Genomic DNA, 57531 nt, shown 5'->3' with positions numbered 1-57531 from the left:
GACTCAGGCAGGCGCAGCCCGGTATAGCCACCGGACACCGACAGGCTGGGCAGCTCATCGGCACGTGCGGTGCCGACCTGGGCTTGGGCCTGGCGCAGGCGCGCGTCTGCGGCGTCCAGGCTCGGGTGGCCGGCCAGGCCCTCGGCGACCAGCGCGTCCAGCTGCGCATCGCCCAGCGCCTTCCACCAGTCCTGCGCCGGGAAGCCGGTGGCGCTCAGGTCGGTGTCGGCCAGGTTGCGTTCGCTGTGCAGGCTGTCCACGTCAAGCACGTGGCCCTGCGGGTTGAGACCACGACTGCTGGCGCAGGCGGCCAGGGCCAGGGCCAGCGCTGACACCAGCAGCGCGCGCCCGGACCGGCGGAGAGTGGAATGCGGGATCGGGTTCATGGGGTCGTCAGGGAATCGCGGATTCGGGTAAGGAGGGACAGCAGCAGCGTGCGCTCGTCGGCGGAAAGATCACGCAGGGCGTAATCCATCACCGCGTCGCCACGCAGCTTCAACCGCGCCCACAATGCGCGGCCTTCATCGGTCAGCACGATCTGCAGCGCACGCCGGTCCTGCGCATGCGGTTCGCGGCGGACGCAGCCCAGTGCCTCGAGCTTGTCCAGCAGGCGGGTGACTGCGCTGGGTACCTGGTCGATGGCCTGGGCCAGTTCGTTGGCCGTGCACGGGGCCATGTGCGAGAGCACCTTCAACCCGATGTAGTGGGTGAAGCCGATCCCCAGGTCTTCTTCAGCCATGGACGCGTCGAGTTGCCGGACCAGGCCGTCGCGCACCTGGCGCAGCAGCAGCCCGAAGCTGGGGGGAGTGGTTGCAGGACAGATCATGGGGGAGCATTCTCTTCCAAAAAAAATATTTCTCAATGGAAATATTCGATCTGGCATCGAATGCTGTGTTGCAGCAGTGGGCTGGATCAATGAAGGCGCCTACCTTAATGATCTGGTCAGGTGGCCCGGTAGTACAATTCAGCCAATGGATGACACATTTCAGCCAGCGGACATGATGAACAAGGCAGAAATTCCCGCTCCCAAGCGCCTGCTCAGGGACGACGCACTGGATTGGTTCGAGCGCAACGATGGCCCACCGGTGGTCGCTTTCCGCTTCGACAGCCCGCAGGGGCTGGTCCGGGAAGTGGACTGGCACCACCACCAGCGCGCCCAGCTGATCTGTGTCGAGCGTGGCCTGCTGACCACCCGCACCTCGCACGGGACGTGGTCGCTGGCGCCGGGCTCGGCCGGCTGGATGCCGCCGCTGGAGCCGCATACGGTGACCCTGGATGGTCCGCTGCGCGGTTGGGGCATGGCACTGGCCGCGCCGGCCTGCGCCACCCTGCCCGCCGATCCCTGCGTACTGGGCCTGTCCAAGCTGGCGCAGGCGCTGGCCGACCGCATCTGCGAATGGCCGCTGGGCTATGACACCACGCCCGAGCGCCAGCACATCATCGAGGTGCTGCTGGACGAGATCCGCACCGCGCCGCGCCAGCGCATGCACCTGCCGATGCCGCACGACCGGCGCCTGCTGAAGATCGCCTCGCAGCTGCTGGCCGACCCGTCCGACGAGCGCAGCCTGGCCGAATGGGCGCATTGGGCCGGCCTGTCGCCGCGCAGCCTGACCCGTCACTTCCGCGACGAGACCACGCTCAGCTTCGCCCAGTGGCGGCAACAGGCCCGCCTGTCCGAAGCCCTGCGCCAGCTGACCGATGGCCGCAGCGTGGCCGACATCGCCCATGCACTGGGCTTCAGCAGCGCCAGCGCCTTCGTCACCGTGTTCCGCCGCCACTTCGGGCTGCCACCGGGGCGCTACCTGGCGCGGGCCGGGCATGGCCTCGAAACCGGGCTGGACCCTGCACGTGGCTTGGCATCCCCCGCCGCATCCGGATAATCACAGGATTGCGAGCGGCGACCGCCGTCGCCGCCTCCCGACATAGGTAACAACGCCGCATGACCGAACTTGCCCGCCCCGTGTTCCACGGATTCGAACAACTGCCGCTGCGCGAGTACGCCGAACGCGCCTACCTCGACTACTCGATGTACGTGGTCCTGGACCGCGCCCTGCCGTTCATCGGCGACGGCCTGAAGCCGGTGCAGCGCCGCATCATCTATTCGATGAGCGAGCTGGGCCTGAATGCCGCGTCCAAGCCGAAGAAGTCCGCGCGCACCGTCGGTGACGTCATCGGTAAGTACCACCCGCACGGCGACAGCGCGTGCTACGAGGCGCTGGTGCTGATGGCGCAGCCGTTCTCGTACCGCTACCCGCTGATCGAGGGCCAGGGCAACTTCGGCTCCAGCGATGACCCGAAGTCGTTCGCGGCGATGCGTTACACCGAATCCAAGCTGACCCCGATCGCCGAAGTACTGCTGGGCGAACTGGGCCAGGGCACCACCGACTGGGCACCGAACTTCGACGGCACCCTGCAGGAACCGACCTGGATGCCAGCGCGGCTGCCGCACCTGCTGCTGAACGGCACCACCGGCATCGCCGTGGGCATGGCCACCGACGTGCCGCCGCACAATCTCAACGAGATCGTCAGCGCACTGCTGCACCTGCTGGACAACCCCGATGCGACCGTGCGCGACCTGTGCGAGCACGTGCAGGGCCCGGACTACCCGTCCAGCGCCGAGATCATCACCGCCGCCAACGATCTGCGGAACATCTACGAGACCGGCAACGGCAGCGTGCGTGCGCGTGCGACCTTCAACAAGGAAGCCAACAACATCGTGGTGACGGCGCTGCCGTTCCAGGTGTCGCCGTCGAAGGTGATCGAGCAGATCGCCGCGCAGATGCGCGCCAAGAAGCTGCCGTGGCTGGAAGACATCCGCGACGAATCCGACCACGCCAACCCGGTGCGCGTGGTGCTGGTGCCACGTTCCAACCGCGTCGACGCCGACCAGCTGATGGGCCACCTGTTCGCGACAACGGACCTGGAGCGCAGCTACCGCGTCAACCTCAACGTGATCGGGCTGGACGGCCGTCCGCAGGTGAAGAACCTGAAGATGCTGCTCAGCGAATGGCTGACCTTCCGCAGCAACACCGTCACCCGCCGCCTGCAGCACCGCCTGCAGAAGGTCGAGCGCCGCCTGCACCTGCTGGAAGGCCTGCTGGTCGCCTTCCTCAACCTGGACGAGGTGATCCACATCATCCGTACCGAGGACGAACCGAAGGCAGCGCTGATCGCGCGCTTCGGCCTGTCCGAGGAACAGGCCGAGTACATCCTGGAAACCAAGCTGAAGCAGCTGGCCCGCCTGGAAGAGATGAAGATCCGCGGCGAGCAGGACGAGCTGGTCAAGGAACGCGAGAAGATCCTCGGCATCCTCGACAGCAAGGCCAAGCTGAAGAAGCTGATCCGCGACGAACTGACGGCCGACGCCAAGAAGTTCGGCGACGCGCGCCGTTCGCCGCTGGTGCAGCGCCAGGCCGCGCAGGCCATCGACGAGACCGAGCTGGTGCCGAGCGAGCCGATGACCGTGGTGCTGTCGGAAAAGGGCTGGATCCGTGCCGCCAAGGGCCATGACGTCGATGCGTCCGCCCTCTCCTACCGCGACGGTGATGCCCTGCAGGGCGCGGTGCGTGCGCGCAGCACCCAGCAGGTCGCGTTCCTCGACAGCGAGGGCCGCGCCTACTCGACGCCGGTGCACACCCTGCCCTCCGCGCGTGGCAACGGCGAGCCGCTGACCGGCCGCTTCTCGCCGGCAGCGGGTACCAGCTTCGTGACCCTGGCCAGTGCCGAGCCGGATGCCCGCTTCGTGCTGGCCTCCAGCCATGGCTACGGCTTCGTCACCCGCTTCGAGAACCTGATCGGTCGCAACAAGGCCGGCAAGGCGATGCTGAACCTGTCGTCCGGCTCGTCGGTGCTCACCCCGTCGATGGTCGCCAACGTGGCCACCGACCGCATCGTGGCGGTGACCAGTTCCGGCAACCTGCTGGCGATCGCCGCCAACGACCTGCCGGAACTGGACAAGGGCAAGGGCAACAAGATCATCGAGATCCCGAAGGCCAAGCTCGCCACTGAACGCGTGGTCGCCATCGTGGCGATCAGCCCGGGGCAGACCCTGCAGGTGCGCAGCGGTCAGCGCACGATGGGCCTGAAGTTCAACGAGCTCGACGCCTACCTCGGCGCCCGCGCCACCCGCGGCCACCTGCTGCCGCGCGGCTGGCAGAAGGTGGAAGGGTTGTCGGTGGAATAAGGGCTTGGGCCCTGCCCCTGGTGGGTGTCAACCTTGGTTGAGGTGGGTGTCAACCTTGGTTGACACGCATTACCCCGGCAAACGCCAACCTCGGTTGGCGTTTTCGATCCCAATGGGGTCAGAGCCGTTTTCGTTGAAAACGGATCCGACCCCGGACACGAAAAAGCCGGGGCATTCCCCGGCTTTTTCGTTGTCGGCTGGCGGGCGATGGAGCAGCTGGCTGGCGAAGGCTGGCTGGCGGTGCTCCGGTGCTGGCGGGCGACATTGCTTTGTGCGCCTGGTAGAGCCGACCGCTGGTCGGCTGCTCTGCAAAAAGCAGCCGACCAGCGGTCGGCTCTACCGAAGCGCGGTGCCGGCTCAGTGCGCCGGGGCGCCGTTGCCGTCGATCTTGCTCAGCTGGTACAGCTCCAGGCCGATGCGCTTGATCAGGCCCAGCTGCTGCTCCAGCCACCAGGCGTGGTCTTCCTCGGTGTCCTTCAGCTGCGCCAGCAGGATGTCGCGGCTCACGTAGTCACCCTTCTCCTCGCACAGCTTCATGCCGGCGGCGAGATTGTTCCGAACCGCGTATTCAGTGTCGAGATCCTTCTGCAGCATCTCTTCCACGGTCTTGCCCGGCTCGGTGGCATGCGGGCGCATGTCCGGGTCGCCGCCCAGGAACAGGATCCGGCGCAGCAGCGCATCGGCGTGCTGGGTTTCCTCTTCCATCTCGTGGTTCAGGCGTTCGTACAGCGCGAACAGGCCCTGGTCCTCGTAGCGGCGGGAATGGATGAAGTACTGGTCGCGGGCAGCAAGCTCGCCGCGCAGCAGTTCCTTCAGGCAGGCGATGACGTCCGGGTTGCCTTTCATGGGGGGCTCCTGTGAATCGATGCGGCATAGGGTGCCGCATTTCAAAATACGGTGATCTAATCGGAATCAGTCGCAGTTGCGCCTGCGGCTACAATCGGCCCACGAGTTCGGAAAGGACGTGCGATGCGACGTACATGGCGTTGGGTGCTGGGCGTGTTGGTCGCCATCGTGCTGGTCACCGCACTGGTCCTGTGGCTGCTGCTGCGCGGCAGCCTGGCCGACCTGGACGGCGAGCATGCGCTGCCCGGCCTGGCCAGGCCGGTCACCATCGAGCGCGATGCGCTGGGCGTGGTCACCATCACCGCCACCAGCCAGGCCGACGCGATGCGCGCATTGGGCCGCGTGCATGCGCAGGAACGCTATTTCGAGATGGACCTGATGCGCCGCAGCGCGGCCGGCGAACTGTCCGCACTGTTTGGCCCGAAGGCGATCGATGCCGACAAGCGCATGCGCGTGCATCGGCTGCGCGCGCGCACCGAGGCGAACATGCAGGCTGCGCTGGGCGACAACGTCGACGCCGTGAGCGCCTATGTCGGTGGGGTCAATGAGGGCCTGGCCGGCCTCTCCGTGCGGCCATGGGCCTACCTGCTGCTGCAGCAGTCGCCGCAACCGTGGCAGGCCAGCGACAGCGTGCTGACCGGGCTGGCCATGTACGCCGACCTGCAGGACCCCGGCAACCAGACCGAGCTTGCACTGAGCCGCATCCGCGCAGTGGTGCCGCCGGCGCTGTACGCATTGATCGCCCACGACGGCACCGAATGGGATGCGCCGCTGTTCGGCGAACCCACCGGCAACGCTGCCCTGCCCGATGCCAGCCAGCTGGATCTGCGCACATTGCACGCGAAACCGGGCACCGAGCAGGAAGAGGCCGATGTCATCGGCAGCAACAACTTCGCCGTGGCCGGCGCGCTCACCGCCGACGGTCGCGCGATCGTCGCCGACGACATGCATCTCGGCCTGCGCGCGCCGGGTCTGTGGTTCCGCGTGCGCCTGCGCTACCCCGACCCGCAGGCCGCGAGCGGACAGGTTGACGTCACCGGCTTCTCACTGCCCGGCCTGCCAGCGGTGATCGTCGGCAGCAACGGCCACGTCGCCTGGGGCTTCACCAACAGTTACATAGACACCGCCGATTACCGCACTGAACCAGCCAACGCCGCAGTGACCGTGCATGAAGAGCGGATTGCGGTGGCCGGCCAGGCCGACGTGCTGTTCCCGGTGCACGAAACCGACTGGGGGCCGATCCTGCACACGCATGCCGATGGCAGCGGCGACGCGCTGCGCTGGGTCGCCCACCTGCCCGGCGCGGTGCGCCTGGACTTCGGTGACCTGGCCCGCGCCGGTGACCTGGACAGTGCCCTGCAGTTCGCCGACCACGCCGGCATCCCCGCACAGAACCTGGTGGTCGGCGACCGCAGCGGACGCATCGCCTGGCGCCTGATCGGCGCCCGCCCCGACCGCGGTCCGGGCTGTGCACCGGCCGGCTTCACCGCCGCCAACAACCAGGACTGCGCCCCTTGGCCGATCCGCAGCGACGCATCGCCGGCATTGATCGACCCACCGAACCATCGCCTGTGGACCGCCAACGGCCGCGTCCTCGACGGCGAGGCACTGGCCAATGTCGGCAACGGTGGTTATGACCTTGGCGCCCGCGCGCGGCAGATCCGCGATCTGCTCGCCATCCAGGACCGTTTCGACGAGCACGATCTGCTGGCGATCCAGCTCGACGATCGCGCGGTGTTCCTGCAGCGCTGGTGGGCACTGCTGCACGACGTCATCGAGCGCAGTGACGACCCTGCACTGAAGCGTTTGAAGGAAGTCAGCCATCAATGGGGCGGTCGTGCCGCGGCCAGTTCGGTCAGCTACCGGGTAGTACGTGAATTCCGCACCCAGGTGATGGAGACGTTGTCCGATGCACTGCTGGCACCGGCCAATGCGCAGCTGGGTGATGACTACCTCGACCCACGACTGGCGCAGCTGGAAGGCGTGGCCTGGCCGATGCTGCAACAGCGTCCGGCCCATCTGCTGCCACCGGCCTTCGACAGCTGGGATACGCTGCTGATCGACGCGGCACGCCGCACCGAGAGCGAGCTGGCCAAGCAGGGACCGCTGTCCAAGCGCACCTGGGGCGAACGCAACACTGCGGCGATCTGCCACCCCATCGCACGGGCGCTGCCGGGCATCGCCAAGCGCTGGCTGTGCATGCCCGCCGACCAGCTGCCCGGCGACCGTGACATGCCACGCGTGCAGACGCCGAACTTCGGTGCTTCCGAGCGCATGGTGGTCTCGCCCGGCCACGAGGCCGACGGCATCGTGCACATGCCGGGCGGCCAGAGCGGCCATCCACTGTCACCCTACTGGGGCGCCGGCCACGAGGACTGGGTGCATGGACGGCCGACGCCCTTCCTGCCCGGCAAGGCACAGCACGTGATGACACTGGTGCCGGCGCGGTAGTGCCGGCCGCTGGCCGGCAACCTCTTGTTGCTGGGCACACCTGCGTGGATGCCGGCCAGCGGCCGGCACCACCGTTCAACGCTCAAGCCCTGCGACGCTCGATCAGGTTCAGCAGCGGCCCGGTCATCGCCGTGGTCACCAGCGCCATGACCACCAGCACGGCGAACAGGCGGTCGCCGAGCAGGCCCAGCTCGTAACCCAGGTTGAGCACGATCAGCTCCATCAGGCCACGGGTGTTCATCAGCGCGCCCAACCGCCACGCCTCGCGCGTGGGCATGCCGGCACTGCGTGCAGCACTGAAGGTGCCCAGCAGCTTGCCCACCGTGGCCACCGCGATCACCACCCCGCACAACACGATGTCGCTGGCCTGCAGTGCATCGGCGCGCATGCGAAGGCCGGTCACGGCGAAGAACAACGGCAGCAGCAGGGTCACCGCAAACGGTTCGACGCGGGCCATCAACAGGTCGCGCAGCTGCGCGTTGGACGATACCGCGACGCCCGCCGCGAAGGCACCGAACAGCGCGTGGATGCCCAGCATTTCGGTGATCAGGGCACTGCCCAACGACAGCAGCAGGATGCCGAGCAGCCAGCGCCCCTCACGGCCCGGCGCAATCTGCTGGCGGGCGAACCACGGCTTCACCAGCCCCAGCATCAGCGCCACGAAGGCGACCACGCACAGCAGGTTGAGGCTGGCCGGCAGCCATCCACTGGCCTGTGCAGCCGCCACGATCAGTGCCAGCAGGCACCATGCGGTGGCATCGCCCAATGCCGCGCACGCGATGGCGGTCTGCCCCAGCGACGTCTGCGCGATGCCGCGGTCGGCAAGGATGCGCAGCAGCACCGGGAACGCGGTGATGCTCATCGAGATGCCGACGAAAAGTGCGAAGGCAGTGAAGCCCACGCCCTGCGGGCCGTGCTGCGGATACAGCCAGATCGCCAACGCGACGCCGAGCACGAACGGCACCGCGATGCCGGCATGGCTGACCGTGAAGGCGAAACGCCGGCGGCCGCGCAGTGCCGCCAGGTCCAGCTCGGCACCGGCCACCAGCAGGAACATCAGCACGCCCAGCTGGCTGAGCATGCCCAGCGGGCCCAGCGAACTGACCGGGAACAGCGCACCATGCAACTGCGGCAGCAGGCTGCCGAGCACCAGCGGGCCCATCATCAGGCCGGCCGCCATCTCGCCAATCACCGCCGGCTGGCCCAGCCGCTTCAGCAATGCACCGGCGCCCTTGGCTACCAGCAACAGCACCAGCAGCTGCAGCAGGAAGAGGCCCAGCGGTGACGCCAGATGCTGCGCCCAGCTGCCTTCGGCAGCAACCGTGGCACGGGCGACCATCTCGGGGGCCGCCGGCCCGGCATACCGCGCCAGCAGCACGCCGGCCAGCAACGGCACCCCGGCCCACGCCAGATAACGCCATCCCCATTTCGTGGGCGGCGCGTTGCCGCCTGCCTGTACGTCCATGAACATTCCCCAATGCGCAGGGGGCGATCATACAAAAAGGGGACGGAGGGGATTAAGTCGTTTGTGCCACTAACGACTTAATCCCCTCCGTCCCCTTTTTGGGGCTTAGGCCAGTGCCTGCTCGTGCACGCCGGCGATCGCGCGTCCCGAAGGGTCGGCAGCTGCGGCGAAGCTGGCGTCCCAGGCAATGGCCGCCGGCGACGAGCAGGCGATCGACTTGCCGCCGGGCACGGTCTCCGCGGCCGCACGGCTGGGGAAGAACTGCTCGAACAGGTGGCGGTAGTAATACGCCTCCTTGGTCTGCGGCGGGTTGTGCGGGAAGCGCTTGTCGGCCGCCGCCAGCACGCGGTCACTCACCTGCGCCTCGGCATGCGCCTTCAGGCCGTCGATCCATCCATAGCCGACGCCATCGCTGAACTGCTCCTTCTGACGCCACAGGATGCTGTCCGGCAGGTAGCCGTCGAACGCCTCGCGCAGCACCGCCTTTTCGATGCGGCGACCGCCAAAGCCGGCACCGACCATCTTGTGCGCGGCATCGAAGCGCATCGCCACGTCGAGGAATTCACGATCCAGGAACGGCACGCGCGGCTCCACGCCCCAGGCCATCATCGACTTGTTGGCACGCAGGCAGTCGTAGTTGTGCAGCGCGTCGAGCTTGCGCACCAGCTCCTCGTGGAATTCACGCGCATCCGGCGCCTTGTGGAAATACAGGTAGCCACCAAAGATCTCGTCGCTGCCCTCGCCGGAGAGCACCATCTTCACCCCCATCGCCTTGATCCGCCGCGCCAGCAGGAACATCGGCGTCGAGGCGCGAATGGTGGTGACGTCGTAGGTTTCGATGTGGCGAATCACTTCCGGCAGCGCATCGAGACCTTCCTCGAAGGTGTACTCGAAGCCGTGATGCACGGTACCCAGCGCTTCGGCAGCAATGGCAGCGGCAGCCAGATCGGGCGAGCCCTTCAAGCCGATCGCGAACGAATGCAGGCGCGGCCACCAGGCTTCGGTCTGCCCGCCATCCTCGATGCGGCGACGTGCATAGCGCGCGGCTACCGCCGCCACCAGCGACGAGTCCAGGCCACCGGACAGCAGCACGCCGTACGGCACGTCGCTCATCAACTGGCGTTCCACTGCATGCTCGAAGGCCTGGCGCAGTTCGGCCAGATCGGCCTGGCGACCCTGCACGTCGGCATAGTCACGCCACGGTTGCTGGTAGTAGCGCACCAGTTCACCGCTGGCACTGTCGAAATAGTGGCCCGGCGGGAACTGCGCGACATCGGCACAGGTATCGACCAGCGCCTTCATTTCCGAGGCCACGCGCAAGCGCCCCTGGGCGTCGTGGCCCCAGTACAGCGGCACCACACCGACCGGGTCGCGCGCCACCAGCACGCGTCCACTGTCACGGTCCCACAGCGCGAAGGCGAAGATGCCGTTGAGCTGTTCCAGCCACTGCGCCGGCGCGCCGCCCTGGCGGTACAGCGCGTTGATCACCTCGCAGTCCGAGCCGGTCTGGAAGTCGTAGGTGGTGGTCAGCGCTGCCTTCAACGCCTGGTGGTTGTAGATCTCGCCGTTCACCGCCAGCGCCAGCTGGCCATCGGCCGACAGCAGCGGCTGCGAACCACCGGCCGGATCGACGATGGCCAGCCGTTCATGGACCAGCAGCGCACCTTCGTCGAGGTACACGCCGCTCCAGTCCGGGCCACGGTGGCGCTGGCGTTGCGACAGTTCCAGCGCGTGGCGGCGCAGGGTGGGAAGATCGTCACCGGCCTGCAGGCCGAAGATTCCGAAGATCGAACACATGGGGGAGCTCCTGTTGGGGAATTTCACGGGTGGGAAGGTGTTCGACCGGCCATCCAGGCCCGGGCAGGCTGCGCCCGGGCACAAAAAAACCCGCATCGGCTGATGCGGGTTTTCTGGTGTCCGGGCGTGTGTTGCTGTCTATCTTCCCAGGGCGCAGTCCCGCATCGGCCGCGCACGATTATTCGCGCGCAGATTATTGCGGTTGTTGTTGTTGACGGCGGTGGCCAGGCGGATCGACATGGCATTGACCCTACCCCGGTTTCCAGCGCGGCGCAACAGTTGCGTCGGCAACGAGGCACCGGGGCACTGGTTGCCCTGCCCTGCCTGGGCCTGGCGCCTGCCAGACCCTCACCCGCCTTCGGCCCTGCCAGCGGCGGCCGGCTTGTTCGCCCGGCCCCAGGCGCAGCGTTTCTACATGGCCGCGCCAAGCTACTGGGAAAAGGCGATCATGCCGCCGTTATTCATCTTTTCGGACCAGGGCCCGGCTACAGTCCTGCGCGGAAGGTGTGCCGACCAACGGTCGGCATCCACCATCGTCACACCAGCAGCCGTTCCACCAGCCGCTGGTACAGCCCCGGCAGCGCTTCCAGATCGTCCACGCGCACGTTCTCGTCCACCTGGTGGATGCTGGCATTGACCGGGCCTACTTCGATGCACTGGGCGCCCAATGGCGCGATGAAGCGTGCATCGGAGGTGCCGCCGCCGGTGCTTTCTTCCGGCGCGCGGCCGATGTGCTCGGCCAGCACCGCACGCGCGGCGGCGCGCAGCGTGCCTTCCGGGGTGTAGAACGGCTCGCCGCTGCGATGCCACTTCAGCGTGTACTGCAGGCCATGCCGTTCCAGCAGTGCGGTGATCTCCGCCTCCAGCTTCGGCGCATCCCAGTGCGGGTTGTAGCGGATGTTGAAATCCACTTCGAGCTCACCGGGAATCACGTTGTTGGCACCGGTGCCGGCGTGGATGTTGGAGATCTGCAGGCTGGTCGGCGGGAAACTCTCGTAGCCGTCGTCCCAGCGCCGCGCGCATAGTTCGGCCAGGGCCGGCGCCGCCTGGTGAATCGGGTTGCGTGCCTTTTCCGGATACGCCACGTGGCCCTGCACGCCTTGGATGCGCAGTTTGGCCGACAGGCTGCCGCGACGTCCCACGCGCAGCAGATCGCCCAGCGTCGCGGTCGACGACGGCTCACCGGTGATGCACCAGTCGATGCGCTGCCCGCGTGCGGCGAACAGGCGTGCGACGTGGCGCACGCCATCGATGGCATCGCCCTCCTCGTCGCTGGTCAGCAGTACCGCCAGCGTGCCGGGATGGTCGGGATGGTCGGCGACGAACTGCTCGGCGGCCACCACGAACGCCGCCACGCTGCCTTTCATGTCGGCGGCACCGCGCCCATACAGCACGCCATCGCGGATCTGTGGGGTGAACGGGTCGCTGGTCCAGGTCTCGCGCGGGCCGGTGGGCACCACGTCAGTGTGGCCCAGCAGAACCAGCACCGGCGCGCCCTGGCCATGGGTCGCCCACAGATTGTCAACGTCGCCCAGACGCAGATGATCGCACTGGAATCCGGCCTGCTTCAGCCGCGCCGCCAACAGCGCCTGGCAACCAGCATCGTCCGGCGTTACCGAAGGTCGCGCAATCAGCTCGCAGGTCAGGTCGAGGACCGCGCTCACGCGGCACCCACGCCGAAGCGGGCCTTGAAGCCGTTGTCACTGAAACCCTGGCTGACCGTGCCGTCGGCGGTGACCACCAGCGGGCGCTTGATCAGCTGCGGATACTCGCGCAGCAGCAGCTTCCACTCGGCCTCGGAGTCCGCGGCCTTGCGGTTGTCCGGCAGCTGCCGCCAGGTAGTGGAAGACTTGTTCACCATCGCGGCCAGGCCACCCAGCTGCGCTGCCCACGCCAGCAGCATTTCCGGGCTGGGTTTGTTCTCGCGGTAGTCGACGAAGGTGTACGGCACGCCGAAGCGGTCCAGCCACTTGGTCGCCTTCTTGCAGGTATCGCAGTTCTTCAAACCGTAGACAGTGGTGCTCATGGCCATCTGTGATGCTGGAAAACAGAGGGCCAGAATCTCACAACAGGCGCTCGGACACGACCCGGAACGGCACTCTCGGCAAGCGGAAGGCCAGGCCCGATGCAAGCGCCACGCCCATCGCCTGCAGGCGCGGGCACTGCAGCTCGCGTTCCAGGCGCAGCGGCTGCAGGCTGTCGAGGCCTACCGGCAGCGCGATGCGGGTGCTGGCCCAGCGACAGTCGCAGGTGCGGGCGATGGCCTCGTCCTGGCAGGTGAGGAAACGCAGGAGGGCCTGATGGCCACCGAAGGCGGCGCCGGCATCGGCCAGCGCCGCGACAGTGCGCGGCGCAGCCGGGTCCAGCGCATGGCGTGCAGCAGGCGCGGCAGCATCCGCCCCAACAGGGTGTCGGACGGATGCCGGTAGATCGCGGACTGCGCCAGATCCTCCGGCGCAGCCACCTTCAGTCGGCCAGGCCGCGCAGCAGGTCGTTGACGCTGGTCTTGCTGCGGGTCCTGGCATCAACCTGCTTGACGATCACCGCGCAGTACAGCGAATGCGTACCGTCCTTGCTCGGCAGCGAGCCGGACACCACCACGCTGTACGGCGGGATGTAGCCGTAGGTGATCTCGCCGGTGGCACGGTTGTAGATGCGGGTGCTCTGGCTGAGGAACACGCCCATGCCGATCACGCTGTGGTGACCGACCACCACGCCTTCCACCACTTCTGAACGCGCACCGATGAAGCAGTGGTCTTCAATGATGGTCGGGCTGGCCTGCAGGGGTTCCAGCACGCCGCCAATGCCGGCACCGCCGGACAGGTGGCAGTGCTGGCCGATCTGCGCGCACGAACCCACGGTGGCCCAGGTATCGACCATGGTGCCTTCACCGACATAGGCACCGATGTTGGTGAAGCTCGGCATCAGCACCACGTCCTTGCCGAAGTACGTACCGCGGCGGGCAATGGCGCCCGGCACCACGCGCACGCCACCACGGCGGAACTTCGCTTCGTCATAACCGGCAAAACGCGATTCGACCTTGTCCCAGAACGGCGCCGGACGTGCGTCGACCACGGCCATGTCGTTGACGCGGAAGTACAACAGCACGGCCTTCTTCAGCCACTCGTTGACCTTCCAGCCACCGTGGCCGTCCGGTTCGGCAACGCGGAATTCGCCGCTTTCCAGGCCGTCGATCACACGGTTGACCAGCGGCCTGGTCGAGCCTTCCAGTTCGTGAAGGGTCAGCGTGGCGCGGCGTTCGAAGGCACTTTCGATGCCGAACTTCAGTTCTTCCACGCCCGGCGCGGCCGGCTTGCGCAGCGACTTGCGGGCGATGGTTTCGGCGCGTGCGGCTTCTGCGCTCTTGGCCGGGGCCTTCTTCGGTGCTGCCACCTTCTTCGCCGGCGCCTTCACCACCGCGGCTTTCTTCGGCGCGGCAGCCTTCTTCGCGGCCGGCACGGCGGCAGTTTTCTTGGCCGCTGCGCTCTTGGCGGTGGCAGCAGTCTTCTTAACAGGCTTGGTGGCCATCAGGCGGGGTCTCCGGCGTTTCGATCAGGGTCCAGGCAGGCCAGCATCGCGTCATGCAGCTGCTGCCGGGCAGGTTCAGTCAGGGGGAGGTCGTGTTCGTCACTGATCACGAAGGTGTCTTCGGCGCGTTCGCCGAACGTGGCAATGCGTGCATCATGCACGCGCAGGCCCTGGTTGCGCAGCACGAACGCCACGTCGGCCAGCAGGCCGGGGCGGTCGGGGGCGACCAGGGCAAAACGGGTTGCGCCCGGTTCATCGCGGAACTCGATGCGCGGCGCGAAGCGGAAATGGCGCAGCTGGCGTGGCACCACCCGACGCGACGGGCGCAGGCGCGAAAGGTCACCACTGAGTGCCTCGCGCAGCGCGGCCTCCAGGTTGGCGCTGCTGCCATCGGCGAAGCTGTCGGCCGGGTTCACTTCGAAGGTATCGAAAATGGTGTCGGCCGGGCCATCCAGCACGCGCGCGCGATGGATCCCGTAGCCCTTGCGGTCCAGGGTCATCACGATGGCGGCGAACAGGCCGTCGCGGTCCGGCGAATGCACGAACACTTCCAGTGCCGGGTCGTCGACACTGATGCGGCGCACCTTCACCAGCGTCTGGCCCTGTTTCACCGGTACCAGCGCCGCGGCCTGCCAGGCCAGCTGCTCGGGGCGCAGGCGAATGAAGCCCTCATCCGGCATCACGGCGAACTGGCGGTCGATGGTGGCGTCGTCGTAACCCTGCTCGCGCACAAGTGCGCGCACGCTGTCACGCGCCTCGGCCACGCGCTCGGCGGCCGGTACCGGATGCTCCAACCCCTCGCGCAGCGCACGCCGGGTGGCAAAGTACAGGTCGGCCAGCAGGCGATCCTTCCAGGCATTCCACAGTTTCGGACTGGTGCCGGCGATATCAGCGCAGGTCAGCAGGTACAGATAGTCGAGGCGGTCGCGGCTGCCCACCAGGGTGGCGAAGCGATGGATCACCACCGGGTCGGCGATGTCCTGCTTCTGCGCGGTCACCGACATGCGCAGATGCTGTTCGACCAGCCACGCTACCAGTTCGGTATCGGACGTGCTCAGCGCATGCGCCTGGCAGAACGCGCGCGCATCGACCGCGCCCAGTTCGGAATGGTCGCCGCCGCGGCCCTTGGCAATGTCATGGAACAGGCCGGCCAGCAGCAGCAGCTCCGGCTTGCGCAGGCGCGGCCAGACTTCATGGGCGATCGAGAAGCGTTCGTCGGCACGGCTGCTGGCGAACAGGCCGATGTTGCGCAGGACCATCAGCGTGTGCTGGTCGACGGTATAGACATGGAACAGGTCGAACTGCATGCGCCCGCTGACCTGGGCGAACGCGGGAATCCACTGGCCGAGCACGCCCAGCCGCGCCATGCGCGAAAGCGTATCGACCGGGCGTTGGCCACGCAGCAGGGTCATGAACTGCTCGCGCGCGTCGGTGTCGGCCTGGTCGTAGGCCGGCAGCAGCGGCAGCGCTTCGGCCAGCGCGCGCGCCGTCAGCGAATGCAGGCCGCGTACCTGCGGATTGTTGGCCCAGCTGGAGAACAGCGCAAACACCTGGCCGATATCGCCACGCGGCCAGTCGGCCTCGTTGGCGGCCAGGTAGCCGCGGCGCAGGGAGAAGCCCACGGTCAGCGGCTCCGGCTGCGCTTCGCCATCGAACTGTTCCTCGAAGCGCTGCAGCAGGCGGTCGCTGATCCGGCGCACCACCAGCGCGGCGCGGTAGAAGCCCTGCATCATCTTCTCGACACCGAGGTTCTCGGCGTCGTCTTCGAAGCCCAGGCGCGCGGCCAGGGTCTTCTGGTAATCGAAACGCAGGCGCTCTTCCGGGCGACGTGCTACCAGGTGCAGGCCGAAGCGCAACCGCGCCAGCACCGCACGTTCGCGCTTGAGCGCCGCGGCTTCGTCGGCACCCAGATGGCCGAGCCCGACCAGGGCTTCCAGGTCGCGCACGCCAAAGGCACGCAGAGCCATCCAGCCCAGCGTGTTGAGATCGCGCAGGCCACCGGGACCATCCTTCAGGTCCGGCTCCAGGTTGTCGGCGGTATCGCCGAAACGCTGGTGCCGGTTGCGCAGTTCTTCCAGCTTGGCCAGGAAGAACGCGCGTGCCGGCCACAGTTCGCGGTCGTCGATGGCCTCGCGCAGCGCGCGGCGCGCCGCATCATCAGCCAGGATCGGGCGCGCCTCGATCAGCGCGGTCAGCACGGTCTGGTCCGTCGCCGCCTCGCGGCACTGGGATGCAGAACGCACCGCATGGCTGACCGCCAGACCGCAATCCCACAGCAGCGCAAACAGGCGCGCCAGTGCCGCTTCGTGCGCCAGCTGTGCCGGCGGGCCGCCGAACACCAGCAGGTCGATGTCCGAGCGCGGGAACAGCTCACCGCGCCCATAGCCGCCCACCGCGAACAGCGACAGGCCACTATCGACTGGCAGGCAGCGCTGCCACGCCAGGCGGATCAGATGGTCGGCGGCACGCGCGCGCAGCGCCAGCAGGCGCTCGATGTTGTCGCCCTGGTCGAAGCGGCGGTACAGGCGCGCGTCGGCCTGCTGCAGCGCCTGGCGCGCGGCAGCAGCCCAGTCCGGGTCGTTGAGCGACGCGGCCGGCGTGTCCAGCAGCGAACTCGCCGGCAGCATCCTCAGGAGACCTGCGACTCGCCCGGCGACAGCGTCAGCACGTCGACGCCAGTCTCGGTGACCGCGATCATGTGCTCCCACTGCGCCGACAGCTTGCGGTCCTTGGTCACCACGGTCCAGCCATCCGGCAGCACCTTGTTGTAACGGGTGCCCTCGTTGATCATCGGTTCGATGGTGAAGGTCATGCCCGGCTGCAGCACCAGGCCCTGGCCCGGGCGGCCGTAATGCACCACCTGCGGCTCGTCGTGGTAGACCTTGCCGATGCCGTGGCCGCAGTACTCGCGCACCACGCTGAAACGCTCGCCTTCGGCATAGCTCTGGATGGCATGGCCGATGTCGCCCAGGGTTGCGCCCGGACGCACCGCACGGATGCCGCGCCACATCGCTTCGTAGGTGGTTTCCACCAGGCGGCGGGCCATCACCGACGGCGTGCCGACGAAGTACATGCGGCTGGTGTCGCCGTGCCAGCCGTCCTTGATGACGGTGACGTCGATATTGATGATGTCGCCATCCTTCAGCACCTTCCCTTCGCTGGGAATACCGTGGCAGATGACGTTGTTGACCGAGGTGCACACGGTCTTCGGGAAGCCGCGGTAGCCGACGTTGGCCGGAATCGCGCCCTGCACGTTCACGATGTGGTCGTGGCAGATGCGGTCCAGCTCCTCGGTGGTGACACCGGGCTTGACGTGGGGGGTGACGATGTCGAGCACTTCGCTGGCCAGGCGGCCGGCGATGCGCATCATCTCGATTTCCTGCGGGGTTTTCAGATTCACGCTCATGGCGCCCATTATCGCCGATCCCGCTGCAATCTGAACGAACGCCACCCAACTGGCGATCCGGGGCATGCACGGTTCCGGCAAGGAAAGTGAAAGCGTGACGATCTCCACCCTTTCGCACGCCTGTTTATCACGGATTACAGACACTTACCCGCAGAAGCTGGCCACGACCGTTGTCAAAGCGGCCCCGAACCTGCCGCCTTCGCCTTGTTCAACAGACCTTCGGGTCAGGGAGGTTGTCCATGCGATCCACGTTCCGCTCACCGCTCGCCTGGGTCCTGACCGGACTGTTGCTGGCCGGCCCCGCACTGGCCGCCGACACCACGACCTTCAACGTGACCCTGGTGGTCACCAAGGCCTGCACCATCACGGCGGCGGCGGCCACCAACGTTGACTTCGGCACGGCGGCCTCGACCACGGCGACCCCCACCCTGGGCCAGGGCACGGTGACCGCCCAATGCTCGGCCCTGACCCCGTACACGATTTCGCTGAACGCGGGCGCCAATGCCAGCACCGCCAACGACGTCACCACCCGCCGGATGAAGAACACCAACGCCGCGGTGACCGCCAACAACTTCGTTGGCTACCAGCTCTACCAGGACGCCGCACATACCCTGGTCTGGGGTGCGACCTCGGGCACCAACACCCAGGCCGGCATCGGCACTGGCCTGGCCGTGCCCTACATCGTCTACGGCCAGATCCTGAACCTGAGCACCAACAACCCGGCCACCGGCAACTACCTGGATACGGTCACCGCCACGATCACCTATTGATGGAGCACGCCCGCATGGCCGGACCCCGCCCGTGGCGCGCCACCGGCGTGGCGCTGCTCGCCCTCTCCCTGCTGGCCGCAGCCCCTGCCGGTGCCACCAGCCTCCAGGTCGCCCCCACCAGCCTGCAGCTTGAGGCCCGCCAGCGCGCCGGCGAACTGTGGCTGACCAACAGTGGCACCTCGCCGGTCAGGCTGCAGGTGCGGGTCTTCCGCTGGGTACAGCAGGATGGCCAGGAACAACTGCTGCCCACCGAGGAACTGCTGGCCACCCCTCCGATGCAGGAACTGGGCGCGGGCCAGCAGCAGCTGGTACGGGTCATGCGCCCGAACCACGAACCGCCTGCGGCACAGCAGTACTACCGGCTGATCGTCGACGAGGTGCCTGATCTGGCGACCCGTGCCAACGGCATGCAGTTCGTGCTGCGCTATTCGATTCCAGTGTTCGTGCAACCCTCGGGCGGCAAGCTGGCGCCGCGCCTGCAGGCCAGCCTGGTCCGGCTGGACGACGGACGCAACGGCGTGGAGGTGGCCAACACCGGCAACAGCTATGCACAGATCGCCGACCTGGCGCTGGGCAGCGTCCAGCGCCCGCGCATCGTGCACCCCGGCCTGCTGGGCTATGTACTGCCCGGGCAGGTGATGCGCTGGCCGATCGAGCGCACGGCCATCGACCGCGACAACGACCAGATCACGGCCAAGCTCAATGGCGAGTCGGAACAGACGCCGCTGTCGCCACCACCGGCTCGCTGAGGCGTTGATGGGCGCGCTGTTTGCTGCCCTGGCTCCTGCGGCGACCGAAGCCGCCGATGTGTCCGGCGTGGCTGCCGCCGGGGCTGCGGACGTCTCCGGGGTGTCGGCCGACGCGATCCTGCCCGCCCCCACGCCCCTGACCGCCAGCCAGACCCTGTACCTGGACGTCTCGCTCAACAGCACGCCCCGCGGCCTGCTGCCATTCACTGAAACCCGTGGCCGGCTGCAGGCCAGTCCGGAAGTGCTGCGCCAGCTCGGCTTCAGCGCCCGCGGCGATGCGCCGGTCTATCTGGACCAGATCAGCGGGGCGGTTGTGCGCTACGACGCGCATATGCAGACCCTGGCCCTGGACGTGCCGCTGGACCAGCTGACCCTGCCGACCACCGTGCTCAGCCAGCCGCAGACCCGGGCACCGGCCAGCACCGCCTCGCCCGGCCTGCTGCTGAACTACGACGTGTATGGCAGCCGGGTCGACATGCTCGGCAACCTCAGCCTCAGCTCGGAGCTGCGCCTGTTCGGGATCGGCAACGGCACCGTCGAGAACACAGCGATCAGCCGGCGCTACCAGCAGCCCGGCGACCGTCGCTGGCGCGGTGAGAGCGTGCGCCTGGATACGCGCTGGAGCCTGGATTTCCCCGACAAGGCGATGACGCTGGAGGTCGGCGATTTCTACAGCGGCTTCGTCGACTGGACCCGTCCGGTGCGCTTGGGCGGCCTGCAGATCGGCCGCAACTACGGCCTGCAGCCGTATCGCGTACTCACCCCCACGCCCAGCTTCCTCGGCCAGGCGGTGGTGCCGTCCACGGTCGAGCTGTACGTCGATGGCCTGCGCCAGTACAGCGGGCAGGTGCCGGTCGGTCCGTTCCAGCTGGCCGCGCAACCCGGCATCAGCGGCACCGGCAGCGCACAGATGGTGGTGACCGATGCATTCGGGCGCATGCAGACGCTGGATTTCAGTTTCTATGGCACCCAGCAGCTGCTGGCCAAGGGCCTGTCGGACTGGTCGGCCGGCGTTGGCCGCCTGCGTGAGGATTTCGGCCAGCGTTCCTTCGCCTACGACGATCGCACCGTGGCCAGTGCCAGCTGGCGAGGCGGTATCAGCGACACCTTTACCGGCGAAGCACATGCCGAAGGCGGCGGCGGCCTGGCCCAGGCCGGCATCGGCGGCTGGTGGCTGCTCGGCGGCGCGGGCGTGTTCAACGCCGCCTATGCGCACAGTGACTATTACGGCCTGCGGGGCGGGCAATGGGCACTGGGCTACAGCTGGAACAACCGCCGACTCAACTTCAATCTGCGCAGCGTGCGCAGCCATGGCGATTACCGCGACCTGGGCGCACTGCAGGGCAACCTGCCGCCGAGCATCAGTGAACAGGCCACGGTCGGCGCCGATCTGCTGCGGCTGGGCACGCTCAGCGCCAGCTACCTGCGCCTGCGCTATCCCGACGGAGACGACAACCGCTACGCCAGTCTGTTCTGGTCACGCACCTGGAGCCAGCGGTGGTCGGCCTACCTGTCGGTGAACCAGAACCTGGACAAGAGCGATGACCGCAGCATCTACCTGTCGGTCACCGCCAGCCTGGGCAACAACCGCCAGGCCAGCCTCTCCAGCCAGCGCAACGGCGACAGCCAGAGCTGGGTAGCGGACGTGACCCAGCCGGTGCCCGGCGACGGCAGCGCCGGCGGCGTCGGTTGGCGCGCGCAGGTGCGCCATGGCGAGGACGGCAATGGCGGCCTGGCCGAAGTCGGCATCCTCAATGACGTCGGTCGCTACTCATTCGGCGCCTCGCGCCAGGGCGGCCTGAACTATGCCTACGCCAGCGCCAGTGGCAGCCTGGTGTGGATGGGCGGGCATGCCTTCGCCACCCGCGAAGTCTCCGACGCGTTCGCAGTCATCAGCACCAACGGCGTGGGCGGCGTGCCGGTGCGGCTGGAAAACCGGCTGATCGGCGTGACCGATGATCGCGGCCTGCTGCTGGTCAGCCCACTGCTGTCCTGGCAGCGCAACCGCGTCTCCATCGACACCCTGGACCTGCCCGAGGACATGCGCGCCGATCGCATCGAAGACTGGGTGACACCCCGCCAACGCGCCGGTACCCGCGTGACCTTCGCGCTGCGTTCGCGGCCGTCGTTGAACCTGACCCTGCACGGCATGGACGGGCAACCGCTGGAGGTCGGCAGCGAGGTGCAGCTGCCGGACGGGCGACAGGCGCTGGTGGGCTATGACGGGCTGCTGTACCTGGAAGACGTGTCCGCCGGCAGCGTGCTGTACATCACCACCAGCCGCGGGCAATGCAGGGTGAAGGTACCGGACGTGCCCAATGTGGTGGCTTCCGGCGCGCGGCCGAAGCCGGCACCGCTGGCGTGCATCCCGGAGGTAGCGCCATGAGGACGTTGCTGCTCGGCCTGCTGCTGGTCGCCGGCCTGCTGGCGGCGGCACCCGCCCGGGCCGTCGCGGTGTGCGCCGCCGTCGCCGACCCGACGCTGCCTTTTGGCAACGTCAACAGCAATGCGCCCGGTGCAACCACCGGTACGCTCAACATCACCGTGACCTGCACCACTGCCGCGCTGAGCGTGCTGGCCACTACCGGCGTGCGGGTCTGCGTGGGCATCGGCGCCGGCAGCGGCGGCGGCAGCAGCTCCAGCTGGCGGACGATGAAGACCAGCACCAGCGACAGCATGAACTTCCAGCTCTACAACACCTCCAACTTCAGCCAGGTGACCGGGTTGACCCCGCGCGGCTCGCCGCCGGCGCAGGAGCTGACCTTGACCTACAACGTGCCCCTGACCGGCGGCAGCGGCACGCAGACCACGCAGCTGTCCGCACAGATCCCCGCCAATCAGATCCTGGCGTCAGGCGCCTACAGCAGCACCTTCAACGGCGCCAACGTGGTGCTGACCTGGGCCTGGAACGAGGTCCTGCTCGGCAATGCCACGGTGCCCGCCAACTGCAACGGCGGCGCCACCGGCACCAACAGCATCAGCAACGCCTTCAGCTTCACCGCCACCGCCAACGTGTTGCCGCAGTGCGGCAGCTACGTCACCACCAACATGGACTTCGGCAACGTCACCGGCGGCATTCCCGCCAACATCGACCGGACCGCCACCCTGACCCTGACCTGCCTGAAGAACACGGCCTACCAGGTCAGCCTCAACAACGGCCAGAACAATCCCACCGCCACCAGCACGCGGCGCATGGCCACTACCATCGGCGGCAGCACCTACTACCTCACCTACGAGCTGTACCGCGATGCCGCGCGCAGCCTGCGCTGGGGCAATACCCTCAACGTCGATACCGTTGGCGGCACCGGAAGTGGCAGCGCGCAGCAACTCACGATCCATGGCCGGGTGCCGCCGGTCACCGGCCAGCCCCCGGCCGGCATCTACAACGATGTGGTGCAGGTGACCATCACCTATTGACCTGCATGCCGACCAACGGTCGACACCCACCGGGGTTTCGGCAGATCCACGTCATGCGTGGATGCGCGCATCATTCCTGTGCCAGGAGCAGTCGACTGACAGTCGACGCTACAGATTCGGCCGATCCAGCCGATACCGCGCAGCGAGATCTTTCAGCACGGTGGTTGCCAGGTGGCTCGCGCATTTCTGATCGGGGCGATACTGTTCGCCAGCACATTGGCGTGGGCCGAACCCGGCCCCAGCAACCTGCAGATCCGCCTGACCGTGGTCGAAGCCTGCCGCGATGACCCCGGCAGTACCCACTGCCCCGCACCCCACCAGCGCAGCGACACACCGCAACTTCCGCCCCAGGTCCGCGAGCTCGCGCCTCCCGCCGACGACGAAGACACGACGTCCGCCGTGACCGTCATCTACTGATGCGGGCACTTCTGACCCTGCTGGCGATGCTGCTGGCGTTGCCTGCCGCGGCATTGGACCTGTTGCCGACCACACTGCAGCTGCCCGCCGAAGGTGGCCAGGGCGAACTTTGGCTCTTCAACCCCGGTCCCGGCCGCTGGCAGGGCCGGGTACAGATCCTTGCGTGGGACCAGCAGACCGACGCGGACATGCTGCGTCCCACCGACCAGGTGCTCGCCAGCCCCACCCTGCTCGACATCCCGCCCGGCGTCCGACAGCGCATCTGGCTGCTGCCACGCCAGCCGGCATCCGCTGTCGGCGAACAGGCCTATCGGGTCGTCCTGGCCCCCACTACGCCAGGGCTGCAGCGCTATTCGCTGCCGTTGTTCCGCGGGCACGCCACGCCAATGGCCCAATCGCGGCTGCATGCAGGGATCGAACCCGGCCAGTCACATACCTTCCTGCGACTGAGCAACACCGGTACCCTGCACGCACGCCTGAACGATCTCGCCTACATCACCAGCGGCGGTCAGCGCACCCTGCTGCTGCCCGGTCTGGCCGGGTATCTGCTGGCCGGCCATGAGCGCCGCTGGGCCCTGCCCGCCCGCGCTGATGGCTACGCCGGCGGTCATTTCCAGGCCCGGCTGCAGGATGGCCGGGTGGTCGATCTGGTCGCTCCAGGCCCGGCAATTGCAGCCGGCGCACCAAGCGGGCTATAATCGACCGGATTCCTGCCGCCTGCGTGCGCGGGAACCCGTCCACACCGGACGTCACCGGTGAATCCACACCTGCTGCCCCCATCCGTGCCGGGGTGCTCCGCAAGGAGTTCGGCCACGGAGGCAACAGGGAAGCCCAACCCCGGAACCGATCGCGCTTCCACGCGTCCCGCATACCTATCCCCGCGGGCGGAATCGCTGGTTCCATATCAGGAGTATTGCAATGCCCCAGGTCACCATGCGTCAGATGCTGGAAGCCGGCGTCCACTTCGGCCACCAGACCCGCTACTGGAACCCCAAGATGGCTCCGTACATCTTCGGCGCCCGCGGCAAGATCCACATCATCAACCTGGAAAAGACCGTCCCGCTGTTCAACGACGCGATGAACTTCATCTCGTCGGTTGCCCAGAAGCGCGGCACCGTCCTGTTCCTGGGCACCAAGCGCAGCGCCCGCGAAACCATCAAGGAAGAAGCCGAGCGTTGCGGCATGCCGTTCATGAACCAGCGCTGGCTGGGCGGCACCCTGACCAACTTCCGTACCGTCAAGCAGTCGGTTGCCCGCCTGAAGGAACTGGAAGCCGGTGAAACCGACGGCACCTTCGAGAAGCTGGTCAAGCACGAAGTGCTGGGCCTGCGTCGCGAGCGCGACAAGCTGGAAGCCTCGCTGGGCGGCATCAAGGACATGAACCGCCTGCCGGACGCCATCTTCGTGATCGACATCGGCCACGAAGACATCGCGATCAAGGAAGCCAAGAAGCTGGGCATCCCGGTCATCGCCGTGGTCGACACCAACTACAACCCGGAACTGGTGGACTACGCCATCCCGGGCAACGACGACGCCATCCGCGCTGTGCAGCTGTACGCCCGCGCCGCTGCCGACGCCGTGCTGGAAGGCAAGGCTGCTGCTCCGCACGCTGCTTCGGTGCGTGAGGAAGAGTTCGCTGAAGCCGCTGCTGAAGGCGAAGAGAAGCCGGCCCGCCGCGCTCCGGCCAAGAAGGCTGCCAAGAAGGGCGACGACGCCCAGGCCTGATCCAGGCCCGGGGTGGACGCCCGGCGTCCACCCTCCCTGCGCGCAGCCTTTGGCGCGTGACAGGACCGTGTCACACGGGCCGGCCACCATGCCGGCCCAACCCCTTTCTTTCGTGAGGTAATCCCGTGGAAATCACTGCTTCCCTGGTCAAGGAACTGCGCGAGCGCACCGGCGCCGGCATGATGGAATGCAAGAAGGCGCTCACCGAAGCCAACGGCGACATCGACGCTGCTGCTGAAGCCATGCGCAAGTCCGGCGCTGCCAAGGCCGACAAGAAGGCTGACCGCGTGGCCGCCGAAGGCCGTCTGGGCCTGGCCCAGGATGGCGGCAAGGCCGTGCTGGTCGAAGTCAACTCGGAAACCGACTTCGTCGCCAACGATGACAACTTCAAGTCCTTCGTCAATGCCGTTGCCGCTGCCGCCCTGGCATCGGGCGCCACCGACGTTGAAGCCGTGAAGGCTGCCAAGCTGGCCGATGGCCGCACCGTTGAAGAAGCCCGCGCCACCGCCGTGCAGACCCTGGGTGAGAACATCCAGATCCGTCGCATGGTGAATGTCGACACCACCGGCAACATCGGTGCGTATGTCCACACCAACGGCAAGGTCGGCGTGTTGGTCGATCTGATCGGCGGCGACGTCGAGCTGGCCCGTGGCCTGGCCATGCACGTGGCTGCGCTGAAGCCGCCGCACAACAAGGCTGCGGACGTTCCGGCCGACTTCGTCGAGAAGGAAAAGGAAATCGAGCTGGCCAAGATGTCCGAAAAGGACAAGGCCAAGCCGGCCGACATCCTGGAAAAGATCATCAGCGGCAAGATCAACAAGATCGTCAGCGACGTGACCCTGTACGGCCAGACCTACGTGCTGGGCGACACCACCGTCGAGCAGGTGGTCAAGGCCGCTGGCGCCGATGTTGCTGGCTTCAAGCTGCTGATCGTCGGCGAAGGCATCGAGAAGGTGGTGGAAGACTACGCCGCCGAAGTTGCCAAGGCGATGCAGGTCTGATTCCAGCCTTCAGGCCGTGAAGCAACCAGAAGGAGCCGCGGGAAACCGCGGCTCCTTTTTTTATGCCGGCGGCCCTGTGGGGTGCGCACAGCGGCACCTTTGCGTTGCGCGCGAATCAAGCCGATACTCGGCACAGGGAATCAACAGTCATTTAGCAGGAACGAAAATCGCGGACTGTGATGCATTCCTAGGTATTCTTGTCCCAATGGAATTGAACGACCCGACATGCCTCCCGAGCTGACAGCTGCCCTGGCGCTCTGCCGCAACCTGCCCTCGCCACCCGGTATTGCCCTGCGCATCATCGAACTGGCACAGGACCCGGAAGCGGATATCGCCACCGCCGCCGACATCATCGCCATCGACATGGCGCTGAGCGCTCGCATGCTGCGCATCGCCAATTCGCCGCTGTACGCCAGCCGCCGTCGGATCGAGAACCTCGGCCAGGCACTGACCATGCTCGGCCTGAATGCCACGATCAGCCTGGCCCTCGGCTTCACCGTCACCCAGGGGCTGACCGGCGGCACCGGCGCCGACCACGACCTGCGCCAACGCGCCTGGAAGCGCAGCATCCTCAGCGCGCTGGCTGCCAGCCAGCTGGGCCAGGCCCGCGGCCTGCGCCGGCTGGAAGAACTGATGTTGGCCGGCCTGCTGCAGGACCTGGGCGTACTGTGCCTGGCCCAGGCCGAATCGGAGCGCTACCTGCCGCTGCTGCGCGAAGCACGCGACAACATCGACCTGGTCGCGCGCGAGCGCGACGAACTGGGCTGCAGCCACGCCGAGGTCGGCGCCTGGGTGGCCGAGCAGTGGGGCCTGCCGCGCTACCTGGTGGAGAGCATCAGCCACAGCGAAGACCTGGACGCCGCGGAATCGCCGTTCCAGGCCTGCGTGCAGCTGTCCGGTGCCGTGGCCGACATCTGGCTGGACGATGACGCCGATGCCGCCCGCGAGCGCGCCCTGCAGCAGGTGCATGACCGCCTTGAACTGGACAGCGCCCGTTTCGACCAGGTCCTGACCCGCATCAGCGAGGCCCTGCCGGACATCGCCAGCCTGTTCGAGGCCGGCCTGAATTCCCCCTCGCGGGTGCGCGAGCTGATCGACCACGCGCAGGAGCTGGCCACCCTGCGCAACCTGCGCGAACTGCAGGATGCCGACCAGGCCCGTCGCCGCGCCGACGAATTCGAAGCCCGGGCCAAGCGCCTGGCCGACCAGGCCCATCGAGATGCCCTCACCGGCGTACTCAACCGGCGCCAGCTGGAAGCCGTGCTGGAGCAGGAATTCCTGCGCGCCGGTCGCCAGGGCTGGCCGCTGTCGGTGGCCTTCATCGACCTGGACGACTTCAAGAAGATCAACGACGCCCATGGCCACCTGACCGGCGACGAGGTGCTGCGCGCCTTTGCCGGCAAACTGCAGGGCCAGCTGCGCCACAGCGACACCGTGGCCCGCTTCGGCGGCGAGGAGTTCGTCGCGCTGCTGCCCAACACCAGCGAAACGGTAGCACTGGACGTGATCCGCCGGGTGCTCGCCAACATCGTTGCCACGCCGATGGCCGAACTGGAAGGCGGCCCGCTGTTCGTCACCTTCTCCGCCGGCGTGGCCACCCAGGGCGGCTACGAACGCTTCGCCGACGTGCAGGACCTGCTGCGCGCCGCCGACGACGTGCTGTACCGCTCCAAGAACCTCGGCCGCAACCGGGTGATCGCGCGCTCCCCCGGCGCCCTCGGCCACGACGAGCTGTCAGCGACCGCGGGCGCCGAGCTGGGCTGAACCGGAAGCCCCGGATGACCGGGGCGAACGCCAGGATTTTACGCCGCAGTGCACAAAACACTATGGCCCGACGCCGCATGCGCGTAGAATCGCCCGCGATTTCCACGCACCCGAGGTCCCCATGTCCAAGCTCGCCTATCGCCGCATCCTTCTGAAACTGTCCGGGGAGGCGCTGATGGGAGATGAGGACTACGGCATCGACCCGAAGATCATCAACCGCCTGGCCCGTGAGGTCATCGAAGCCCAGCAGGCCGGTGCCGAAGTAGCCCTGGTGATCGGCGGCGGCAACATCTTCCGCGGCGCTGGCCTGGCCGCAGGCGGCATGGACCGGGTCACCGGCGACCAGATGGGCATGCTGGCCACGGTCATCAACGCCCTGGCCATGCAGGACGCCCTGGAGAAGCTGGGCGCCAAGGCGCGCGTGATGAGCGCGATCAAGATCAACGACGTGTGCGAGGACTACATCCGCCGCCGCGCCATCCGCCACCTGGAAAAGGGCCGCCTGGTGATCTTCGCCGCCGGCGTCGGCAGCCCGTTCTTCACCACCGACTCCGGCGCCGCCCTGCGCGCGATCGAGATCGGTGCCGACCTGCTGCTGAAGGCCACCAAGGTCGATGGCGTGTACGACAAGGACCCGAACAAGCACAGCGATGCGGTCCGCTTCGACAGCCTGAGCTATGACGAAGTGATCCGCCGCGGCCTGGAAGTGATGGATACCGCCGCCTTCGCACTGGCCCGCGACAGCGACCTGCCGATGCGCGTGTTCGACATGGGCCAGCCGGGCGAGCTGCTGAAGATCCTCAACGGCGAGAACATCGGCACCCTGGTCCAGGGCCGCGATCCGGCCTGAGCCTGAGCGCGCGGCGACAACCGGGCCGATTCAGGCCCGGCAGCGTCCCGTATTCGCCTATAATCGCCCGATTCCAGATACATCCAGGACCGGGCGATGCTCAACGACATCAAGAACAACGCGCAGACGCGCATGGCCAAGAGCATCGACGCTCTGAAGCACACCCTCACCTCCATCCGGACCGGGCGTGCCACGCCGGCCCTGCTGGACCGCGTGACGGTCAATGCCTACGGCAACGCCAGCACCCCGCTGAACCAGGTTGCCTCGATCTCCAACGCCGATGCGCACTCGCTGCTGGTCACCCCGTTCGACAAGGGCATGATCAAGGAGATCGAGAAGGGTCTCTACAACGCCGAGTTCACCCCGAACACGCTGGGCACCGCGATCCGCATCAACATGCCGCCGCCGACCGAAGAGCGCCGCAAGGAGCTGGTCAAGCAGGTGCAGAAGGAAGGCGAAGGCGCCAAGATCGCGATCCGCAACATCCGTCAGGACGCGAACAAGGAAATCGCCAAGCTGGTCAAGGACAAGGCGATCAGCGAGGACGAGAAGAAGCGCGGTGAGGACGACATCCAGAAGTTGACCGACACCAACATCAAGGACGTCGACAAGGTCGTTGCCGACAAGGAAAAAGAACTGCTGTCGGTCTGAAGTCGATGCCTTCAGTCCCGCCTCCGTTGCCGGCCACCCTGCCCCGCCACATCGCCATCATCATGGATGGCAACGGGCGCTGGGCACAGCAGCGCCGCCGCCCGCGCGTGATCGGCCATCGTGCCGGCGCGCGCGCGGTCAACCGCACCATCGAGCGCTGCCTTGAACTGGGCATTCCGGCGCTGACCCTGTTCGCGTTTTCCAGCGAGAACTGGGGCCGGCCGCAGGAAGAAGTCGACGCCCTGATGAAGCTGTTCCTCGGCGCGCTCGACCGCGAAGTGGACGAACTGCACCGACGCGGCGTGCGCGTACGCTTCATCGGCGAACGCGAGCGCTTTGGTGCCGGACTGGTCAGCCGCATGCAGCTGGCCGAGCAGCGCACCGCCGACAACACCACCCTGACCCTGTCGATCGCCGCCAGTTACGGCGGTCGCCAGGACATCGCCCGTGCCGCGCGCGCACTGGCCGCTGAAGTCGCCGCAGGACGCCTGCTGCCCGAACAGATCGACGAATCGCTGCTGGGCAGCCAGGTCGCCCTGGCCGACCTGCCGCCGCCGGATCTGTTCATCCGCACCGGTGGCGACACCCGCATCAGCAACTTCCTGCTGTGGCAACTGGCCTACACCGAGCTGTGGTTCACCGAGGCGCTGTGGCCGGACTTTGATGCCGCCCTGCTGCAGCAGGCGCTGGATGCCTATGGCAGCCGCGAGCGTCGTTTCGGCCTGACCAGCGCCCAGATCGCCGCACTGGCCACCGAGACCTCCAGCCCATGACCAAGACCCGAGTCCTCGCCGCGCTGATCATGGCGCCGCTCGCCATTGCCGCGATCCTGCTGCTGCCGACGCAATGGCTGGCCGCCGCCGCCGCCGCCGTGCTGCTGATCGGCCTGTGGGAATGGCTGAAGCTGGCCGGCATCGAAGACACCCTCGCGCGCACCGTGCTGCTGGTGCTGAACCTGCTGCTGATGGTGCTGCTGGTGTGGGCCGATGGCAGCACGCTGGTGCTGTTCCAGATCACCACACTGGCGGGTGTTGCCTGGTGGCTGGCGGCGCTGGCCTGGCTGCGCTTCTTCAACTTTGGCGCCCAGCCGACGGCCCCCTCCCGGATCGTGAAGATGCTGGCCGGCACCCTGGCCATCGTTCCTGCCTGGGCAGCGCTGGTGCTGATCCACGCTGGCGGTGACCCGCCAGGCAAGCAGGGCCACCTGTGGCTGCTGGCGGCACTGGCACTGGTCTGGGCAGCCGATTCGGGCGCCTATTTCGCCGGCCGTCACTTCGGCAAGCACAAGCTGGCGCCGCGGATCAGCCCCAACAAGACCTGGGAAGGCCTGTTCGGCGGCCTGCTGGCCGGTGTCGCCGTGGCCCTCGGACTGGGCTGGCTGGCCGGCATCGACATCGCGCACCTGCCGGGCCTGCTGATCACCTCGGTGGTGGCCGTATTCGCGTCGGTGCTGGGTGACCTGTTCGAAAGCCTGATCAAGCGCCACGCCGGTGCCAAGGACTCGGGCAACCTGATTCCGGGCCATGGTGGCGTGCTCGACCGCGTCGACGGCGTCCTCGCCGCCGTGCCGGTGTTCGCGCTGGGCAAGGAAATCTTCGGGTTCTGACCATGAATGCTGTCGCAGACCTGCGCCGGGTCGCCGTATACGGCGCCACCGGCTCGATCGGTGCCTCCACGCTGGACGTGATCGCCCGCCACCCGCAGCGCTACCAGGCCACGGTGCTGGCCGCCGGCCGCCAGGTGCAGGCACTGCTGGCCCTGTGCCGCCAGCACAAGCCAGCGCACGCGGTCATCGCCGACCAAGCGCTGTTCACCGAACTGCGCGACGGCCTGCGCGATGCCGGGCTGTCGACCGAGGCCCACGCCGGTCATGCCGCACTGGATCAGCTGGCAGCAAGCGATGCCTGCGACACGGTCGTCGCGGCCATTGTCGGTGCTGCAGGGCTGTCCTCGACCCTCGCCGCCGCTGCGGCCGGCAAGCGCATCCTGCTGGCCAACAAGGAATCGCTGGTACTGGCCGGCGAGCTGCTGACCCGCACCGCCGAGCGCGCCGGCGCCGAGATCATTCCGATCGACAGCGAGCACAGCGCGATCTTCCAGTGCCTGCGTTCGCGCGACGCCAGCATCGACGGCGCCGGCGTGCGCCGGATCCTGCTGACCGCGTCGGGCGGCCCGTTCCGCGGCCGCAGCCGCGCCGAGCTGGCCGAGGTCACCCCGGCCCAGGCCGTGGCTCACCCGAAGTGGTCGATGGGCCCGAAGATCTCGGTCGATTCGGCGACGTTGATGAACAAGGGCCTGGAAGTCATCGAGGCGCACCATCTGTTCTCGGTGCCGGGCGAGCGCATCGAGGTGCTGGTGCACCCGCAGAGCCTGGTCCATTCGCTGGTCGAATTCGTCGACGGCTCGACCCTGGCCCAGATGGGCCTGCCGGACATGCGCACCACCCTGGCGGTCGGCCTGGGCTGGCCGCAGCGCATCGAATCGGGCGTGGCCGGGCTGGACCTGCTGGCGCAGGGCCGGCTGGATTTCGAGGCGCCTGACACCGACGCCTTCCCCTGCCTGGCGCTGGCCTGGCAGGCCATGCAGGCCGGCGGTACTGCCCCGGCGGTGCTGAACGCCGCCAATGAAGAGGCGGTTTCAGCATTTCTTCAGGGCCGGATCGGTTTCCTGACCATCCCGGAGCTGGTTGCTAACGCTCTTTCAACACTGCCGACCCAGCCAGCCGATACACTGGAGGTCCTGTTGTCCGCCGACCAGCGGGCACGCGAGCTCACCCTGAACGCCATCGACGCCGCCTGAACGACCGCCTCGCCCAGCATGACGCCGCCGCCCCTGCCCGCCACTGTGAGCCTGCATGACTGACTTCCTCGGATCGGTCTGGTGGATGATTGTCAGCCTCGGGCTGCTGGTCACGTTCCACGAGTTCGGGCATTACTGGGTCGGCCGCCTCTGTGGGGTCAAGATCCTGCGCTTCTCGGTCGGCTTCGGCCGTCCGCTGTGGTCGCGCCGCGACAGGCACGGCACCGAGTTCGCCATTGCCGCCATCCCGCTGGGTGGCTACGTGAAGTTCCTCGACGAACGTGAGGTCGAGGTCCATCCCCACGAGCGCGGCCAGGCCTTCAACCACAAGACCGTGTGGCAGCGCATCGCCATTGTTGCTGCAGGGCCGATCGCCAATCTGCTGCTGTGCATCCTGCTGCTGTGGGCGATGTTCGTGATCGGCAAGCAGGACTACTCGCCGACGATCGGCCGGGTTGACGGCATCGCCGCCAGCGCCGGTCTGCTCAGCGGTGACCGCGTTCTGCGGGTGGATGAGCGCCAGGTCGCCACCCTGGGCGAGGCCAGCATGGCGCTGACCGCCGCCGCGATGGATCGCCGCGACGTCACGCTTGAGGTACTCGATCCTGCGGACCAGGTGCGCGTGCGCACCCTGCCGCTGTCGCAGCTGCCCGCCGGCTTCGATGAACGACGGGTACCGATCCTGGCCGGCCTGTACTGGCAGTCGTGGCTGCAGCCGGCACTGGTCGACTCGCTCACCGCCGATTCGGTGGTCACCGGGCTGCTGCAGCCGGGCGACCTGATCGTGGCGATCGACGGCCAGCGCATCGACAGCGTCGACCAGGTGATCGGCGAGATCCAGGCCCTCGGCCGTGCCGGAGGCCCCGGCATGATCGAGGTCCTGCGAGGCGGTGAACGCCTTGCACTGGAAGTCACGCCCCGCCAGGGCAAGGATGGCAAGGGCAACCCGGTCTGGCAGATCGGCGTCGGCTTCCCCACCACCTACAGCCCCTCCTACGACACCCTGCTGCGCTATGGGCCGCTGGATGCAGTGACCGTCGCCGTACGTGAAACCGGCCGGCTTGCCGCCGATTCGCTGGGCATGATGGCCCGCATCGTCACCGGCAAAGCCTCGCTGCAGAACGTTTCCGGGCCGGTCACCATCGCCCGCGTGGCCAATGTCTCGGCCAAACGCGGCCTCGACTGGTTCCTGCAGTTCCTTGCCCTGCTGTCACTCAGCCTGTGCATCATCAACCTGTTGCCGATCCCGATCTTGGACGGCGGGCACCTGCTGTATTACCTTATCGAGTTGGTCAAGGGCAGCCCGCTGAGCGAGCGTGCCATCGCCGCCGGCCAATACATCGGCCTGGCGTTGCTGGCCGGGCTGATGGGGTTGGCGTTCTACAACGACATCCTCGGCCTGGTCCCGCGATGAACTTTTCCACGTTGTTGCCGTCTACAGCGTCGGCATCCCGCACCAATGAAATCGACCTTCCTACCGGACGTGACATGACGCGACTCCCCAATCGCCGCCTGCTGGCCCTCGCCCTCGCCGCCGTCACCGGCGCTCCCGCCCTGGCCCAGGCAGCCGAGCCCTTCACTGTCAGCGACATCCGCGTCGATGGCCTGCAGCGCATCAGCTCGGGCACGGTGTTCACCTACCTGCCGGTGGAACGGGGCGAGACCATCACCGACAACAAGGTCGGCGAGACCATCCGCGCGCTGTACAAGACCGGCTTCTTCGAAGACGTGCAGCTGGACCGCCAGGGCAGCATCCTGGTGGTGACCGTCAAGGAACGCCCGGCGATCAACAAGCTGACCGTGACCGGCAACAAGGACATCAAGTCCGAGCAGCTGCTCAAGGGCCTGTCCGACATCGGCCTGACCGAGGGTGGCACCTTCGACCGCCTGAGCCTGGACCGCGTGACCCAGGAACTGCGCCGCCAGTACAACGACCGCGGCAAGTACACCGTCGAGATCACCCCGACCGTGAGCCCGCTGGACCGCAACCGCGTGGACATCGCGATCGCCATCAAGGAAGGCAAGGCGGCCAAGATCCGCCACGTCAACCTGGTCGGCACCGAGAAGTTCGAGAGCAAGGACATCCTGGAGACCTGGGAGTCCAAGGAGCACAACTGGGCGTCGTGGTACCGCCGTGACGACCAGTACTCCAAGGAAAAGCTGTCCGGCGACCTGGAAAAGCTCAACTCGTGGTACCTGGACCGCGGCTACGTCGACTTCAGCATCGATTCCACCCAGGTCTCGATCAGCCCCGACAAGCGCGACATGTTCCTCACCGCGGGTGTGACCGAGGGTGCGCAGTACAAGATCTCCGAGATCAAGGTCAGCGGCGACACCATCCTTCCGCAGGAGGACGTCGAGCGCATGGTGATCCAGAAGCCGGGCGACACGTTCTCGCGTGCCCTGCTGGAATTCAGCTCGGACACCATCACCAACTCGCTGTCCAACATCGGCTACGCGTTCGCCAAGGTGAACCCGATCCCGACCACCAACCGTGCCGAACAGACGGTAGGGATCAACATGCAGGTCGTGCCCGGCCCGCGCGTGTCGGTGCGCCGTATCCTGTTCCGTGGCAACACCCGCACCTCCGACGAAGTGATGCGTCGCGAAATGCGCCAGTTCGAGAACAGCTGGTACTCGCAGGCCGCGATCGACCGCTCCAAGATCCGCCTGCAGCGCCTGGGCTACTTCGAGTCGGTGGACGTCGAGACCCCGGCCGTCAGCGGCAGCAACGACCAGGTCGACGTCGTCTACAACGTCAAGGAAACCACCTCCGGCAGCTTCGTGTTCGGCCTGGGCTATTCGCAGTCCTACGGCATGACCACCTCGGTGCAGCTGTCGCAGAACAACTTCCTCGGCGGCGGCAACCGCGTGTCGGTCGAAGCCTCGCGCAGTAGCTACCTGCAGCGCTACGGCTTCAGCTACACCAACCCGTACTTCACCGACGACGGCGTTTCGCTGGGCTACAACCTGTCCTGGCGTGAACTGGACTACTCCGACTTCAACACCGCGCAGTACAACAGCACCAATGGTTCTGCGCAGGTGGTGTTCGGCGTGCCGCTGACCGAAACCGACACCGTCTCGCTGATGTTCGGCATCGACAGCAACCAGATCACCACGTACCAGGGCTCGACCCCGCAGTCGATCATCGATTACATCAACGTGCTGGGCAGCAGGACGTTCCATGCCTGGCGCACGGAACTGGGTTGGGCGCGTGACTCGCGCAACGACTACTTCATGCCGACCCGCGGCACCTATCAGCGTGTTGGCCTGGAAACCACGCTGCCGGGCTCGACCATCGAGTACTACAAGCTGAACTACCAGATCAGCAAGTACTGGCCGATCATGCCGTCGCTGGTGATCAACACCCGTGCGGAAGTTGGTTATGGCGATAGCTACGGCAAGGACAAGACCGCCATGGTGCCGGACGAGAACGGCAACCTGCGCCCGGTCACCGCCAAGGGCCTACCGTTCTACGAGAACTTCTACGCCGGCGGCACCAACTCCGTACGCGGCTTCGAGGACAACACGCTCGGCCCACGCGAAGTAACCCGCGGTTATCCGGAAGGCCAGCCGCTGGGCGGTTCGCTGAAGACCGTCGGTTCGGTCGAAGCCTACTTCCCGCGTTTGTTCGACAGCCCGTCGGCCCGCGTGTCGGCCTTCGTCGACTTCGGCAACGTCTACAACGGCGCCGATAACTTCAAGGCCAACGAACTGCGAGTGTCTACCGGTGTAGCCCTGCTGTGGCGCGCCCCGGTCGGACCGATCTCGATCAGCTACGCGTTCCCGCTGAAGAAGGAAGACGGCGACAAGATCGAACGCCTGCAATTTACCTTCGGCGGTCAGTTCTAAGAACTGACCACCGAAGGTGCGCCGCGGCTTGCTGCGCAAGCAGCGGGTCCCGACCTACCTCCTATCCCCCGCGCCATTACGCATGCCATCCATGGCATGCGCCCTTCGGGCCGTTGCATAGCAACGTTGGGAATCGCTCCTGCGATTCCCAGGGGCGCGCCCCCCTTAACAGAAGGGGGGCTCTCCACCAGACGGGGTGCGAATCGCCGGGCTCTGCCCGGCGTTTTCGTTTTTCAGATGACACTGCACGGCACGGGCTTTTGGCCGCGCTCGCGGGAAATTGTCCAGAGGCGGCGGGTGGCCCTGGACAGGACCGTTGGCGCCATGGATGGCGCCATCGAGCACCATGGAGGGGCTTTTGCGTGTCCTGGCCAGGGCCACCCGCCGCCTCCCGCCCGTACCAGGCAGGCGCCAAGCCCTGCCCCCCGCATGACCGCAATGGCGTCACACGTTAAACTCCCGCCGTGAATACTCCCACCTACACCGCCCAGCAACTCGCCGAGCAGTTCGGCCTGCAGGTCCATGGCGACCCCGCCACCGCCATCCATGGCGTGGCCACCCTCGCCCATGCCGGTCCTGGCCAGCTGACCTTCCTCGCCAACCCGCGCTACCGCACCCAGCTGGCAGACAGCCAGGCCTCGCTGGTCGTGCTGCGCGCCGACGATGCCGAGGCCGCCCCCGGCGCCGCGCTCGTGGCCAAGGACCCGTACACCACCTTCGCCAAGATCGCCGCGCTGTTCGACATCGCACCGACGCGCCCGCCGGGCATCCACCCCAGCGCCGTCATCGATCCCAGCGCCCAGGTCGCCGCCAGCGCCCATATCGGTCCCTTCGTCTCCATCGGCGCGCGCAGCGTGGTCGGTGAGAACTGCATCATCGGCACCGGCAGCGTGATCGGCGAAGACTGCAGCCTGGACAGCGGCTGCGAACTGATCGCCCGGGTCACCCTGGTCACCCGGGTCAAGCTCGGCAAGCGCGTGCGCGTGCACCCCGGTGCCGTGCTCGGTGCCGATGGCTTCGGCCTGGCGATGGACGCCGGCAAGTGGATCAAGGTGCCGCAGCTCGGCGGCGTGCGCATCGGCGACGATTGCGAAATCGGCGCCAACACCTGCGTCGACCGTGGTGCACTGGAAGACACCGTGCTGGACGAAGACGTGCGCCTGGACAACCTGGTACAGATCGCGCACAACGTGCAGATCGGTGCGCACTCGGCCATCGCCGGCTGCACCGGCATCGCCGGCAGCGCCAGGATCGGCCGTTACTGCCTGCTCGGCGGCCACGTCGGCGTGGTCGGCCACCTCGAGATCTGCGACAAGGTCGTGATCACCGGCAAGTCGGTGGTCCGCAATTCCATCCATGAGCCGGGCGAGTACTCGTCCGGCACCCCGTTGACCGACAACCGCACGTGGCGCAAGAACGCCGCGCGCTTCAAGCAGCTGGACGCATTGGCTCGCCGCGTCCTGGCTGCTGGCAAGGAGAAAGAATGAACGACACGCTGCAGCTTCCGATCGACGTCTGCCAGATCCAGGAACTGCTCCCGCACCGCTACCCGTTCCTGCTGGTGGACCGGGTGCTTGAGCTCGACATCGACGCCAAGCGCATCCTGGCGCAGAAAAACGTCAGCATCAACGAGCCGTTCTTCCAGGGTCACTTCCCGGGCCGCCCGATCATGCCCGGCGTGCTGATCATCGAAGCGCTGGCCCAGGCCGGTGGAGTGATGACCCAGCTGACGCTTGGCCGCGATGCGCAGTCCAAGCTGTTCTACATGGTCAAGGTGGAAAACGCCCGCTTCAACAAGCAGGTCGTGCCCGGCGACGTGCTGATGCTGGATGTGCAGATGAAGCGCCTGATCCGCAACATGGGCTGGTACTACGGCGAGGCCAAGGTCAACGGTGAAGTCGTTGCCTCGGCCGAGGTCATGTGCGCCGGTGCCAAGGGCTGATCCACGGGAGGCAGCAATGACTGACAACGCACCACGGATCCACCCGACTGCCGTCATCGATCCGGCCGCGCGCCTGGCCGACGACGTCCAGGTCGGCGCGTTCACCCTGATCGGTGCCGATGTGGAAATCGGCGCCGGCACAGTGGTCGGCCCCCATTGCAGCATCCACGGCCCGACCAGGATCGGCCGTGACAACCGCTTCATCGGCCACGCCGCGATCGGTGGCGAGCCGCAGGACAAGAAGTTCGCTGGCGAACGCACCGAACTGGTGATCGGCGACCGCAACGTGTTCCGCGAGTTCGTCACCCTGAACCGTGGCACCGGCGGCGGCGGCGGCATCACCACGATCGGCAACGACAACTGGATGCTGGCCTACACGCACGTGGCGCACGACTGCCATGTCGGCAACTTCTGCGTGTTCTCCAACAACACCACCCTGGCCGGCCACGTGACCGTGGGCGACTACGTGATCATCAGCGGCTTCGCTGGTGCCCACCAGTTCTGCCGCATCGGTGCCCACGCCTTCCTCGGCATGGGCGCGCTGACCAACGGCGACGTTCCGCCGTTCACCATGGTCGGCACCGATTCGCTGGGCCGCCCGCGCGGCATCAACAGCGAAGGCCTGAAGCGTCGTGGCTTCGACGCCGAGCGGATCTCCGCCATCAAGCGCGCCTACCGCACCCTGTACGTGGCGGGCCTGCCGCTGGCCGAAGCCAAGGTGCAGCTGACCGAACAGGCACGCGACAGCGATGACGTGAAGGCCATGCTGGACTTCATCGAGCACGCTGAGAGGCCCTTGCTGCGATGAGCAGCACGACCGGCCAGGCGCCGGCCGGCGCCGCCGTGATTCCGCTGGCCTCGATGGCCGGCAGCGTCCCCGCGCAGCGGGTGCTCAGCGAGCGCCCGCTGCGGATCGCTCTGGTGGCCGGTGAGGCCTCCGGTGACCTGCTGGGTGCGGGCCTGGTGCGCGAGCTGAAGGCACGCTTTCCGAATGCCGAATTCGCCGGCATCGGTGGCGATGCCATGCGCAGCGCCGGCTGCCTGACCTGGCACGATGCCAGCGAGCTGGCGGTGATGGGCCTGACCGAAGTGCTGCGCCACCTGCCACGCCTGCTGAAACTGCGTTCCGCGTTCCGCCAGCGTGCACTGGAATGGCAACCGGACGTGTTCATCGGCATCGACGCGCCCGACTTCAACCTGGGCATCGAACACTGGCTGAAGCAGCGCGGCGTGCGCACCGTGCACTACGTCAGCCCCTCCGTCTGGGCCTGGCGCGAGAAGCGCGCCGAGAAGATCGGCAGCAGCGCCGACCTGGTGCTGTGCCTGTTCCCGATGGAACCCCCGATCTATGCCAGGCACGGCATCGACGCGCGCTTCGTTGGCCATCCGATGGCCGATGACATCCCCCTGCAGGGCAACCGCGAGGAAGCGCGCGCCGCGCTTGGCCTGCCGACCTCGGCCAAGGTGCTGGCGGTGCTGCCAGGCAGCCGCCTGGGCGAAATCTCGCGCCTCGGTGAACCGTTCTTCGAGGCCGCCTGGCAGGTCTCCGAGCGCATCCCCGGCCTGCACGTGGTAGTGCCTGCCGCCAACCCGGCCTGCAAGCGCCTGATCGAAGAACAGCTGTCACGCTCGGCGCTGCCGGTAGCCTTCTCGCATGTACTCGACGGTGAGGCGCGAAACGCGATGATCGCCGCCGATGTGGTGGTGCTGGCCTCGGGCACCGCGACGCTGGAGGCGATGCTGGTCAAGCGGCCGATGGTGGTCGGTTACCGCGTCAACGAGCTGACCTACCGCCTGGTCAAGGCGCTGGGCCTGATCAAAGTCGACCGCTTTGCCCTGCCCAACATCCTGGCGGGCCAGGACCTGGCACCGGAACTGATGCAGCACGACTGCACGCCGGACAAGCTGGCGGCGGCCATCCAGCAATGGTTCGACCACCCGCAGCGGGTGACCGACCTGCAGGATACCTATGCCCGCCTGCATCAACGACTGCGCCGCAATGCCTCGGCCCGCGCGGCCGACGCTGTGGGCGAGCTGTTGATGCGCGACCAGGCCCAGGCATGAGCCGCCGCCACGCCGCAGCGGCCAGCCTGGCCCTGTTCGACGGTGCTGCCGTGGTCGAGCCGGAGCGTCTGGTCGCCGGCGTCGACGAAGCCGGCCGCGGTCCGCTGGCCGGACCGGTCGCGGTGGCGGCGGTGGTGTTCGACCCGGCACGGCCACGCATCAACGGCCTGGACGATTCCAAACAACTCACCGCAGCCCGCCGCGAGCAACTGCATGACCGCATCATCGAACGTGCCCTGGCCTGGCACGTGGTGCTGGTGGACGTGGACACCATCGACCGCCTGAACATCTACCAGGCCACCCTGCAGGGCATGCGTGACGTCGTTGCAGCGGTCGCCCACGTGGCCGGCTTCGCCCGCATCGACGGCAACGTGGTGCCCAAGGGCCTGGTACTGCCGGCGCAGGCGCTGGTCGGCGGTGATGGCATCGACCGCGCGATCATGGCCGCCTCGATCCTGGCCAAGGTCTCGCGCGACCGCTACATGCAGGACGTGCATGCCCGCCACCCGCAGTACGGCTTCGAGCAGCACAAGGGCTACGGCACCCCGGCCCATCTGGCCGCCCTGCGCGAGCACGGCCCCTGCATGGAGCACCGGCGCAGCTTCGCCCCGGTGCGCGAGTGCCTGGAAAACCCGGCAGCTGTGACCGCAGACATCGCAATCGCCTGAATCGCCTGAACGGTCGCTGCACCCGGCTGCGAAGGCAGGGTCAGGCGGGGCCCGCGGTTCGCCTGCGAACCGTGGGGAGCGATAGCGCGGATGCGATATCGCATGCCGTCAAGAGCTTGTCGCGCCCTCCAGCCCTCGCTACCCTGACCGGGCACTCCAGCGCTTCCCGACCCCGGCGACGATTCCCCCGTCAGCACCCGGGGCCCGCGCGCTCCAACCTGGTCCGGCATGTCCAACTCCCGCTTCGTACATCTCCACGTCCACACCGAGTTCTCGCTGGCGGACTCCACCATCCGTGTGCCGGCCAAGCCGGACCAGGCGGACCCGAAGAAGGCCAAGCAGGCCAACCTGCTGTCACGCTCGGTCGAACTCGGCCTGCCCGCGCTGGCGGTGACCGACCTCAACAACCTGTTCGCCCTGGTCAAGTTCTACAAGGCGGCCGAAGGCGTGGGCATCAAGCCTATCGCCGGCGCCGACGTGCTGATCGCCGAGGAAGGGCAGGATCCGTGGCGGATGACCCTGCTGTGCCGCGACCGCGAGGGCTACCTGAGCCTGTCGCGGCTGCTGACCCGCGCCTGGATGGAAGGCCATCGCCCCGAAGGCGGCGTGGCCATCCATCCGGACTGGCTGAAGGCCGGCAACGCCAACCTGTTCGCGCTGGCCGGCCGGCAGAGCCTGGCCGGGCGCCTGGCGCTGGACGGCAAGCATGAACTGGCCGAGCAGCAGCTGGCCGATTGGCAGCGCGTGTTCGGCGATGGCCTGCACCTGGAGCTGACCCGCACCGGCCGCGAGGGCGAGGAAACCTTCAACCAGTTCGCGCTGATGGCCGCCGGCCAGCGTGGCCTGCCGGTGGTGGCCAGCAATGATGTGCGCTTCCTGGCGCCCACCGATTTCAGCGCGCACGAAGCGCGCGTGTGCATTTCCACCGGCCGCGTGCTGGACGACCCCAAGCGCCCGCGCGAGTACAGCGACCAGCAGTACCTGAAATCGGCCGAAGAGATGTGTGCGCTGTTCGCCGACATTCCCGATGCCATCGACAACACGCTGGCGCTGGCCGAGCGCTGCAACATCGAGATGCGGCTGGGCACCTACTTCCTGCCCAATTACCCGGTGCCCGACGACGAGACCCTGGACACCTGGATCCAGAAGATGTCGCGCGACGGCCTGGAAGAGCGCCTGGAGAAGAATCCGCTGGCGCCGGGCAAGACCCGCGAAGATTATTTCGAGCGCCTGGAGTTCGAGCTCAACACCATCATCAAGATGGGTTTCCCCGGCTACTTCCTGATCGTGGCCGACTTCATCCAGTGGGGCAAGAACCAGGGCATCCCGATCGGCCCGGGCCGTGGTTCGGGTGCCGGTTCGCTGGTGGCGTGGGCGCTGAAGATCACCGATCTGGACCCACTGCCGTACAACCTGCTGTTCGAGCGCTTCCTGAACCCGGAACGCGTGTCGATGCCCGACTTCGACATCGACTTCTGCATGGACCGCCGCGACGAGGTGATCGACTACGTCGCGCGCAAGTACGGGCGCGAGCGCGTCAGCCAGATCATCACCTACGGCACCATGGCCGCCAAGGCAGTGGTGCGCGACTCCGGCCGCGTGCTCGGCTTCCCGTACGGCCTGGTCGACGGTGTTTCCAAGCTGATCCCGAACATCCTCGGCATCCACCTGAAGGATGCACTGGGCAAGGGCAAGGAAGGCCCCAGCTCGGAAATGGCGTCGCCGGAACTGATCCAGCGCTACGAGACCGAGGACGATGTCCGCGACCTGATCGACCTGGCGCTGCAGCTGGAAGACCTGACCCGCAACGCCGGCAAGCACGCCGGTGGCGTGGTGATCGGGCCCGAGCCGCTGAGCGAGTTCTGCCCGCTGTACGCCGAACACGACGAGAACGGCCTCGGCAAGAACCCGGTCACCCAGTTCGACAAGAACGACGTGGAAGAAGTGGGCCTGGTGAAGTTCGACTTCCTCGGCCTGCGCACGCTGACCATCATCGACTGGGCGGTGAAGGCGATCAACAAGCGCCATGAGCGCGCCGGCATTCCGCCGGTGGACATCGCCGCGATTCCGCTGGACGACACGCCCACCTACAAGGACATCTTCGCCAACGGCAATACGGGCGCAGTGTTCCAGTTCGAATCCTCGGGCATGCGCCGCCTGCTGAAGGACGCGCGCCCCGACCGTTTCGAAGACCTGATCGCGCTGGTGTCGCTGTACCGCCCCGGCCCGATGGACCTGATTCCCTCCTTCAATGCGCGTAAGCACGGCCAGGAAGAAATCATCTATCCCGATCCGCGCACCGAAGCCATCCTGAAGGATACCTACGGCATCATGGTGTACCAGGAGCAGGTGATGCAGATGGCGCAGATCGTCGGCGGCTACTCGCTGGGCGGCGCCGACCTGCTGCGCCGTGCGATGGGCAAGAAGGTGCCGGCCGAAATGGCCAAGCACCGCGAGATCTTCCGCGAAGGCGCGGCCAAGGACGGCGTGGACGAAGCCAAGGCCGACGCGATCTTCGACCTGATGGAGAAGTTCGCCGGCTACGGCTTCAACAAGTCGCACGCCGCCGCCTACGCGCTGGTCAGTTACCAGACCGCATGGCTGAAACGCCATTACCCGGCCGAGTTCATGGCGGCCACGCTGTCGTCCGATCTGGACAACACCGACAAGGTGGTCGGCTTCCTCGACGAGGTGCGCAACCTCGGCCTGACCGTGCTGCCGCCCAAGGTGAACCAGTCGGCCTTCATGTTCGAAGCGGTGACCCCGGACACCATCCAGTACGGCCTCGGTGCGATCAAGGGCGTCGGCCAGGGTGCCTGCGAGGCGGTGGTCGAGGAGCGACTGAAGGGCGGCCCGTTCAAGGACCTGCTCGACTTCTGCACCCGCGTCGGCTCGGCCAAGCTCAACCGGCGCACGCTGGAAGCGATGATCAACTGTGGTGCGTTGGACGAGCTTGGCCGCAACCGTGCCTCGCTGATGCTGCAGCTGCCGGAGGTGATCAAGGCTACCGACCAGATGGCCCGCGAGCGCGCTTCGGGACAGAACTCGCTGTTCGGTGGCCCGGACCCGAGCGCGACCACGATCCAGCTGGATCTGCCCGAAGCCGAAGAATGGCCGCTGCTGCAGCGCCTCAACGGCGAGCGCGACACGCTGGGCTTCTATCTCAGTGGCCACCCGTTCGATCCCTGGCGCGACGATGTGCGCGATCTGGTCGGCAACGACCTGGGTTCGGTGGAGAAGATCTGGAGCGCCAACAGCGGTGGTGGCGGCGGCGGCGAAAAGCGCTGGCGCCCGGAAGTACAGACCGTGCTGGCCGGCCAGGTGGTCGGTGTGCGTCGCAAGGGCGAGAGCCAGATCTTCATCCAGCTGGAAGATGGCCGCGGCCGCGTCGAGTGCAGCGCGTTCTCCGACGCGATGGCCGAGTTCGGGCACCTGATGACCAAGGACCGCATCCTGGTGGTCAAGGGCGGCCTGCGCGAGGACGAGTTCAACGGCGGCTACGCACTGCGCATCCGCCAGTGCTGGGACTTCGACGAAGTCTGCGCCAACTACGCCACGCGGCTGTCGCTGCGCCTGGACCTGCGCCAGCAGCGCCCGGTCTGGGAGCGCATCGATGCCCTGCTCGACCGCCATCGCCCGGGGCGCACGCCGCTGCGCCTGGACCTGCTTCTGAAGGGCCCGCACGGCGGCGTCGCCGGCATGCTCGATGTGTCCGGGCAGAGCGCGGTGCGCATCGATTCCAAGTTGATGGAGGCGCTGCGCGCCGACCCCGCCGTACGCACGCTGAAAGTGCGCTACAGCCCACCGTGGGCCAGCTGAGGCTGGCTCTGGTTTTCCTGACCCTCCTGCTTTCCCGTTCCAAGTATCAAGGACGATTGCCGATGAAGACCCTGCTGTTCCCGCTCGTTGCCGCTCTGGCCCTGGCCGCCTGTTCGCCCTCGAAGGTCGAGTTCCAGATCGACAACCCGACCGACGCGCCGCTGGCCCTGAGCATCGATGGCAAGGACCTGCCGGTGGCCGCACAGGGCTCGCGCCCGATCTCGCTCGCTGTCGGTGAGCACCGCCTGCACACCGACAAACTGGGGGACGTGCGCTTCATCGTCTACGTCGATGGCCGTGGCGGCCTGATCAACCCGACCCTGAGCGAGTACGTGATCGCCCGCGAGGTCTATGTCACCGACGAGAGCAAGCTGAAGAACTTCGGCACCGGCAAGGCCGGCATCGAGCTGGGCGGCGTCGACTTCGAGGGCCCGTTCGAGAAGAGCCACGACCTGTTCATCGACAAGACCTGGACCTACGGCGTGCGCGAACCCTTCCCGAAGGAAAAGGTGGTGGCCCACGTCGACGCCAGCGGTGGCCAGATCGTGGCCAAGGTGTTCACCGCCACGGACTTCATCGCTTACGTGGAAGAAGGCATGGGCGAGCCCGGCGCGTTCAAGCGCGAGCAGCCGGCCGGCTACGTGACCCCGGCGTTCAGCCTGGAACCGGCCCCGGCCAGCCTGCCGGCGCTGGTGCCGGCCTTCGAGGCCCACGCCGCGCCGCTGCGCGAGGTCTATGCGCGCTGGCTGAAGGCGACCACCGCCGATGAACAGAAGGCGCTGCGCAAGCAGGACTTCGCTGCGCAGATGGCCTTCACCTCGGCCACCGCCACGCTGGGCAGCGGGCTGGGCCGTGACGCCAACGAGGCCTACAACGACTTCGTTTCCCAGCGCAGCCAGCTGATGGGCCGCAGCGCCCTGGTGGTGCCCTGAGCTGACTGGCGCGCCCCGCCCGGCTGCGCTACCGTCGCCTTCCAGACGAAGGCGTACGGGTGGTTTGCGCGCATTCGGCTAGAATTCCCCTCTTCTTTACACGACGGCTTCCGATGAATCCGAACTACCTCGACTTCGAGCAACCCATCGCCGACCTGGAAGCCAAGATCCAGGAACTGCGCAACGCCAGTGCCGGGCCGGCGGTCAATGTCGAGGCGGAAGTGCACGCGCTGCAGGACAAGCTGCGCATGCGCACCGCGCAGATCTTCCGCAACCTGACCTCGTGGCAGGTGCTGCAGCTGGCGCGTCATCCGTCGCGCCCGTACACCGCCGACTACCTCCGCGTCATGTTCGATGAGTTCCAGGAGCTGGCCGGCGACCGTGCCTTCGCCGACGACAAGGCGATCATGGGTGGCCTGGCCCGCATCAACGGCCGTGCAGTGATGGTGATCGGCCACCAGAAGGGCCGTGACACCAAGGAGAAGATCAAGCGCAACTTCGGCATGCCCAAGCCGGAGGGCTACCGCAAGGCCCTGCGCCTGATGAAGATGGCCGAGCGCTTCGGCCTGCCGGTGCTGACCCTGATCGACACCGCTGGCGCCTGGCCGGGCATCGACGCCGAATCGCGCGGCCAGTCCGAAGCGATCGCGCGCAACCTGATCGAGATGGCCGAACTGAAGGTGCCGATCATCTGCACCGTGATCGGCGAAGGCGGCTCCGGCGGCGCGCTGGCGCTGGGCGTGGGCGACCGCACCGTGATGCTGGAATACGCGGTGTACTCGACCATCACCCCGGAAGGCTGCGCCTCGATCCTGTGGAAGGACGCCGGCAAGGCCAAGGACGCGGCCGAACAGCTGGGCCTGACCGCCCCGCGCCTGAAGAGCCTGGGCCTGGTCGACAAGGTCGTGCGCGAGCCCACCGGCGGCGCCCACCGCAACCCGACGCAGATGGCCAAGCGCCTGAAGGCGGTGCTGCTGAACGAGCTGGATGCGCTGGACAAGCTGTCCACCGAACAGCTGCTGGAACAGCGCTACGCGCGCCTGCGCAGCTACGGCACGTACGAAGCAGCCTGAAGTAGTGCCGGCCGCTGGCCAGCATGCAGGTAGGCCTGGTAGTGCCGGCCGCTGGCCGGCAACACGCAGGTGATTGCAGAAACGAAAGCGCCGGGCATTTGCCCGGCGCTTTCGTTTGCGCCCTGACGGCATCCACGCATGGCGTGGATCTACCGGGTGCAGATGACCCCGCCTCAGAACGGCTTGGCCAGCACCAGCCATACGATCGGAATGAAGGCCAGCAGCGGGATCTCGTTGATCCAGCGCAGCGCGCGCGACGACGGCAGCGCCCTGCCCTTGGCCACGCCCTTGAGCAGGCGGCCGATCCAGCCGAAGTACACCAGCAGCAGCACCACCAGTCCCAGCTTGGCATGCAGCCAGCCGGCGCCACCAGGCGCGACCATGGTCGGGAAATCGGGGATGACCTTGTAGCCCAGCCACAGCACCAGGCCCAGCAGGAATGCCAGGCCGAACATCGAGTGGCCGAAGCGGTACAGGCGCAGGCCCATCAGCTGCAGGCGCTCGGTCACCGCCGGCTGGCCCGCAGTCTCGGCCAGGTTCACCAGGATGCGCGGCAGGTAGAACACCGTGGCCATCCACGCCACCACGAACACGATGTGGAAGGTCTTGACCCAGTAGTAGCTCTGCATGCGCTCGCTCCGGCGGCTGGCGTAGATGGGTACCCATTGTCGCAGTAGAGCCACCCCATGGGTGGCTGCCGCGTCCAATCGCCGCAGCATGGCAGCCACCCATGGCGTGGCTCTACTGCAGGCCCGCCACACCCGGGGGCGCAACACCGTACGATAGGCGCCGTTTTCCCCGATCGCGCACCGCCCCATGGACAAGACCTACGACGCCGCCTATTTCCAACGCTGGTACCGCCGTGCCGACATCGGCGGCAGCGCCCGCCTGGCGCGAAAGGTCGCCCTGGCCGTGGCCAGTGCCGAGTACTACCTGGAACGACCGATCCGCAGCGTGCTGGACATCGGCTGCGGCGAAGGCGCCTGGCGCGCACCGCTGCTGAAGCTGCGTCCGAAGGTCGAATACCTCGGCTTCGACAGCAGCGAGTACGCTGTGCGCCGCTACGGCAGGACCCGCAACCTGCACATGGCCCGCTTCGGCGATTTCGCCTGGCTGCGGCCCTGTGCCCCGGTCGACCTGCTGGTCTGCTCGGACGTGATGCACTACGTGCCCGACCGCGAGCTGCGCGCCGGACTGGCCGGCGTGGCAGAGCTGACGGGCGGCGTGGCCTTCCTGGAGACCTTCGCCGCCGAGGACGCGTTCGAAGGCGACCACGACGGCTTCCAGCCGCGCCCGGCGCGTTGGTACCGCCGCACGCTGGCCCGGCATGGCCTGCAGCCGGTGGGGTCGCACTGCTGGCTCGGCCCCGCCCTGGCAGGCGATGCGGCCGCGCTGGAACGGATGTGAATCCAGATTCATTATTTTCAGCCGACTTAACCTGCGGGACACCCGGATGGGATATGCTGCGCGGCAACATATGACCATACATATTCGGTCGTCATGCTCTATCAACTGCACGAACTGACCCGCAACCTGCTCGCCCCCTGGGTGCACCAGGCCCAGGCCAACGCCAGGTTCTTCGCCAACCAGGGGCACTGGTGGTCGCAGATGCCCGGCGCTGATCGCCTGGCGGCGGTCAATGAACTCTTCCACCGCATCGGCAAGGATTACGAGAAGCCCGAGTGGGGCATCAACGAAATCGACGTCGATGGCGAACGCGTGCCGATCGTCGTGCACGAGGAAGTAAGCAAGCCGTTCTGCAAGCTGCTGCGCTTCAAGCGCCACAGCAATGAAGCCGACCAGCTGCACACCATGCTCAACCAGCCGTTCGTGCTGGTGGTAGCGCCGCTGTCAGGCCACCATGCCACGCTGCTGCGCGATACCGTGCGCACGCTGCTGCGCGACCACCGCGTGTACGTCACCGACTGGGTGGACGCGCGCATGGTGCCGGCCAGCGAAGGCGAATTCGGCCTGGACGACTACATCGCCTACATCCAGGAATTCATCCGCCACCTCGGTGTGGAGCGCCTGCACGTGGTGAGCGTGTGCCAGCCGACCGTACCGGTGCTGGCCGCGGTTTCGCTGATGGCCAGCCGTGGCGAACCGACGCCGCGCACGCTGGTGATGATGGGTGGCCCGATCGATGCGCGATGCAGCCCGACCGCAGTGAACAACCTGGCCACGCAGAACCCGCTGTCGTGGTTCGAGAACAACGTCATCCACACCGTGCCGGCCAGCTATCCCGGCGCCGGTCGCCGCGTGTACCCGGGCTTCCTGCAGCACGCCGGCTTCCTGTCGATGAACCCGAGCCGCCACTTCAGTTCGCACTGGGATTTCTACACCGACCTGGTCAAGGGCGACCTGGAAGACGCCGACGCGCACCGTCGTTTCTACGACGAGTACAACGCGGTGCTGGACATGCCGGCCAGGTACTACCTGGATACGATCCGCGTGGTGTTCCAGGACTTCCTGCTGCCGCGTGGTGAGTGGGTGGTCAACGGCGAGAAGGTCGATCCGTCGGCGATCCGCGATACCGCGCTGCTGAGCATCGAGGGCGAGCTGGACGATATCGCCGGCCTTGGCCAGACCGAAGCAGCACAGGCGCTGTGCACCGGCATCACTGCGGACCGCCGTGAGCATTTCATCGTCGAAGGTGCCGGCCACTACGGCATCTTCAGCGGCCGTCGCTGGCGCGAAGTGGTGTACCCGAAGGTGCGCGATTTCTTCGCCGCGCATGCCGAAGCACCGGCGGCGAAGGCCACGAAGAAGAAGAGTAACGTCACCCCGTTGCGGCGAAAGGCGGGCTGATTCCCGGCAGGGGTCGGTTCCCTTTCCAGCGGAAAGGGCTCTGACCCCAGCATGATGGGATCCGGGGTCAGAGCCCTGTTCTGCGAACAGGATCCGACCCCTGGCCTATTACAACCGCACCAGCAGGTTCTTGGCGATCAGCCCATGCAGCTTGCCGATGCCGCGTGCCAGATGCATCGTCAGCAGCAGCAGCAGCGCGCCCGCCGCAGCAACCGTGATCGCCACCAGCGGCGATGCAGCCATCGGCAGTACGTTCACGCCATCGACGTACACGCCCGGAATGTCGCCACTGAAGATCGCCGCGACCGGCGCCCAGATCAGGCTCAGCGACAGCGACAGCAGCGTCACCGCGAGGGTGAAGTAGATGACGCCCAGCGGCAGCATCAGCACGAAGTACAGCAGGGTCAGCCAGGTGCGGCCATCGGTGAACATGTCGCCGATGCGCTGCAGCCAGGTGCGGCTGCGATCGGTGTAACGCGGACGGCGCGGCATGCGCTCGCCCAGCAGCGCTTCCACCAGCCGCCCTTCCAGCAGCGCCAGCCCGCGCACCGAGCCGAAGAACAGCACGGTCAGCGGAATGCCCACGATCAGGATCAGCAGGCCCAGCGACAGCGACAGGCCGGTCACCACCCAGGTGAAGAAGAAGATGCCGGTAGCCAGCGACAGCAGCATGTAGAACAGCGCACCGTAGGTGTGCGGATCGGTCACCACGCCGAAGAAACGCGCCAGCAGCGAGCGCTGCACCGGCGCCGGCGGCGGTGCGGCCGGCTCGACGCCACTGGCTTCGGCCGCTGCGCGCAGCACCGGTGCGGTATCCGCACGCGGCGTGCGCAGCGCGCGGTTCACCGTCACTTCGGTCTCGCGGTAGATCTCGGCCACTTCGTCCGGCGCGCCATAGCTACCGGCAACGTCGGCGATCACCTCGGCCTCGCTGCGGCCGGGCTGCGCCGCCAGCTCCGAGCGCAGGTATTCCTCGGCGTCGTACAGCGCGTCCTGCACCATCGCCGGGTCGGCACCTTCCAGCGCCACACGCAGCTGCGCCAGGTACTGCGGGATGGTCGTGGGCAGGGCTCGGCCTGCCAGGCTCGGGTCGTTCATTGCGGTACCCCCTCCAACACGGAATCGACGGAATCTCGGGTGGCCTGCCAGGCCTGGCGCCACTGCGCCAGCACGTCGCGGCCACGTTCGTTGATGCGGTAGTAGCGCCGCGGCGGACCGCTGCTGGACGGCTCCACGTGGCTTTCCAGCAGACCGGCAGCCTCCAGGTTGCGCAGCACCGGGTACAGCGCGCTCTGCTTGCCGCTCAGCACGCCCTCGCCCACCCGCTCCAGCTCCTTGGCAATGAGGTAGCCGTACAGCGGCTCCCCGGCCCGGGCCAGCACCGCCAGCAGGGCCAGCGACACCGTTCCGGCGCTCAGCTCCTTCTGGAACTTCTTCAGGTGGACATCGTCCTCGGACATGACCGGGCCTCCACTACGTTGAAGTCCACAGTAGTGCGAAGTTCGGTATAGCGAATGTGTCGTTAGTCATCGTGCCGGTTGGCGTGGGGCAACTGACCACTTGGCCGGGGGGCCCGTTCGCTTGCTTGCCCCTCTTCGAGCCGCGGCATACCGTCGGCTTCCAAGAACGCAGCGTCTGATCCAGCCTCTGCAAGCAAGATGATCCCGGGAATGCCCACTTATGACTGAGCTTCACTATTGCGACTTCTGGTTTTCTGCGAAGAAGTCCGCGCGAAACATAATCAGTGAATCCGAGGCTAAATCGAGACATGAGAGCCAGGCTCGCTACACGGTTCTCGTTGGCTCCCCCACCACGCCATCAGCGATCGTCGATGTGCTGTTGGACAAAGACATGATTGGTGTCGACTTTCTGGATGAATATCTAAGGGAGCGCCTGACGTATCAGTTTCAGCAGGTAGCACCGGGAAATCTGTTCCTGAGCATGGCGGTACATAGATCGTTCGCTGAGAAGAGTGACAGCATTGCCGAAGGAACCAGCTACCTCTTCAATGAAGATGGACGGCTCACGATAACCAGGGAGACTTTCTCGCCTCATCATCTGGAAGAGTCTTCAACAACGCATGATCCGATAGACAACTATGAGCCTGTTCCTGACTTCGGCCATTACTCTGGTCTGATTGCAGAAGAAAGATAGACGCTGATGCCAGAACGATTGGATCGTCCAAAAGGCGGAGCGCAGGCTGACGCGAATGCCCCGCATGTCACTTGGCGATACGGTATCTCGTCGCGCAGAATCGAGGCCTCGTTCATGTTCCGGGGATCCCATGCCGCACCGCCGTCGCCTTGCCCTGACCGCCCTCGCCCTGGCCTGCCTGCTGCCCTCGCTGGCCAGCGCGGCCACGCCTTACCGCAGCCCGCAGCAGATCCTCGATGCCTCGGCGGCCCGCGACTGGCGCACGCCGGACCCGGCCAACCTGCTGTACATGGACCTGCCGGCTGGGCGGGTGATCATCGAGCTGGCGCCGCAGTTCGCCCCGCGCCATGTCGCCAACATCCAGACCTTCGCCCACGAGCACTTCTGGGACGGCACCAGCATCTACCGCTCGCAGGACAATTTCGTGGTGCAGTTCGGCGATGCCGACGCCGATGACGCGGCGAAGGCCAGGACGTTCGGCAGCGCCGCGCGCAAGCTGCCGGCCGAGTTCGAACGCGCCAGCGCCGGCCTGAAGGTCAGCGTGCTGCCGGATCGCGATGGGTGGGCCGCGCAGACCGGTTTCGTCGATGGCTTCCCGGTAGGCCAGGACCCGCAGGCCGGCAAGACCTGGCTGGCGCACTGCTACGGCATGCTCGGTGCCGGCCGCAGCAACGAGGAAGACAGCAGCATCGGTGCCGAACTGTATGTTGTGACCGGGCAGTCACCGCGCCAGCTGGACCGCAACATCACCCTGGTCGGTCGCGTGCTGAAGGGCATGGAACTGCTCAGCGCGACCCCGCGCGGGCCGGCGCCGATGGGCTTCTACACCGACCCGAAGCTGCGCACACCGATCGTGTCGATCCGCCGTGCCAGCGATGTGCCGGCAGCCGAGCGCACGCCGATCCAGGTACTGCGTACCGACTCGAAGACCTTCGCCGATACGGTGGAGGCGCGGCGCAACCGCGTGGATGATTTCTACAAGCGTCCGGCCGGGCATATCGATCTGTGCAATATTCCGGTGCCGGTGCGCTGATGGTTTCCTGCGCGTGACGCGTGCTGAAGGTGCTTCACTGTTCATGGGCGTCACTTTTCTTTTCGCGCGAAAAGAAAAGTAACCAAAAGAAACGCGCCGCCAGGTCGGGAGCCGCCGTGCTTCGCACGTCGGTCCCCTGCGCTTCTCGGTGAATCAGGGGACGGTGCCGAACTCGCTGCGCTCAGACATCGGCACCTCTTCGCCCCTGATTCCCCTGCGATGCTCGGCTCACTCAAGGCGGACCCAAGGTCAAGAGCCACAGCTGCACGACGATGCATGGTAGTGCCGGGCCGGGCCCGGCGAGCGAAGCGACCGCTTCTGCCTTTGATCTTGGATCCGCCTTGAGTGAGCCGAGCACCGCAGGTCCGGCGAGGGCGAAGAGGCGCGGGTGTCTGAGCGCAGCGAGTTCCCGCGCCGTCCCTCGACGGGCCGAGGAGCGCAGGGCACCGGTGCGCAGCACCGGCTCGCGGCCGGCGGAACGTTTCTTTTGGTTACTTTTCTTTGCGTACAAAGAAAAGTAACGCCCATGAACAGTGAAGCACCTTCAGCACGCGCAACGCGCAAAACGCCAATTCCTCAGCCCTTCTGGCTCACCGCCACGCTGCCCAGAATCAACACACCCGCAATCAGCATCTGCACCGTCACCGCCTCCCCCAGGAACAACCACGCAAACGCCGCGCCGAACAGCGGAATCAGGTAGGTCACCGTCGACGCCCGTGACGGGCCGATACGGCCGATCAGGCGGTAGAACATCAGGAACGCCAGCCCGGTGCAGGCTACGCCCAAGGCGATCGCCGCGCCCCAGGCCTTCAGCGGAATCGCCGCCTGCGGCCAGTGGCTCACCGCCATCGGCAGCATCCACAGCGAGGCACACGACAGCGTTGCCGCCGCCGCTGCCGCCGACGGCAGGCCGGTCATGTGCCGCTTCACCAGGTTCACGCCCAGGCCGTACAGCAGCGAAGCCGCCGCACCGGCCAGCACCGCGGTGCCGATACTCAGGCCGGAAACCTTGGCGGTGGCCAGCACCACCACGCCAGCGAAGCCAACCAGCAAGGCACCGGCGCGGCGCATGCCGATCTTCTCGCCGAAGAACAGGAAGGCGATCAGCGCGGCGAACAGCACGGTCATCGCATTGCAGATCGCGCCGATCGCCGCCGGCGCCTGTTCCGCTGCATAGGCGAACAGCACGAACGGCAACGCCGAGTTGATCAGGCCGATCGGCGCCAGCCACAGCCAGCGCCGCGGCGGGAACTGCGAGCGGGCGCGCCACAGGAACGGCAGCAGCACCAGCGCACCCAGCACCAGCCGCACTTCGACCAGCGCGAACGGGCCGAACGACGGCACCGCCACCCGCATGAACAGGAACGAGCAGCCCCAGATGGCGCCCAGCAGGGTCAATTCCAGCGGCGTGCGCCAATCGCGCTCGGCCGCCTGTGGGACCGCATTCATGCCTTGCCTCCGTACATCGTCAGCTCCTCGCCAAGGCGGATAGGATCAGGCGCAGACGCCCGCCGCACAAGCGCGTAGTATCGCTGCCAGCCACAAATATGGTTTGAGGCTCGACATGCTGCTACGCCCTTCCCTGCTACCCGCACTGGCCGTGTTCGCGGTCGCCGCGCGCCACCAGAACTTCGCCCAGGCCGCGCAGGAGCTGCACCTGACCGCCAGCGCGGTCAGCCACCACGTCCGCCGCCTGGAAGAAGTGCTGGAAGTACGGCTGTTCCTACGCCACGCCCGCGGCGTGCGCCTGACTGCCGAGGGCCGGCAACTGGCCGACGCCGCCAGCGCCGCCTTCACCGATGTCGCGGCCGTCGCCCATCACCTGCAGCCGGATGCCGACAGCGTGCCGCTGCGGATCACCACGCTGCGCTCGCTGTCCTACTGCTGGCTGCTGCCACGGCTGCCGCGCTTCACCCAGGCCTACCCGCACATCCGCATCGAACTGCATACCGGCAGCGGGCTGGATCGCTATGACGACAACGGCCCGGAAGTGGGCATCCGCTACGGCCTGGGCCAATGGCCCGGCCTGCGTGCGCAGCACCTGATGGATGACTACCTGTTCCCGGTCGCCTCACCGGCACTGGCCGGCGTCGAAACGCTGGTCGATCCGGCGCGCATCGCCGACCTGCCGCTGCTCACCGACCTGTCGCCGCAGGGCTGGCGCGACTGGTTCCGCCACGCCGGCGTGCGCACGCCGTCGCCGCTGCCACCCATGCACACCTTCGCCGACAGCACCGATGCGATGCGTGCAGCGGTGTATGGCATGGGCGCGGTGCTGGCGCGCACCCACATCGCCCAGCCCTATCTGCAGCGCTACGAGGTGGTGCGCCTGCCCGGCCTGGCGCTGAAGGCGCGCTATGCGTACCACGTAGTGCATGCCGAAGGACAACCGCCCAGCCCGGCCGCACGCCTGTTCATCGACTGGCTGCTGGAGCAGGCGCAGGACGAACGCACACCGATTCCCGCATTGCCGGACAGCCTGCTCGGGCGTCCGGCCACACGCGCCTGACTGCACCCTCACCCGTTCTTTGCCCGGCGCTGGCTAGGCTGCAGGCAACTCCACAACGTACCTACGCCATGGCCATGCTGCGACTGCGCATCACCGGAACTGAAGACGACGCCCGTGCCATCAGCGACCTGCTGCTCGGCCTGGAGGGCATCGAGCATGTCGAGGAAACCGACGACCTGATGCCGCACATGGACGACGACGATTCCAGCTCGGCCGGGCTGTCCGACGACATCGGCCCGGGCATCCATGAGCTGGAAGTGGAAGTCGGCAATGAAAGCACCGCGCAGAAGGTGCGCGACGCAGTGCAGGAACTGGCGCTGGAGCTGGATGTGTTCGTCGAGTACGAGACCGACGAGGGCTGATGCCGGCGGGCTGCCGGCATCAGCCTCCACCTCAGAGGTTGGGCGGCAGCTTGCGACGGCGGCGGCGCCACCATGCACGCACACCCCAGGCCGCGATCAAGGCCAGCACCGCCACCGGCAGCAGCGCGGCGACGGCGCGGATCAGGAACGCAACGCTGGTGCTGAGGATGCTGCCCGACTCGCTCAGCGCCTCGCCGATCTCGCTGCGGCTGCGCTGGCCGGACGTGGTATCGAAATGGATCGTCACCAGCTGGGTATCGATGCGCCGGCGCTGCTGCGCGGCATCCTTGCTGGCCTGCTCGACACCCGCCTCGATCTCGGACAGCCGCGTGGTGATCGCCATCAGGTCCTCGATCTTCAGGTCCTTGCGGTCCTGGTAGGCCAGCAGCCGCGCGTGTTCCTTCTCCAGCCGCGCCTTGGTCAGCGCGGTGTCGGCCACGGCCTGCGCGAGGTCCTCGGCACGCGTGTTGCGCGACTGCAGCGTGCCGCCCTCACCGGCCAACGCGATCAACGGCTCGGTGCCCTTCGGTGCAATCCGCACCTTGACCTCGCCACTGGGCTGCTCGCCACTGCGCTGGTCTACCTGCAGCACCGCGCAGTCACCGAACTTCGCGCTCTGGCAGGCCTGTGCCACCTGCTGGATGCGCGGTGCGATCTGCGCCGCTTCCAGTTGCACCTGCACGTCGTGTTCGTAGGCGAGGAATGCGCCTTCCGGTGAAGCGATGGCAGCCTCGGCCGCCGTGGCGCCCGCATCCGCCGCCATGTCGCCCTGCTTGGCGCAGGCGCCCAGCGCCAGCAGCAGCACCGGCATTGCCGCCATGCACGTCCACGCGCGCACCGGCCTCACAGTGCGGCCCCGTCGTAGGAGGTCACCGCCAGCGTGGCCAGATCCACTGCAGGCACGCAGCGCACGTTCACCGCCACCATCGGCACACCGCTGCGCGGATCCACCGCCTCGCTGTAGGGGGCAATGCCGCATTCGCGGCAATGGTGATGGTCGATGTGGGCCTTGTTGAAGTGGTAGGTGGCCACGTCCGCCGGATCGGTGCTCAGCTGGAACGCTTCGCGCGGGGCGAACCACAGCAGGCTGCCACGGCGGCGGCACATCGAGCAGTTGCAGTCGATGACGTCGCTGATCGGCGCCCCGGCCTGTACGGTGAATGCGATCCTGCCGCAATGGCAGCTTCCCTGGTATTCCATGTTCTGCGCTCCTTTGGAGGGTCCTTGTCTGCGCCCATGGTAATCCTATGGCACGGGGACAAAGCAGCCACGCGGCCCTATGCTCAGGGTTTGACCCCGTACAGGAACGCCGATGCGCCCGCATCTTCTTGCCCTCGCCCTGGTCGCCGCCCTGGCCGGTTGCCAGCCGGCCGACGCCCCGACCAACGCTTCCACCCCGGCCACCAGCCAGCAGGCCGGTGACGCGGCGGTCGATGCCGCCTTCGCCGACCTGTCCAAGCGCGCCCTGGACACCTGGATGCAGCTGTCGCCGGTCAGCGCTACCCAGATCGGTGACCACCGCTACGACAGCGAGCTGGACGACCTCAGTGCCGCCGGCCAGCAGAAGACCCTGGCAGCCTACAAGGCGCTGCTGGGCGAGCTGGACAAGATCGAGGTGGCCAAGCTGGGCCGCGAGAACCAGGTAGACGCGGCGATCCTGCGCAACCAGCTGCAGTCGGAAATATGGAACGCCGAAGTGCTGCAGTCCGGCAAGTGGGACCCGCAGCTGTACAACGGCATTGCCGGCAGCGCGATCTACGGCCTGATGGCGCGCGAGTTCGCGCCGCTGCCGGAGCGCCTGAAGTCGGCCACCGCGCGCATGGAAAAGCTGCCGGCGATCTTCGCACAGGCCCGCGAGAACCTGGATCCGGCACGGGTGCCGAAGATCCACGCCGAAACGGTGGCCAAGCAGAACAAGGGCATCCTCAGCATCGTCGATACCTTCATCACCCCGCACATCGGTGAACTGCCGCAGGCCGACCAGCAGCGCCTGCAGGCCGCCATCGACGGCCTGAAGAAGGCGGTGGACGAGCAGCAGACCTGGCTGGACAAGACCCTGGTGCCGAATGCCAAGGGCGACTTCCGCATCGGTGCGGAAAAGTACGACCAGAAGCTGAAGTTCGCGCTGAGCTCCTCGCTGTCGCGCCAGGAGATCGGTGAGCGTGCACGCGCCGAACTCAAGCGCGTGCGCGAAGACATGTACGGCATCGCGCAGACCGTGCTGAAGGACAAGCCGGGTGCGCCGGAGATGCCGGCCCAGCCGACCGACGAGCAGCAGCAGAAGGCCATTGAAGCTGCGCTGGAGCTGGCCTACGCCGACAAGCCGGCACGCGACAAGGTCGTCGACGATGCCAAGGCCGCACTGGAGCAGTCCACCGCGTTCGTGCGCGAGCACGATCTGATGACGCTGCCCGACGCGCCGGTGGACATCATCCTGATGCCGGAATTCCAGCGTGGCGTGGCCGTGGCCTACTGTGATTCACCGGGTCCGCTGGA

At 67.0% G+C, this 57531-nt stretch carries 51 protein-coding genes (2 of these 51 running past the window's edge); 35 read left to right on the top strand and 16 right to left on the bottom strand.

The window, feature by feature from the left end:
- On the bottom strand, positions 1-386 hold the beginning of the coding sequence (gene emrC / locus AC5P68_RS10095) for a multidrug efflux transporter outer membrane subunit EmrC (RefSeq protein WP_414497970.1). It extends 1108 nt beyond the left edge of the window; the window shows 386 of its 1494 coding nt (coding positions 1-386); the start codon lies at positions 384-386; its stop codon lies beyond the left edge, outside the window.
- Complete coding sequence (gene emrR, locus AC5P68_RS10090; protein WP_005408766.1) at positions 383-826, bottom strand: multidrug efflux system transcriptional regulator EmrR; 444 nt, start codon at positions 824-826, stop codon at positions 383-385. The genes emrC and emrR overlap by 4 nt, the downstream gene beginning before the upstream one ends.
- Before the next feature lie 172 nt (positions 827-998).
- Here emrR and AC5P68_RS10085 point away from each other — a divergent pair, with 172 nt between their 5' ends.
- Positions 999-1880 (top strand): helix-turn-helix domain-containing protein, encoded by an 882-nt coding sequence (locus AC5P68_RS10085; RefSeq protein ID WP_005408765.1) that lies wholly within the window; start codon positions 999-1001, stop codon positions 1878-1880.
- Positions 1881-1939: 59 nt separating this feature from the next.
- Entirely contained in the window at positions 1940-4183 is a 2244-nt protein-coding gene (parC, locus tag AC5P68_RS10080) for a DNA topoisomerase IV subunit A (protein ID WP_288419516.1), read from the top strand.
- Between the two features lie 357 nt (positions 4184-4540).
- On the opposite strand, the gene bfr is transcribed toward parC, so the two are convergent.
- On the bottom strand, positions 4541-5029 hold the full coding sequence (bfr, locus tag AC5P68_RS10075; RefSeq protein ID WP_005408763.1) for a bacterioferritin: 489 nt from the start codon (positions 5027-5029) through the stop codon (positions 4541-4543).
- 123 nt (positions 5030-5152) lie between these two features.
- On the opposite strand from bfr, the gene AC5P68_RS10070 reads away from it, so the two are divergent.
- A complete protein-coding gene (locus tag AC5P68_RS10070; RefSeq protein WP_049453166.1) occupies positions 5153-7480 on the top strand; it encodes a penicillin acylase family protein in 2328 nt (775 codons plus the stop codon).
- 82 nt (positions 7481-7562) lie between these two features.
- On the opposite strand, the gene AC5P68_RS10065 is transcribed toward AC5P68_RS10070, so the two are convergent.
- The 4 genes from AC5P68_RS10065 to AC5P68_RS10050 all read right to left on the bottom strand — a co-directional run bounded on the left by AC5P68_RS10065 (position 7563) and on the right by AC5P68_RS10050 (position 12774).
- Positions 7563-8951 carry a cation:proton antiporter domain-containing protein gene (locus tag AC5P68_RS10065; protein WP_164133216.1) on the bottom strand — a complete coding sequence of 463 codons (1389 nt, stop codon included), beginning with the start codon at positions 8949-8951 and terminating at the stop codon, positions 7563-7565.
- Positions 8952-9050: 99 nt separating this feature from the next.
- The gene (gene asnB / locus AC5P68_RS10060; protein WP_005408760.1) at positions 9051-10742 is read right to left on the bottom strand and encodes an asparagine synthase B; all 1692 of its coding nucleotides are present in this window, start codon (positions 10740-10742) and stop codon (positions 9051-9053) included.
- A 536-nt stretch (positions 10743-11278) separates the two neighbouring features.
- Positions 11279-12406: a succinyl-diaminopimelate desuccinylase gene (gene dapE / locus AC5P68_RS10055; protein WP_049402563.1), complete on the bottom strand. Its 1128-nt coding sequence runs from the start codon at positions 12404-12406 to the stop codon at positions 11279-11281.
- Complete coding sequence (locus AC5P68_RS10050) at positions 12403-12774, bottom strand: arsenate reductase (RefSeq protein WP_172958409.1); 372 nt, start codon at positions 12772-12774, stop codon at positions 12403-12405. Before AC5P68_RS10050 ends, dapE begins: the two co-directional genes overlap by 4 nt.
- Between AC5P68_RS10050 and AC5P68_RS10045 the strand changes: the two genes are divergently transcribed.
- Positions 12767-13171, top strand: a complete 405-nt coding sequence (locus AC5P68_RS10045; RefSeq protein ID WP_033834093.1) for a hypothetical protein — start codon at positions 12767-12769, stop codon at positions 13169-13171. The two genes, AC5P68_RS10050 and AC5P68_RS10045, sit on opposite strands and share 8 nt — an antisense overlap.
- Before the next feature lie 37 nt (positions 13172-13208).
- Here AC5P68_RS10045 and dapD read toward each other — a convergent pair whose 3' ends face one another.
- Genes dapD through map form a run of 3 tightly spaced genes read right to left on the bottom strand, consistent with a single transcriptional unit; the run spans position 13209 to position 17742 of the window.
- A complete protein-coding gene (gene dapD / locus AC5P68_RS10040; protein ID WP_005408756.1) occupies positions 13209-14270 on the bottom strand; it encodes a 2,3,4,5-tetrahydropyridine-2,6-dicarboxylate N-succinyltransferase in 1062 nt (353 codons plus the stop codon).
- On the bottom strand, positions 14270-16879 hold the full coding sequence (locus AC5P68_RS10035) for a [protein-PII] uridylyltransferase (RefSeq protein ID WP_447177726.1): 2610 nt from the start codon (positions 16877-16879) through the stop codon (positions 14270-14272). Before AC5P68_RS10035 ends, dapD begins: the two co-directional genes overlap by 1 nt.
- Positions 16880-16899: 20 nt before the next feature.
- A complete protein-coding gene (map, locus tag AC5P68_RS10030) occupies positions 16900-17742 on the bottom strand; it encodes a type I methionyl aminopeptidase (protein ID WP_005408754.1) in 843 nt (280 codons plus the stop codon).
- A gap of 173 nt (positions 17743-17915) precedes the next feature.
- On the opposite strand from map, the gene AC5P68_RS10025 reads away from it, so the two are divergent.
- The 24 genes from AC5P68_RS10025 to AC5P68_RS09910 all read left to right on the top strand — a co-directional run bounded on the left by AC5P68_RS10025 (position 17916) and on the right by AC5P68_RS09910 (position 46169).
- Entirely contained in the window at positions 17916-18446 is a 531-nt protein-coding gene (locus tag AC5P68_RS10025) for a Csu type fimbrial protein (protein ID WP_005412747.1), read from the top strand.
- On the top strand, positions 18446-19195 hold the full coding sequence (locus tag AC5P68_RS10020) for a fimbrial biogenesis chaperone (RefSeq protein ID WP_049402561.1): 750 nt from the start codon (positions 18446-18448) through the stop codon (positions 19193-19195). Before AC5P68_RS10025 ends, AC5P68_RS10020 begins: the two co-directional genes overlap by 1 nt.
- Positions 19196-19202: 7 nt before the next feature.
- Complete coding sequence (locus AC5P68_RS10015; RefSeq protein WP_414498124.1) at positions 19203-21581, top strand: fimbria/pilus outer membrane usher protein; 2379 nt, start codon at positions 19203-19205, stop codon at positions 21579-21581.
- The gene (locus tag AC5P68_RS10010; protein ID WP_033834090.1) at positions 21578-22612 is read left to right on the top strand and encodes a Csu type fimbrial protein; all 1035 of its coding nucleotides are present in this window, start codon (positions 21578-21580) and stop codon (positions 22610-22612) included. The genes AC5P68_RS10015 and AC5P68_RS10010 overlap by 4 nt, the downstream gene beginning before the upstream one ends.
- Positions 22613-22783: 171 nt before the next feature.
- On the top strand, positions 22784-23029 hold the full coding sequence (locus AC5P68_RS10005) for a hypothetical protein (protein WP_033834089.1): 246 nt from the start codon (positions 22784-22786) through the stop codon (positions 23027-23029).
- Positions 23029-23727: a fimbrial biogenesis chaperone gene (locus AC5P68_RS10000; RefSeq protein ID WP_033834088.1), complete on the top strand. Its 699-nt coding sequence runs from the start codon at positions 23029-23031 to the stop codon at positions 23725-23727. The genes AC5P68_RS10005 and AC5P68_RS10000 overlap by 1 nt, the downstream gene beginning before the upstream one ends.
- Before the next feature lie 220 nt (positions 23728-23947).
- A complete protein-coding gene (gene rpsB / locus AC5P68_RS09995) occupies positions 23948-24754 on the top strand; it encodes a 30S ribosomal protein S2 (protein WP_005408748.1) in 807 nt (268 codons plus the stop codon).
- Between the two features lie 125 nt (positions 24755-24879).
- Positions 24880-25755 carry a translation elongation factor Ts gene (gene tsf / locus AC5P68_RS09990; RefSeq protein ID WP_005408747.1) on the top strand — a complete coding sequence of 292 codons (876 nt, stop codon included), beginning with the start codon at positions 24880-24882 and terminating at the stop codon, positions 25753-25755.
- Between the two features lie 225 nt (positions 25756-25980).
- Positions 25981-27519 (top strand): GGDEF domain-containing protein, encoded by a 1539-nt coding sequence (locus AC5P68_RS09985; protein ID WP_005412741.1) that lies wholly within the window; start codon positions 25981-25983, stop codon positions 27517-27519.
- Between the two features lie 121 nt (positions 27520-27640).
- Positions 27641-28369, top strand: coding sequence for a UMP kinase (gene pyrH, locus AC5P68_RS09980; RefSeq protein ID WP_005408745.1), 729 nt, complete (start codon positions 27641-27643; stop codon positions 28367-28369).
- Positions 28370-28465: 96 nt separating this feature from the next.
- A complete protein-coding gene (frr, locus tag AC5P68_RS09975; protein ID WP_005408744.1) occupies positions 28466-29020 on the top strand; it encodes a ribosome recycling factor in 555 nt (184 codons plus the stop codon).
- Positions 29021-29025: 5 nt separating this feature from the next.
- Positions 29026-29793 carry a polyprenyl diphosphate synthase gene (uppS, locus tag AC5P68_RS09970; protein WP_414498123.1) on the top strand — a complete coding sequence of 256 codons (768 nt, stop codon included), beginning with the start codon at positions 29026-29028 and terminating at the stop codon, positions 29791-29793.
- A complete protein-coding gene (locus tag AC5P68_RS09965) occupies positions 29790-30626 on the top strand; it encodes a phosphatidate cytidylyltransferase (RefSeq protein WP_005408742.1) in 837 nt (278 codons plus the stop codon). The genes uppS and AC5P68_RS09965 overlap by 4 nt, the downstream gene beginning before the upstream one ends.
- 2 nt (positions 30627-30628) lie before the next feature.
- Complete coding sequence (locus tag AC5P68_RS09960) at positions 30629-31819, top strand: 1-deoxy-D-xylulose-5-phosphate reductoisomerase (RefSeq protein ID WP_049402558.1); 1191 nt, start codon at positions 30629-30631, stop codon at positions 31817-31819.
- 55 nt (positions 31820-31874) lie between these two features.
- Complete coding sequence (gene rseP / locus AC5P68_RS09955; RefSeq protein ID WP_005408740.1) at positions 31875-33233, top strand: RIP metalloprotease RseP; 1359 nt, start codon at positions 31875-31877, stop codon at positions 33231-33233.
- A gap of 74 nt (positions 33234-33307) precedes the next feature.
- Positions 33308-35671, top strand: coding sequence for an outer membrane protein assembly factor BamA (gene bamA, locus AC5P68_RS09950; RefSeq protein ID WP_043034854.1), 2364 nt, complete (start codon positions 33308-33310; stop codon positions 35669-35671).
- Positions 35672-36135: 464 nt separating this feature from the next.
- Positions 36136-37158 carry a UDP-3-O-(3-hydroxymyristoyl)glucosamine N-acyltransferase gene (gene lpxD / locus AC5P68_RS09945; protein ID WP_049402557.1) on the top strand — a complete coding sequence of 341 codons (1023 nt, stop codon included), beginning with the start codon at positions 36136-36138 and terminating at the stop codon, positions 37156-37158.
- On the top strand, positions 37155-37613 hold the full coding sequence (gene fabZ / locus AC5P68_RS09940; protein WP_005408737.1) for a 3-hydroxyacyl-ACP dehydratase FabZ: 459 nt from the start codon (positions 37155-37157) through the stop codon (positions 37611-37613). The genes lpxD and fabZ overlap by 4 nt, the downstream gene beginning before the upstream one ends.
- A 16-nt stretch (positions 37614-37629) precedes the next feature.
- On the top strand, positions 37630-38421 hold the full coding sequence (lpxA, locus tag AC5P68_RS09935; RefSeq protein WP_005412736.1) for an acyl-ACP--UDP-N-acetylglucosamine O-acyltransferase: 792 nt from the start codon (positions 37630-37632) through the stop codon (positions 38419-38421).
- Positions 38422-38474: 53 nt separating this feature from the next.
- The gene (gene lpxB, locus AC5P68_RS09930; RefSeq protein ID WP_049402564.1) at positions 38475-39677 is read left to right on the top strand and encodes a lipid-A-disaccharide synthase; all 1203 of its coding nucleotides are present in this window, start codon (positions 38475-38477) and stop codon (positions 39675-39677) included.
- The gene (rnhB, locus tag AC5P68_RS09925) at positions 39674-40345 is read left to right on the top strand and encodes a ribonuclease HII (RefSeq protein WP_005412735.1); all 672 of its coding nucleotides are present in this window, start codon (positions 39674-39676) and stop codon (positions 40343-40345) included. The genes lpxB and rnhB overlap by 4 nt, the downstream gene beginning before the upstream one ends.
- A gap of 228 nt (positions 40346-40573) precedes the next feature.
- Positions 40574-44164, top strand: coding sequence for a DNA polymerase III subunit alpha (gene dnaE / locus AC5P68_RS09920; protein ID WP_043034852.1), 3591 nt, complete (start codon positions 40574-40576; stop codon positions 44162-44164).
- A gap of 62 nt (positions 44165-44226) precedes the next feature.
- Entirely contained in the window at positions 44227-45096 is an 870-nt protein-coding gene (locus AC5P68_RS09915) for a hypothetical protein (protein ID WP_033834081.1), read from the top strand.
- 113 nt (positions 45097-45209) lie between these two features.
- On the top strand, positions 45210-46169 hold the full coding sequence (locus AC5P68_RS09910) for an acetyl-CoA carboxylase carboxyltransferase subunit alpha (RefSeq protein WP_005408731.1): 960 nt from the start codon (positions 45210-45212) through the stop codon (positions 46167-46169).
- A 173-nt stretch (positions 46170-46342) separates the two neighbouring features.
- Here the strand turns inward: AC5P68_RS09910 and AC5P68_RS09905 are convergent, their stop codons facing one another.
- The gene (locus tag AC5P68_RS09905) at positions 46343-46798 is read right to left on the bottom strand and encodes a CopD family protein (protein WP_005408730.1); all 456 of its coding nucleotides are present in this window, start codon (positions 46796-46798) and stop codon (positions 46343-46345) included.
- A gap of 187 nt (positions 46799-46985) precedes the next feature.
- Between AC5P68_RS09905 and AC5P68_RS09900 the strand changes: the two genes are divergently transcribed.
- Entirely contained in the window at positions 46986-47576 is a 591-nt protein-coding gene (locus tag AC5P68_RS09900) for a class I SAM-dependent DNA methyltransferase (RefSeq protein ID WP_049402556.1), read from the top strand.
- Positions 47577-47669: 93 nt separating this feature from the next.
- Positions 47670-48977, top strand: a complete 1308-nt coding sequence (locus tag AC5P68_RS09895) for a polyhydroxyalkanoate depolymerase (protein WP_005408728.1) — start codon at positions 47670-47672, stop codon at positions 48975-48977.
- A 108-nt stretch (positions 48978-49085) separates the two neighbouring features.
- Here the strand turns inward: AC5P68_RS09895 and AC5P68_RS09890 are convergent, their stop codons facing one another.
- Both AC5P68_RS09890 and AC5P68_RS09885 read right to left on the bottom strand, forming a co-directional pair.
- The gene (locus tag AC5P68_RS09890; RefSeq protein WP_049395934.1) at positions 49086-50075 is read right to left on the bottom strand and encodes a sensor domain-containing protein; all 990 of its coding nucleotides are present in this window, start codon (positions 50073-50075) and stop codon (positions 49086-49088) included.
- Positions 50072-50437 (bottom strand): PadR family transcriptional regulator, encoded by a 366-nt coding sequence (locus AC5P68_RS09885; protein WP_049395935.1) that lies wholly within the window; start codon positions 50435-50437, stop codon positions 50072-50074. Before AC5P68_RS09885 ends, AC5P68_RS09890 begins: the two co-directional genes overlap by 4 nt.
- A 220-nt stretch (positions 50438-50657) precedes the next feature.
- On the opposite strand from AC5P68_RS09885, the gene AC5P68_RS09880 reads away from it, so the two are divergent.
- Positions 50658-51131: a hypothetical protein gene (locus AC5P68_RS09880; protein ID WP_033834077.1), complete on the top strand. Its 474-nt coding sequence runs from the start codon at positions 50658-50660 to the stop codon at positions 51129-51131.
- 130 nt (positions 51132-51261) lie between these two features.
- Positions 51262-52164, top strand: a complete 903-nt coding sequence (locus tag AC5P68_RS09875; RefSeq protein ID WP_033834076.1) for a peptidylprolyl isomerase — start codon at positions 51262-51264, stop codon at positions 52162-52164.
- Between the two features lie 576 nt (positions 52165-52740).
- On the opposite strand, the gene AC5P68_RS09870 is transcribed toward AC5P68_RS09875, so the two are convergent.
- Positions 52741-53613 carry a DMT family transporter gene (locus AC5P68_RS09870; RefSeq protein WP_033834075.1) on the bottom strand — a complete coding sequence of 291 codons (873 nt, stop codon included), beginning with the start codon at positions 53611-53613 and terminating at the stop codon, positions 52741-52743.
- A gap of 115 nt (positions 53614-53728) precedes the next feature.
- Here AC5P68_RS09870 and AC5P68_RS09865 point away from each other — a divergent pair, with 115 nt between their 5' ends.
- Both AC5P68_RS09865 and AC5P68_RS09860 read left to right on the top strand, forming a co-directional pair.
- Positions 53729-54673, top strand: a complete 945-nt coding sequence (locus AC5P68_RS09865) for a LysR substrate-binding domain-containing protein (RefSeq protein WP_049454683.1) — start codon at positions 53729-53731, stop codon at positions 54671-54673.
- 68 nt (positions 54674-54741) lie between these two features.
- A complete protein-coding gene (locus AC5P68_RS09860) occupies positions 54742-55035 on the top strand; it encodes a hypothetical protein (protein ID WP_005408721.1) in 294 nt (97 codons plus the stop codon).
- Between the two features lie 31 nt (positions 55036-55066).
- Here AC5P68_RS09860 and AC5P68_RS09855 read toward each other — a convergent pair whose 3' ends face one another.
- Positions 55067-55855, bottom strand: coding sequence for a DUF4349 domain-containing protein (locus tag AC5P68_RS09855; RefSeq protein ID WP_005412726.1), 789 nt, complete (start codon positions 55853-55855; stop codon positions 55067-55069).
- Between the two features lie 23 nt (positions 55856-55878).
- Positions 55879-56235 (bottom strand): GFA family protein, encoded by a 357-nt coding sequence (locus AC5P68_RS09850; protein WP_005412725.1) that lies wholly within the window; start codon positions 56233-56235, stop codon positions 55879-55881.
- A 112-nt stretch (positions 56236-56347) separates the two neighbouring features.
- Here AC5P68_RS09850 and AC5P68_RS09845 point away from each other — a divergent pair, with 112 nt between their 5' ends.
- Positions 56348-57531, top strand: partial view of a DUF885 domain-containing protein gene (locus AC5P68_RS09845; protein ID WP_005408718.1) — the 5' portion only. It continues 625 nt past the right edge of the window; 1184 of the gene's 1809 nt are visible here — the first part of the coding sequence; its start codon is at positions 56348-56350; its stop codon lies beyond the right edge, outside the window.

It is taken from the genome of Stenotrophomonas sp. YJH_SMC_58, from assembly GCF_059369635.1.
The sequence above is the reverse complement of the archived record's forward strand: the minus strand, read 5'-3'. Positions and strand labels throughout refer to the sequence as shown.

Bases quoted from the DNA above. Each gene is read 5' to 3' on its own strand.
- emrR (WP_005408766.1), bottom strand. From the start codon at position 826: ATGATCTGTCCTGCAACCACTCCCCCCAGCTTCGGGCTGCTGCTGCGC.
- AC5P68_RS10085 (WP_005408765.1), top strand. From the start codon at position 999: ATGATGAACAAGGCAGAAATTCCCGCTCCCAAGCGCCTGCTCAGGGAC.
- parC (WP_288419516.1), top strand. From the start codon at position 1,940: ATGACCGAACTTGCCCGCCCCGTGTTCCACGGATTCGAACAACTGCCG.
- bfr (WP_005408763.1), bottom strand. From the start codon at position 5,029: ATGAAAGGCAACCCGGACGTCATCGCCTGCCTGAAGGAACTGCTGCGC.
- AC5P68_RS10070 (WP_049453166.1), top strand. From the start codon at position 5,153: ATGCGACGTACATGGCGTTGGGTGCTGGGCGTGTTGGTCGCCATCGTG.
- AC5P68_RS10065 (WP_164133216.1), bottom strand. From the start codon at position 8,951: ATGTTCATGGACGTACAGGCAGGCGGCAACGCGCCGCCCACGAAATGG.
- asnB (WP_005408760.1), bottom strand. From the start codon at position 10,742: ATGTGTTCGATCTTCGGAATCTTCGGCCTGCAGGCCGGTGACGATCTT.
- AC5P68_RS10045 (WP_033834093.1), top strand. From the start codon at position 12,767: ATGGCCATCTGTGATGCTGGAAAACAGAGGGCCAGAATCTCACAACAG.
- AC5P68_RS10050 (WP_172958409.1), bottom strand. From the start codon at position 12,774: ATGGCCATGAGCACCACTGTCTACGGTTTGAAGAACTGCGATACCTGC.
- dapD (WP_005408756.1), bottom strand. From the start codon at position 14,270: ATGGCCACCAAGCCTGTTAAGAAGACTGCTGCCACCGCCAAGAGCGCA.
- map (WP_005408754.1), bottom strand. From the start codon at position 17,742: ATGCCCCGGATCGCCAGTTGGGTGGCGTTCGTTCAGATTGCAGCGGGA.
- AC5P68_RS10025 (WP_005412747.1), top strand. From the start codon at position 17,916: ATGCGATCCACGTTCCGCTCACCGCTCGCCTGGGTCCTGACCGGACTG.
- AC5P68_RS10020 (WP_049402561.1), top strand. From the start codon at position 18,446: ATGGAGCACGCCCGCATGGCCGGACCCCGCCCGTGGCGCGCCACCGGC.
- AC5P68_RS10015 (WP_414498124.1), top strand. From the start codon at position 19,203: ATGGGCGCGCTGTTTGCTGCCCTGGCTCCTGCGGCGACCGAAGCCGCC.
- AC5P68_RS10010 (WP_033834090.1), top strand. From the start codon at position 21,578: ATGAGGACGTTGCTGCTCGGCCTGCTGCTGGTCGCCGGCCTGCTGGCG.
- AC5P68_RS10000 (WP_033834088.1), top strand. From the start codon at position 23,029: ATGCGGGCACTTCTGACCCTGCTGGCGATGCTGCTGGCGTTGCCTGCC.
- rpsB (WP_005408748.1), top strand. From the start codon at position 23,948: ATGCCCCAGGTCACCATGCGTCAGATGCTGGAAGCCGGCGTCCACTTC.
- AC5P68_RS09985 (WP_005412741.1), top strand. From the start codon at position 25,981: ATGCCTCCCGAGCTGACAGCTGCCCTGGCGCTCTGCCGCAACCTGCCC.
- pyrH (WP_005408745.1), top strand. From the start codon at position 27,641: ATGTCCAAGCTCGCCTATCGCCGCATCCTTCTGAAACTGTCCGGGGAG.
- frr (WP_005408744.1), top strand. From the start codon at position 28,466: ATGCTCAACGACATCAAGAACAACGCGCAGACGCGCATGGCCAAGAGC.
- uppS (WP_414498123.1), top strand. From the start codon at position 29,026: ATGCCTTCAGTCCCGCCTCCGTTGCCGGCCACCCTGCCCCGCCACATC.
- AC5P68_RS09965 (WP_005408742.1), top strand. From the start codon at position 29,790: ATGACCAAGACCCGAGTCCTCGCCGCGCTGATCATGGCGCCGCTCGCC.
- AC5P68_RS09960 (WP_049402558.1), top strand. From the start codon at position 30,629: ATGAATGCTGTCGCAGACCTGCGCCGGGTCGCCGTATACGGCGCCACC.
- rseP (WP_005408740.1), top strand. From the start codon at position 31,875: ATGACTGACTTCCTCGGATCGGTCTGGTGGATGATTGTCAGCCTCGGG.
- bamA (WP_043034854.1), top strand. From the start codon at position 33,308: ATGACGCGACTCCCCAATCGCCGCCTGCTGGCCCTCGCCCTCGCCGCC.
- fabZ (WP_005408737.1), top strand. From the start codon at position 37,155: ATGAACGACACGCTGCAGCTTCCGATCGACGTCTGCCAGATCCAGGAA.
- lpxA (WP_005412736.1), top strand. From the start codon at position 37,630: ATGACTGACAACGCACCACGGATCCACCCGACTGCCGTCATCGATCCG.
- lpxB (WP_049402564.1), top strand. From the start codon at position 38,475: ATGGCCGGCAGCGTCCCCGCGCAGCGGGTGCTCAGCGAGCGCCCGCTG.
- rnhB (WP_005412735.1), top strand. From the start codon at position 39,674: ATGAGCCGCCGCCACGCCGCAGCGGCCAGCCTGGCCCTGTTCGACGGT.
- dnaE (WP_043034852.1), top strand. From the start codon at position 40,574: ATGTCCAACTCCCGCTTCGTACATCTCCACGTCCACACCGAGTTCTCG.
- AC5P68_RS09915 (WP_033834081.1), top strand. From the start codon at position 44,227: ATGAAGACCCTGCTGTTCCCGCTCGTTGCCGCTCTGGCCCTGGCCGCC.
- AC5P68_RS09910 (WP_005408731.1), top strand. From the start codon at position 45,210: ATGAATCCGAACTACCTCGACTTCGAGCAACCCATCGCCGACCTGGAA.
- AC5P68_RS09905 (WP_005408730.1), bottom strand. From the start codon at position 46,798: ATGCAGAGCTACTACTGGGTCAAGACCTTCCACATCGTGTTCGTGGTG.
- AC5P68_RS09900 (WP_049402556.1), top strand. From the start codon at position 46,986: ATGGACAAGACCTACGACGCCGCCTATTTCCAACGCTGGTACCGCCGT.
- AC5P68_RS09895 (WP_005408728.1), top strand. From the start codon at position 47,670: ATGCTCTATCAACTGCACGAACTGACCCGCAACCTGCTCGCCCCCTGG.
- AC5P68_RS09890 (WP_049395934.1), bottom strand. From the start codon at position 50,075: ATGAACGACCCGAGCCTGGCAGGCCGAGCCCTGCCCACGACCATCCCG.
- AC5P68_RS09885 (WP_049395935.1), bottom strand. From the start codon at position 50,437: ATGTCCGAGGACGATGTCCACCTGAAGAAGTTCCAGAAGGAGCTGAGC.
- AC5P68_RS09880 (WP_033834077.1), top strand. From the start codon at position 50,658: ATGACTGAGCTTCACTATTGCGACTTCTGGTTTTCTGCGAAGAAGTCC.
- AC5P68_RS09875 (WP_033834076.1), top strand. From the start codon at position 51,262: ATGCCGCACCGCCGTCGCCTTGCCCTGACCGCCCTCGCCCTGGCCTGC.
- AC5P68_RS09870 (WP_033834075.1), bottom strand. From the start codon at position 53,613: ATGAATGCGGTCCCACAGGCGGCCGAGCGCGATTGGCGCACGCCGCTG.
- AC5P68_RS09865 (WP_049454683.1), top strand. From the start codon at position 53,729: ATGCTGCTACGCCCTTCCCTGCTACCCGCACTGGCCGTGTTCGCGGTC.
- AC5P68_RS09860 (WP_005408721.1), top strand. From the start codon at position 54,742: ATGGCCATGCTGCGACTGCGCATCACCGGAACTGAAGACGACGCCCGT.
- AC5P68_RS09855 (WP_005412726.1), bottom strand. From the start codon at position 55,855: ATGGCGGCAATGCCGGTGCTGCTGCTGGCGCTGGGCGCCTGCGCCAAG.
- AC5P68_RS09850 (WP_005412725.1), bottom strand. From the start codon at position 56,235: ATGGAATACCAGGGAAGCTGCCATTGCGGCAGGATCGCATTCACCGTA.